This is a genomic window from Pantoea endophytica (assembly GCF_002858935.1).
Taxonomy (GTDB): Bacteria; Pseudomonadota; Gammaproteobacteria; order Enterobacterales; family Enterobacteriaceae; genus Pantoea; species Pantoea leporis.
Map to the genome: position 1 here is coordinate 742,737 of NZ_PJRT01000005.1, position 57,051 is coordinate 799,787.

58 protein-coding genes and 1 pseudogene (1 of these 59 cut by a window edge) are annotated in these 57,051 nt (G+C 49.8%); 41 read left to right on the forward strand and 18 right to left on the reverse strand.

The annotated features are described in order from the left end of the window. The 3 genes in view from PZBJ_RS05965 to PZBJ_RS05975 are tightly spaced (each overlapping or abutting the next) and all read left to right on the forward strand, a layout consistent with a single transcriptional unit that may run on beyond the window. Positions 1-1,550: the 3' portion of a VPA1262 family N-terminal domain-containing protein gene (locus tag PZBJ_RS05965; RefSeq protein WP_101761643.1), read on the forward strand. 217 nt of this gene lie to the left of the window's left edge; 1,550 of the gene's 1,767 nt are visible here — the last part of the coding sequence; the start codon falls outside the window, past its left edge; its stop codon occupies positions 1,548-1,550. Continuing rightward, positions 1,543-2,187 (forward strand): hypothetical protein, encoded by a 645-nt coding sequence (locus PZBJ_RS05970; RefSeq protein WP_101761644.1) that lies wholly within the window; start codon positions 1,543-1,545, stop codon positions 2,185-2,187. The genes PZBJ_RS05965 and PZBJ_RS05970 overlap by 8 nt, the downstream gene beginning before the upstream one ends. Beyond that, entirely contained in the window at positions 2,187-4,100 is a 1,914-nt protein-coding gene (locus PZBJ_RS05975) for a hypothetical protein (RefSeq protein WP_101761645.1), read from the forward strand. Before PZBJ_RS05970 ends, PZBJ_RS05975 begins: the two co-directional genes overlap by 1 nt. 154 nt (positions 4,101-4,254) lie before the next feature. Here PZBJ_RS05975 and PZBJ_RS05980 read toward each other — a convergent pair whose 3' ends face one another. Continuing rightward, positions 4,255-4,617, reverse strand: a complete 363-nt coding sequence (locus tag PZBJ_RS05980; protein WP_101761646.1) for a VOC family protein — start codon at positions 4,615-4,617, stop codon at positions 4,255-4,257. 57 nt (positions 4,618-4,674) lie between these two features. On the opposite strand from PZBJ_RS05980, the gene PZBJ_RS05985 reads away from it, so the two are divergent. Next, on the forward strand, positions 4,675-5,391 hold the full coding sequence (locus PZBJ_RS05985) for a helix-turn-helix transcriptional regulator (protein WP_101761647.1): 717 nt from the start codon (positions 4,675-4,677) through the stop codon (positions 5,389-5,391). 126 nt (positions 5,392-5,517) lie between these two features. On the opposite strand, the gene PZBJ_RS05990 is transcribed toward PZBJ_RS05985, so the two are convergent. The 3 genes from PZBJ_RS05990 to PZBJ_RS06000 form a co-directional block, all read right to left on the reverse strand. Next, on the reverse strand, positions 5,518-7,263 hold the full coding sequence (locus PZBJ_RS05990; protein ID WP_101761648.1) for a DnaT-like ssDNA-binding domain-containing protein: 1,746 nt from the start codon (positions 7,261-7,263) through the stop codon (positions 5,518-5,520). Between the two features lie 88 nt (positions 7,264-7,351). Beyond that, positions 7,352-7,768: a hypothetical protein gene (locus PZBJ_RS05995; RefSeq protein ID WP_240632883.1), complete on the reverse strand. Its 417-nt coding sequence runs from the start codon at positions 7,766-7,768 to the stop codon at positions 7,352-7,354. 36 nt (positions 7,769-7,804) lie between these two features. After that, entirely contained in the window at positions 7,805-8,005 is a 201-nt protein-coding gene (locus PZBJ_RS06000) for a helix-turn-helix transcriptional regulator (protein ID WP_091003926.1), read from the reverse strand. Positions 8,006-8,117: 112 nt separating this feature from the next. Here PZBJ_RS06000 and PZBJ_RS06005 point away from each other — a divergent pair, with 112 nt between their 5' ends. The 14 genes from PZBJ_RS06005 (at position 8,118) to PZBJ_RS06065 (ending at position 17,235) form a co-directional block, all read left to right on the forward strand. Further along, entirely contained in the window at positions 8,118-8,759 is a 642-nt protein-coding gene (locus PZBJ_RS06005) for a helix-turn-helix domain-containing protein (protein ID WP_101761650.1), read from the forward strand. A 926-nt stretch (positions 8,760-9,685) separates the two neighbouring features. Further along, positions 9,686-9,943, forward strand: coding sequence for a hypothetical protein (locus tag PZBJ_RS06010; RefSeq protein WP_101761651.1), 258 nt, complete (start codon positions 9,686-9,688; stop codon positions 9,941-9,943). A 341-nt stretch (positions 9,944-10,284) separates the two neighbouring features. Beyond that, a complete protein-coding gene (locus PZBJ_RS24490; RefSeq protein WP_101761653.1) occupies positions 10,285-10,491 on the forward strand; it encodes a ParE family toxin-like protein in 207 nt (68 codons plus the stop codon). Positions 10,492-10,507: 16 nt separating this feature from the next. Beyond that, on the forward strand, positions 10,508-11,155 hold the full coding sequence (locus PZBJ_RS06025) for a pentapeptide repeat-containing protein (protein WP_101761654.1): 648 nt from the start codon (positions 10,508-10,510) through the stop codon (positions 11,153-11,155). 43 nt (positions 11,156-11,198) lie between these two features. Then, positions 11,199-11,423, forward strand: a complete 225-nt coding sequence (locus PZBJ_RS24005; RefSeq protein WP_146001287.1) for a hypothetical protein — start codon at positions 11,199-11,201, stop codon at positions 11,421-11,423. Positions 11,424-11,641: 218 nt separating this feature from the next. Then, positions 11,642-12,064 (forward strand): pentapeptide repeat-containing protein, encoded by a 423-nt coding sequence (locus PZBJ_RS06030; protein WP_101761655.1) that lies wholly within the window; start codon positions 11,642-11,644, stop codon positions 12,062-12,064. Positions 12,065-12,150: 86 nt separating this feature from the next. Beyond that, positions 12,151-12,336: a hypothetical protein gene (locus tag PZBJ_RS06035; protein WP_101761656.1), complete on the forward strand. Its 186-nt coding sequence runs from the start codon at positions 12,151-12,153 to the stop codon at positions 12,334-12,336. Further along, positions 12,333-12,626: a host nuclease inhibitor GamL gene (gene gamL, locus PZBJ_RS06040; RefSeq protein WP_101761657.1), complete on the forward strand. Its 294-nt coding sequence runs from the start codon at positions 12,333-12,335 to the stop codon at positions 12,624-12,626. Before PZBJ_RS06035 ends, gamL begins: the two co-directional genes overlap by 4 nt. Further along, a complete protein-coding gene (locus PZBJ_RS06045) occupies positions 12,617-13,441 on the forward strand; it encodes a PD-(D/E)XK nuclease-like domain-containing protein (RefSeq protein ID WP_101761658.1) in 825 nt (274 codons plus the stop codon). Before gamL ends, PZBJ_RS06045 begins: the two co-directional genes overlap by 10 nt. Then, entirely contained in the window at positions 13,441-14,544 is a 1,104-nt protein-coding gene (locus PZBJ_RS06050) for a RecT family recombinase (RefSeq protein ID WP_101761659.1), read from the forward strand. Before PZBJ_RS06045 ends, PZBJ_RS06050 begins: the two co-directional genes overlap by 1 nt. A gap of 18 nt (positions 14,545-14,562) precedes the next feature. Further along, the gene (locus tag PZBJ_RS24010) at positions 14,563-14,784 is read left to right on the forward strand and encodes an ANR family transcriptional regulator (RefSeq protein ID WP_158238599.1); all 222 of its coding nucleotides are present in this window, start codon (positions 14,563-14,565) and stop codon (positions 14,782-14,784) included. Further along, positions 14,765-15,292 (forward strand): hypothetical protein, encoded by a 528-nt coding sequence (locus tag PZBJ_RS24015; RefSeq protein WP_146001289.1) that lies wholly within the window; start codon positions 14,765-14,767, stop codon positions 15,290-15,292. The genes PZBJ_RS24010 and PZBJ_RS24015 overlap by 20 nt, the downstream gene beginning before the upstream one ends. 116 nt (positions 15,293-15,408) lie before the next feature. Next, entirely contained in the window at positions 15,409-16,119 is a 711-nt protein-coding gene (locus PZBJ_RS06060) for a YadA-like family protein (protein ID WP_101761661.1), read from the forward strand. A 336-nt stretch (positions 16,120-16,455) separates the two neighbouring features. Next, positions 16,456-17,235, forward strand: a complete 780-nt coding sequence (locus PZBJ_RS06065; protein ID WP_101761662.1) for a YadA C-terminal domain-containing protein — start codon at positions 16,456-16,458, stop codon at positions 17,233-17,235. Positions 17,236-17,325: 90 nt separating this feature from the next. On the opposite strand, the gene PZBJ_RS06070 is transcribed toward PZBJ_RS06065, so the two are convergent. Continuing rightward, positions 17,326-18,006 carry an SOS response-associated peptidase family protein gene (locus PZBJ_RS06070; protein ID WP_101761663.1) on the reverse strand — a complete coding sequence of 227 codons (681 nt, stop codon included), beginning with the start codon at positions 18,004-18,006 and terminating at the stop codon, positions 17,326-17,328. A 54-nt stretch (positions 18,007-18,060) separates the two neighbouring features. Between PZBJ_RS06070 and PZBJ_RS06075 the strand changes: the two genes are divergently transcribed. The 11 genes from PZBJ_RS06075 (at position 18,061) to PZBJ_RS06125 (ending at position 22,135) form a co-directional block, all read left to right on the forward strand. Continuing rightward, positions 18,061-18,306 carry a DNA polymerase III subunit theta gene (locus PZBJ_RS06075; RefSeq protein WP_101761664.1) on the forward strand — a complete coding sequence of 82 codons (246 nt, stop codon included), beginning with the start codon at positions 18,061-18,063 and terminating at the stop codon, positions 18,304-18,306. Then, entirely contained in the window at positions 18,303-18,569 is a 267-nt protein-coding gene (locus PZBJ_RS06080) for a hypothetical protein (RefSeq protein WP_101761665.1), read from the forward strand. Before PZBJ_RS06075 ends, PZBJ_RS06080 begins: the two co-directional genes overlap by 4 nt. Before the next feature lie 65 nt (positions 18,570-18,634). Further along, a complete protein-coding gene (locus PZBJ_RS06085) occupies positions 18,635-18,904 on the forward strand; it encodes a DUF5405 family protein (protein ID WP_101761666.1) in 270 nt (89 codons plus the stop codon). Between the two features lie 48 nt (positions 18,905-18,952). Then, a complete protein-coding gene (locus tag PZBJ_RS06090) occupies positions 18,953-19,177 on the forward strand; it encodes a hypothetical protein (protein WP_101761667.1) in 225 nt (74 codons plus the stop codon). Positions 19,178-19,250: 73 nt separating this feature from the next. Then, positions 19,251-19,493: a DNA polymerase III subunit theta gene (locus tag PZBJ_RS06095; RefSeq protein ID WP_101761789.1), complete on the forward strand. Its 243-nt coding sequence runs from the start codon at positions 19,251-19,253 to the stop codon at positions 19,491-19,493. Beyond that, positions 19,490-19,714 carry a hypothetical protein gene (locus PZBJ_RS06100; RefSeq protein ID WP_101761668.1) on the forward strand — a complete coding sequence of 75 codons (225 nt, stop codon included), beginning with the start codon at positions 19,490-19,492 and terminating at the stop codon, positions 19,712-19,714. Before PZBJ_RS06095 ends, PZBJ_RS06100 begins: the two co-directional genes overlap by 4 nt. Positions 19,715-19,788: 74 nt before the next feature. Beyond that, positions 19,789-20,106, forward strand: a complete 318-nt coding sequence (locus PZBJ_RS06105) for a hypothetical protein (RefSeq protein WP_240632884.1) — start codon at positions 19,789-19,791, stop codon at positions 20,104-20,106. Between the two features lie 31 nt (positions 20,107-20,137). Beyond that, a complete protein-coding gene (locus tag PZBJ_RS06110; RefSeq protein ID WP_101761670.1) occupies positions 20,138-20,356 on the forward strand; it encodes a hypothetical protein in 219 nt (72 codons plus the stop codon). Continuing rightward, complete coding sequence (locus PZBJ_RS06115; RefSeq protein ID WP_101761671.1) at positions 20,346-20,624, forward strand: hypothetical protein; 279 nt, start codon at positions 20,346-20,348, stop codon at positions 20,622-20,624. The genes PZBJ_RS06110 and PZBJ_RS06115 overlap by 11 nt, the downstream gene beginning before the upstream one ends. Before the next feature lie 163 nt (positions 20,625-20,787). After that, positions 20,788-21,030 (forward strand): excisionase, encoded by a 243-nt coding sequence (locus PZBJ_RS06120; protein ID WP_101761672.1) that lies wholly within the window; start codon positions 20,788-20,790, stop codon positions 21,028-21,030. Next, complete coding sequence (locus PZBJ_RS06125) at positions 21,014-22,135, forward strand: phage integrase Arm DNA-binding domain-containing protein (protein ID WP_101761673.1); 1,122 nt, start codon at positions 21,014-21,016, stop codon at positions 22,133-22,135. The genes PZBJ_RS06120 and PZBJ_RS06125 overlap by 17 nt, the downstream gene beginning before the upstream one ends. A 305-nt stretch (positions 22,136-22,440) precedes the next feature. Here the strand turns inward: PZBJ_RS06125 and PZBJ_RS06130 are convergent, their stop codons facing one another. Then, on the reverse strand, positions 22,441-29,445 hold the full coding sequence (locus tag PZBJ_RS06130; protein WP_101761674.1) for an autotransporter outer membrane beta-barrel domain-containing protein: 7,005 nt from the start codon (positions 29,443-29,445) through the stop codon (positions 22,441-22,443). A 29-nt stretch (positions 29,446-29,474) separates the two neighbouring features. Further along, positions 29,475-29,663, reverse strand: a complete 189-nt coding sequence (locus PZBJ_RS24265) for a hypothetical protein (RefSeq protein ID WP_091003975.1) — start codon at positions 29,661-29,663, stop codon at positions 29,475-29,477. A gap of 208 nt (positions 29,664-29,871) precedes the next feature. Between PZBJ_RS24265 and PZBJ_RS06140 the strand changes: the two genes are divergently transcribed. The 6 genes from PZBJ_RS06140 (at position 29,872) to PZBJ_RS06165 (ending at position 40,386) form a co-directional block, all read left to right on the forward strand. Further along, positions 29,872-30,495, forward strand: coding sequence for a response regulator (locus tag PZBJ_RS06140; protein WP_101761675.1), 624 nt, complete (start codon positions 29,872-29,874; stop codon positions 30,493-30,495). After that, entirely contained in the window at positions 30,495-33,962 is a 3,468-nt protein-coding gene (locus PZBJ_RS06145; protein WP_101761676.1) for a response regulator, read from the forward strand. Before PZBJ_RS06140 ends, PZBJ_RS06145 begins: the two co-directional genes overlap by 1 nt. Before the next feature lie 106 nt (positions 33,963-34,068). Then, positions 34,069-34,686, forward strand: a complete 618-nt coding sequence (locus PZBJ_RS06150) for a helix-turn-helix transcriptional regulator (protein ID WP_091003986.1) — start codon at positions 34,069-34,071, stop codon at positions 34,684-34,686. Positions 34,687-35,221: 535 nt separating this feature from the next. Then, positions 35,222-36,922, forward strand: coding sequence for an ABC-F family ATP-binding cassette domain-containing protein (locus tag PZBJ_RS06155; RefSeq protein WP_101761677.1), 1,701 nt, complete (start codon positions 35,222-35,224; stop codon positions 36,920-36,922). A gap of 354 nt (positions 36,923-37,276) precedes the next feature. Beyond that, positions 37,277-38,452, forward strand: a complete 1,176-nt coding sequence (locus PZBJ_RS06160; RefSeq protein WP_101761678.1) for an efflux RND transporter periplasmic adaptor subunit — start codon at positions 37,277-37,279, stop codon at positions 38,450-38,452. Next, entirely contained in the window at positions 38,449-40,386 is a 1,938-nt protein-coding gene (locus PZBJ_RS06165; protein WP_101761679.1) for a MacB family efflux pump subunit, read from the forward strand. The genes PZBJ_RS06160 and PZBJ_RS06165 overlap by 4 nt, the downstream gene beginning before the upstream one ends. Before the next feature lie 74 nt (positions 40,387-40,460). On the opposite strand, the gene PZBJ_RS06170 is transcribed toward PZBJ_RS06165, so the two are convergent. Continuing rightward, complete coding sequence (locus PZBJ_RS06170) at positions 40,461-41,288, reverse strand: MurR/RpiR family transcriptional regulator (protein ID WP_101761680.1); 828 nt, start codon at positions 41,286-41,288, stop codon at positions 40,461-40,463. Between the two features lie 151 nt (positions 41,289-41,439). Between PZBJ_RS06170 and PZBJ_RS06175 the strand changes: the two genes are divergently transcribed. After that, entirely contained in the window at positions 41,440-42,999 is a 1,560-nt protein-coding gene (locus PZBJ_RS06175) for a PTS transporter subunit EIIC (protein ID WP_101761681.1), read from the forward strand. Continuing rightward, positions 42,996-43,685 carry an N-acetylmannosamine-6-phosphate 2-epimerase gene (locus PZBJ_RS06180; protein ID WP_101761682.1) on the forward strand — a complete coding sequence of 230 codons (690 nt, stop codon included), beginning with the start codon at positions 42,996-42,998 and terminating at the stop codon, positions 43,683-43,685. Before PZBJ_RS06175 ends, PZBJ_RS06180 begins: the two co-directional genes overlap by 4 nt. A 202-nt stretch (positions 43,686-43,887) precedes the next feature. Here the strand turns inward: PZBJ_RS06180 and PZBJ_RS06185 are convergent, their stop codons facing one another. The 5 genes and pseudogenes from PZBJ_RS06185 to PZBJ_RS06200 all read right to left on the reverse strand — a co-directional run bounded on the left by PZBJ_RS06185 (position 43,888) and on the right by PZBJ_RS06200 (position 46,370). Beyond that, positions 43,888-44,199, reverse strand: coding sequence for a cupin domain-containing protein (locus PZBJ_RS06185; protein WP_101761683.1), 312 nt, complete (start codon positions 44,197-44,199; stop codon positions 43,888-43,890). Positions 44,200-44,340: 141 nt separating this feature from the next. After that, complete coding sequence (locus PZBJ_RS06190; RefSeq protein ID WP_007890153.1) at positions 44,341-44,556, reverse strand: YdgH/BhsA/McbA-like domain containing protein; 216 nt, start codon at positions 44,554-44,556, stop codon at positions 44,341-44,343. A gap of 197 nt (positions 44,557-44,753) precedes the next feature. Next, positions 44,754-44,966 carry a DUF1471 domain-containing protein gene (locus PZBJ_RS06195; protein WP_101761684.1) on the reverse strand — a complete coding sequence of 71 codons (213 nt, stop codon included), beginning with the start codon at positions 44,964-44,966 and terminating at the stop codon, positions 44,754-44,756. A gap of 154 nt (positions 44,967-45,120) precedes the next feature. Beyond that, positions 45,121-45,228, reverse strand: a pseudogene (locus tag PZBJ_RS24320) (dihydrodipicolinate synthase family protein); the annotation flags it as partial. Between the two features lie 53 nt (positions 45,229-45,281). Beyond that, the gene (locus PZBJ_RS06200; protein WP_101761685.1) at positions 45,282-46,370 is read right to left on the reverse strand and encodes a YncE family protein; all 1,089 of its coding nucleotides are present in this window, start codon (positions 46,368-46,370) and stop codon (positions 45,282-45,284) included. Between the two features lie 452 nt (positions 46,371-46,822). Between PZBJ_RS06200 and fhuE the strand changes: the two genes are divergently transcribed. Continuing rightward, positions 46,823-48,976 carry a ferric-rhodotorulic acid/ferric-coprogen receptor FhuE gene (gene fhuE, locus PZBJ_RS06205; RefSeq protein ID WP_101761686.1) on the forward strand — a complete coding sequence of 718 codons (2,154 nt, stop codon included), beginning with the start codon at positions 46,823-46,825 and terminating at the stop codon, positions 48,974-48,976. A gap of 37 nt (positions 48,977-49,013) precedes the next feature. Here the strand turns inward: fhuE and PZBJ_RS06210 are convergent, their stop codons facing one another. Further along, on the reverse strand, positions 49,014-49,565 hold the full coding sequence (locus tag PZBJ_RS06210; protein WP_101761687.1) for a C40 family peptidase: 552 nt from the start codon (positions 49,563-49,565) through the stop codon (positions 49,014-49,016). Between the two features lie 239 nt (positions 49,566-49,804). Continuing rightward, positions 49,805-50,782, reverse strand: a complete 978-nt coding sequence (locus PZBJ_RS06215) for an isopenicillin N synthase family dioxygenase (protein ID WP_101761688.1) — start codon at positions 50,780-50,782, stop codon at positions 49,805-49,807. Between the two features lie 508 nt (positions 50,783-51,290). Here PZBJ_RS06215 and PZBJ_RS06220 point away from each other — a divergent pair. After that, positions 51,291-52,259, forward strand: a complete 969-nt coding sequence (locus tag PZBJ_RS06220) for an ABC transporter substrate-binding protein (protein ID WP_101761689.1) — start codon at positions 51,291-51,293, stop codon at positions 52,257-52,259. Between the two features lie 7 nt (positions 52,260-52,266). Further along, entirely contained in the window at positions 52,267-53,682 is a 1,416-nt protein-coding gene (locus tag PZBJ_RS06225) for an amidohydrolase family protein (protein ID WP_101761690.1), read from the forward strand. A 5-nt stretch (positions 53,683-53,687) separates the two neighbouring features. Here PZBJ_RS06225 and PZBJ_RS06230 read toward each other — a convergent pair whose 3' ends face one another. Continuing rightward, entirely contained in the window at positions 53,688-55,208 is a 1,521-nt protein-coding gene (locus PZBJ_RS06230; protein ID WP_101761691.1) for an MDR family MFS transporter, read from the reverse strand. A 79-nt stretch (positions 55,209-55,287) separates the two neighbouring features. Here PZBJ_RS06230 and PZBJ_RS06235 point away from each other — a divergent pair, with 79 nt between their 5' ends. Continuing rightward, entirely contained in the window at positions 55,288-55,953 is a 666-nt protein-coding gene (locus tag PZBJ_RS06235; RefSeq protein WP_101761692.1) for a TetR/AcrR family transcriptional regulator, read from the forward strand. 160 nt (positions 55,954-56,113) lie between these two features. On the opposite strand, the gene PZBJ_RS06240 is transcribed toward PZBJ_RS06235, so the two are convergent. Both PZBJ_RS06240 and PZBJ_RS06245 read right to left on the reverse strand, forming a co-directional pair. Further along, complete coding sequence (locus tag PZBJ_RS06240) at positions 56,114-56,596, reverse strand: type II toxin-antitoxin system YhaV family toxin (RefSeq protein WP_206098199.1); 483 nt, start codon at positions 56,594-56,596, stop codon at positions 56,114-56,116. Positions 56,597-56,613: 17 nt separating this feature from the next. Further along, complete coding sequence (locus PZBJ_RS06245; RefSeq protein WP_101761693.1) at positions 56,614-56,952, reverse strand: type II toxin-antitoxin system PrlF family antitoxin; 339 nt, start codon at positions 56,950-56,952, stop codon at positions 56,614-56,616. Positions 56,953-57,051: the final 99 nt, after the last annotated feature.

Genomic DNA, 57,051 nt, shown 5'->3' on the forward strand with positions numbered 1-57,051 from the left:
TTGCGGTAGACCGTATAGTAATGACAGTCGATGAAGCCATCCAATGGTATCGAACTTCATCGGAAGAACTTCATACACCAGTCCCCCTTGACGGGTTCCGTTCGGCTTCTGATGGCAAGCCCCTTTCAGCTTGCAGACTAAGTGACTTTCCAAGTTGGCCTGTATTGGGCGTCCCTATGGAAAGCGAAGATATTGCGCAAAAGTCTGAGCGTTCAACAATCCCGTTCCGCAACCTTGGCATTATCAGGTATTCGCGTCGAATTTCAGAAAGTCAGGGATGGCCGAGCTTTCTTGACACAGCTGGAAGAAGCAAGCAGTGCGAGGAAGCTTTACAATTCCTGGAACATCACATGCATGTCGATTTTAGGGAATATCCTGAATATTTGGGTGGGATGGTACTTGCTGTTCCCGATTGCGACGTTCATTCCGTCCGACAGTTCGTTGATCCAAAGGAAGACGGTTCCGAATCATTGTACTTCCATGTTAAGCCGCACCCAAGCCGTAAACTCCAAGGTTTGAGCTTGACCGTAATGGAGGGACAACAAGGAATGCTCACCTCCTTCGATAAAATTCCAGTACCTGAAGATGGTTTGGTAGTGATTGAAAGGCCCTCTCCTATCCACAGCTCCGGTCTTGTCCTCACCCACATAGAACGCGGGGTATTGCTTCAAACACCTATTCGAACGTTCCTTCGTCAAATGAATATGAGGACTGAGGTTATCGAGCGGCGCGTCAAAATTTCTGCCCCAGAGACAGATAAAAAGAAGAGCCCAGTTACTGAGTACTTCAGTGATAAAAAAACTTTAGCGTCTTCACAGACATTTGGTGACGCACCGAACGCAACTGATGCCTTCAAGCGTCTGCTAGATGCTAAAAACGAGCGACTCCTTAATTACAGCGCCAAACTATATGATCAGAAGTGGTTTACAGCTGACCAGCGCAAAGAAGCTTTAAAACACATTAGGGATAAGCTGAAGCAAGCTAATTTAAGCATCTTCATCGCTGATCCCTATTTCAGCGCTAACCAAATTTCCCAGTATCTATTTGCTATTGAGCGAGACGATGTAAAGATACAAATCCTTACCTCAAGCAGTGCTTTCAAAAAGATTAAAGTATCGGAAGCTGGCCCCGAATCCGATAATGAGGCACCGCTTGATACACACCAGGCATTGCTGAGAAACTTGGCCACCTTCCAAGCTAGTCACAGAAACAGCATTCAAATCAAAGTCGCCAATACGGAAAATAGTCTTTTTCATGATCGATTCATCGCAGTCGATAACCGTGTATGGATGATAGGCAGTTCTCTAAACTCAATCGGTATAAGGCCAACGCTGGCCATGCGTATTCCCCATGGTGAAAAAATCCTCACCCACCTTATAGACTTATATAATAATGCAGTGCCTTTGAAAGACTTCAAAATCCCCAAAGGGGAGCTCAAGAAATCATGCGCACATTGCGGTCGTGCCATGGTGGACGAGAAAGAAGCTCAGATATTACAGGGCGCTAAGACCCATGGTGCACAGGGAACGCAGGACGTTGATAATGATTAAATTATCATCCCAGATCGATGTCAGTACAACTGAGCAGATTGTAGAGACAAGCTTCATCCCGAAATTACTCATACCTTGCGAGGCACCCTACAGGGATGAATCCCGTCATCATTTTCCCTCTTTAGTTGCAATCAAAGCCCGTCAAGATGCTCCGAATGTAAGATTAGTAGAGGAATTTGAAGAGGCAATTAGTACTGCGCAAGCGGTATGGATAATTGACAAGCATTTATTTTGTGAAGATGGTCAGGAACCCGACCATAGTTTTCGAATTAAGAAAGTTGTGAATTGGTTTTGCACAGACCATCTGCAGACATTAAAGATTTTAACTGGTTATCACGATTCCAGAAAAATAATCGTGGAGGCTTTCGAGGAGTTAAAACTGTTCGTAACAGAAAATCGTGACAAACTCGCCCCGCCCATAACAATTGAGCTCTCATTTACCCTTAGTAACGCCAACTGTATTCATGATCGATTTGCAATCATCGATAACGAATTATGGCATTTTGGCGCTACGGTAGGTGGGTTTCATCGTGACGTTAATGCCGTTAGCAGAGGCTGGAATGCTGACACTCATGATGCAGTGCAGTTTTTTGATACAGTTTGGATGATGGCCAACGCTAACGGAAAAAAATACTAATGACCAAAGAATGGCAATTACAGCCCACTGATGAATCTGAAAGGCAGAAACAGTACGCAATCGTCGAGTCTTTGATTGAAGACTTTGCAGAAGGTAGTTACGCACCTCCGGATGTCTTGGTCACGGCTGTGACGCAATATTTCTGCGTTCAGGATGATGCCAAAAATGCTCTTAAGAGGTTTACTACCCAATTGTGTGGTGTCCACGTGGACTTCGATGCGTCGGACCATCCGAAAATTCAGACGGCTTTAGTGATCGGGATTGTAACGGCATGGGCCTCCTCAGAAACCAAAAACCGGTATGCAGCCTTTAGGGCTCTCGTCCGAAACTCATGGTGGATTGAGCAATTGTGGACGAAGGTGGCAATCGTTGTAGCTCTAAAAAATTCTTCTTTCAAAGAAACCCTCTTAAATTTAGCCGAAGAACACTTCGTCGATGCTGAAAAAAAACTTCTTCATGAAGACTGTTGTGATCCTTCCCATCAAATCACCCTTAAGGAAATTTGGGACGGACATTACTTGGACAACCGGTTAGATGATTCCAGTTGGCCATGGATTGAATTACTAACGAAGCTTGATTCTAACAAATTATTAATATGGATGAATTCAACAAAAAGCCTAGCCTTAATCAATCGAGTTCTTGAAAGCCCGGAATTTTACCGTAACTACGATCTATGGGAGCATTTCACACTCGGTTCTTCGCTGAGTTTTCAAAGCGATGGCTCATGGAATGGTGCCCTACTACTTCCCAGTTTACTTCGGCACGGAAGTGAGAAAATTTTACAATTAGCCAATGGCAGAGAGAATAATTCGTCTAAGTTAGAGCAGCACGTCAGTTCAATGCTTGCTTGTTTCGTAGTTACTGTCGCTGAAAGATCCGATTTCGAGGGGCTGTTTAAGCGTTGGGGTACATGGCTCACTCGCCAGCATCTTAACTTTCCTGATAACAAATCGCATCAGATGCGGCCACTAAGCAACCAAGATATATTATTGGCATTAGCTGAGAAAGTGCCATTGCCTTATTCCCCAATCATTTCTGAAGAATTTAATTTTTCATGTGAGTCATGGTTTTATCAATCCATGCTGGCAATTTTACATTCGAACCACCCCGATAAGTTTCCGACACCGGACGTAAGTGCCTTTATTGAAGAATGGAATTTAACACCTGCCGAGTGGAACTCATCCAAAGGTAAGTCGCTTCAAAATAATGTTAGTGAATTTCGAAGCCCTCAGCCCAACAGCTATGCTTGTAGGGTGCTGGGTTATTCCATCGCATTGAATGACAACTTCCTCAATCAATGGCTGGAGATGTGGAACTCTAGCATTGCGCTGAGAGAAATCCTCGAGTTTCATCCCATTGATAGAAGTTCCAACGAATGGGGAACATCAAATGCTTCAAGACTGATGCGCATGTTGGTTGACGTAGGCTTAGGAATACTAATCTGCACCGCGGACCCACAGGAAACTTTCGAAAGACTTAAGAAGTCCGCCGCACTATTTCAAGAGCTGTGGAAGGCTACAACAGAAATGTTGAGCATTGATGCGTATGGTGAAGACTTTTGGCCAATCATGCAGCAATACCTAGTCATTTTCCGCCTTCGCTGGACAGTTGAAGCTAAGAACGCTAATGAAGATCATTATTGTACATGGCTTGATCAAGCCGCCTATCCAACATCAAAGGATACATTGGCCTTAGTTTCCAGCAATTCCTGTTCGCTAATAAAACTGCTTCCCGTTCTTGTGCAAAATCAGATTCTTGAGGAAGACTTGAAGTACTTGCTCAACCAAGCCGAAATTGACTTAGCTTCTCTCGCATTGAGTGCAGTCAGATACCAGAATGGCCCTGAGATGAAATTCAAGATTTATTCTCGACACGTCAACCTTATTGAAAAGTTAGCCAGGATGAGTAAATGATATCGGGGGTTATCCACTCGCAGTTGACTTAGAAAACATACTATCAGCAATGTCCGTTGTTCGCTTACAGCTGCCCCTACCTAAAGTCTTGATGGGCAGCTAAGTGCCAAAAGCGCACGTTTCAAGTTTAAACATGGGCAGGTAAAAGTCTTTATCAGTCCGGTATACACACCCGGATACGGTGCCCGTCGGGATCTAACGCAACGAACGTCTTGCCAAAAACAGCCTGCCTGGGCTCCTGTTCTATCTGCACACCGCTTTCCAACCACTGCTGATATAGTGCATCAACTTCCTTAATATCTTTAACTATAAAACTCAGCTCAGTTCGGTTACCTTCACCGCTGGATGCAAAGTCACTCGCCGTTGTTGACCATAGTCCGAGGTTCAGTCCATTTTTGAAGGAAAAAGCCGCCCATGTTGGAAACATTACGTCTGGTTCTTTATTAAATAGCTTTTGGTAAAATCTGCTGCTAATGATTGGGTTATCAATATAAAGAATGATCAGGTTAGGAATCATGAGTGTTACTCGTCAAAAATAAAGAGACTTCACTATCGCAGGGAGCATTGACAGAACATGTCAGCATCAGGACCGAAGCGTGCAGAGCGCCTACTTAATCTTTTACAGATTTTATATCAGCATCGATATCCGGTAAGCGGAAACTGGCTTGCTAAAGAACTCTCCGTCAGCCTTCGCACGCTTTACCGTGATATTTGCGCGCTACGTGCTCAGGGAGCTGACATTCAGGGAGAAGCCGGGACGGGGTTTATCCTCTCACGAAGCCATCATTTGCCGCCTATGATGTTTACCCCTGAGCAACTCGACGCACTGGCGCTCGGATTGCGTTGGGTATCAGCATATGGTGACGCAGGTATCGCAAAAGCAGCTTCTGAGGTTACGGGTAAGATCCGGCAAGGTCTGCCCGCAAAGTTAAAGACGCTGTTTGATGAATCGACACAATTAGTTGGAAGACCTCAGGTTGCCCATCACAATTTTGAAAATCTGAACTCTCTTCGAAGCGCCATCAGGAGGAGACAGAAAATCCGGACTGGCTATACAGACAGGCTGGGTAATGTGAGTGAAAGAACGATATGGCCTTTCGCCTTAGGTTACTTCTCTGGTGATATTGTACTTGCGGCATGGTGTGAAAAACGTAATGCCTTCCGCCATTTTGAAGTAACGCGATTAACATTTCTTCAGCTTGTGCCTGAAAGTTATCCCCATTCCCGTCATCGCTTACTCCAAATGTGGCGCAGTGCGGGTCTGGATAACACAATTCCCGGGCGTGCCTGAACTGAGTGCCAATGTTCCAGGATATTCAGGCCTACCCATATTTATGAATATGTCCGCTCTTCGCTCTTAGCAGCTCTCCAGGCTCCCATGTTCACTAGGGGATCTGTTTTAATCTTGCCTGCATGATCATCCCCCATGAAACCCATGCGGGATGGCGTAATCCATGCTGGTTGGAATTGTAAAGTCCTGACGGCGTGTGGCATGCTTAGTGGCCCGTTTACGCCCCTTGCCAATAAACCGTGCCAGCTTGGTCTCCCACTGCTTCTGGGTATGCTGTGCCCCCTCTTCCATCCAGTAATTTACAAACTCGCTCAACTCATATTTCGATACGTCAGAATCCAGCTCGATACCGATATGCCGTGCATGTTTGAGAAACTGGCTTGAGGTTGTCCAGTGTGGGTCAAGCCTGAATTTAGCCTGCTCAGTTGATTGTTCATTGCCTCCAGCCGTTGAGCCATATGCGGCACGCTTGCGAGTGACACAGGTGGCGGAGTATCCGGTTCTCAGGATTGTCACGCTCTGGGTCACGTTGCGCATGGCGTCGAAGGCACAACCGCTGGGCCTGGTTTTACGTGGGGAGGACTTGCTCACCCAGGGGGCTGGAAAGTCAGTCAGCCAATCAGGGGTCAACGTGATTTTGCTGTTGGGGTCGAAGTTATCCACAGGCCATGAAATTTTCTCGCGCGCGATGTGTGTTGTTTTAGGTTTTGATTTTAAGGTTTTAGATCTTAAAAAACTAAAACGGGTGCGCGCGCGCGAAGGTATAACACGCGTGAGCCCGCCAGGAGTGTTTCGCGTTACGCCAGAATCAGCTGGCGTTACGCTGCCGGTGACGCTCTGCGTTACGCCTGAAACACGGGGCGTTACGCTGTTGGGGACGCTCTGCGTTGCACCAGAATCACCGGATGTTACGCTGCCGGTGACGCTCTGCGTTACGCCAGAATCAGCTGGCGTTACGCTGCCGGTGACGCTCTGCGTTACGCCTGAAACACGGGGCGTTACGCTGTTGGGGACGCTCTGCGTTGCACCAGAATCACCGGATGTTACGCTGCCGGTGACGCTCTGCGTTACGCCTGAATCACCGGGCGTTACGCTGTCGGTGACGCTCTGCGTTACGCCTGAATCACCGGGCGTTACGCTACTGGTGACACTCTGCGTTACGCCTGAATCATCGGGCGTTACGCTACTGGTGACGCCAGGCTTATCACATGAATCACTGATCGATATGTCTGATGCCCAGGATGGCCGGCCATGCTTCTGTGTTGTTTTATGTTGAGGGTAGCAGTAACCAACGTGCGTCGTTTTGCCATCGACAGTGATTGACCCTAACTTAAGCAGCCTTCCCTCCTCGTCATAAACCTCGTCATGCTTTATGACGACAGTCTGATTTTTAAAACGTGAGCTATTAGCAAGTTCAGCAGCAGCCCGCCTTCCCTCAACTATCCAGTTCCTGACCTTTAGCCTCATGCGGTAGCGCTGTTGCCTCAATGCAGCCTGGGATTTTTTGACTTCAACCTTCTTTTGCTCCCCTTTCATTTCCGGAAGCACCAGGCAATTTCTCCGCTTGTCATACTTAACCCAACCTACTTTCTGCATTGCCTGACCGAAACCGGGATGGTTCACGACAGCATCGATGTATGAGAGATCAGCATCAGGTATCACACCGTTTCGGGCATGATGTTTCGCAACAGACCAGAACTTAAGCAGACCAGCCACAGTGATATCGCGTTTATCACGAATACTGCCTACCGGCTTAACACGGTGACTGTCCTCACTTACTGAGCGAGGGGGAATCAGGAGATGCTGTGCCATCAAATGCACTTTGGGATGGGATGAGAGAACTTCTGGCGACTTCATTTTTTTTGCGAACATTTCCTGACCCTTAACTCAAATCGCAGCCGTTTACTTGCACGGCTGCTGCTGACATAATTGGGATGGTTTCTGACGAAACTGTTCTGCACTAAACCCCGGTACTGTTACAGCAGTCCGGGGTTTTCTCTTTTGTGCGCTCCAGTTCGTACTCGGCAAACTGTATGGCCACGGTGAGAAGCCATCGATACTGTTCCAGTGGCACTTTCATCTCTCCCCTCAACACGAAATCCTCTACCCCACTTGCTGCCAGCGTTTCCATAATTTCTGGATATTTTTCAGTTCGCCTTAGCACTGTTGAATCGGCTACGTTAAGTCGTTTAGCAACTTCAGTTTGCCGTGTATGCAATAACGCTTTATGGGCTAAAGAGAGAAGATGACGGCCATTCACACTCAGTCCATCTGATTTGCGTGCATTTGCTCTTTCCATTGGATAATTTCCTAAAAATGGTCGAAACAGCGTTTCCGGGCAAAGAACTTCGGAGACGCTGATGATGATTAGTGACAATTAATCTTCGAGTAAGGCGCTGTTTAAAATCATTTTTTATGGAGGGAATACCTCATCTATAGTAAGTGTGTGACCGAGCGTTTCCAGCCCCTTGAGGATCAGACGGCAGCTGGCCAGGCTGGGGGTTCGGATGTTGCTTTCGTAATTGGCAATACGAGATGGACCCCAGCCAATTGACTTCGCCAGCACTGCCTGAGAGATGCCTATTTTTTTTCGAATCAAAGCTAAATTGTTCATAAAGCCTCCAGTGTAATCACATATTAACTATCACAATTTGTGATCTAATTTCAACCACGGTGTGAGGCTGCTATACTCACGGCATGTGTAATTCCGTAAATTGAGATATGAAATGTCTAACGATATTGGGGAAAGAATAAGGGCGCTCAGAGAGTCAAAAAGGCTGAGCCAGGCTCAGTTAGCGAAACAGTGCGGCTGGGTTACAGCATCAAGATTAGGCAATTACGAGATTGGTTCACGAAAAGTGAATGCTGATGACGCGGCACTACTGGCTTTGGCTTTAGGGGTGACTCCAGCATTTATTTTGTTCGGCGATGATTCAAGTACAGTTTACAAGCAACACGAATATCCACTGCTCACTAAAGACCAATTAATAAGTCAGGAGCGCGGATATCCAATCGCTTTTGACAGTAATACTAAGTTTTACTCCTCCACAACACGGGCAAGTAAAAAATCCTTTTGGTTTCAGGTTCCAGGGCATTCAATGACTTCCCCCTATGGAGTTAAACCCAGTTTTCCAGAGGGCATCCTTGTTTTAGTTGATCCTGAAGCGCCTATCGAGTCCGGCCACTACTGCGTAAGTATCGTGTATGACAAAACGGAAGTTACTTTCAAAAAGTTTGTTACAGAGGATGGTAAGCAGTGGCTTGAGCCTATGAATACTACAGCGAGATATCAAAGCATCGAAATTGATGAAAATTGTCGCATTCTCGGTAAGGTTGTAAAAGCACAATGGGATGATGAATTTTTTTAAGCCTTGCCAATAATCTTATCTTCCATCTTAAATTCACCTCCTTCGAAGTTCTTCCCTCATGCTCATAAAGCCCAAACTGCGGGTTTATGAGCATAAAAGATTACATTAAATTCAATAACAAAACGTGACCCTCAAAAAAATATCACACAATACGTGTTGACACCTAATGCCACATCGTGTGATCTTTGAATTAGTGGAACGGAAACCCTCGAACTAATGCTCTACGAGTTAGTTTGGACGGCACAATAAAGTCGGGCGGGAGGAGTACAGGAGTGCGATATCCCGAAGTGGCAAAACCCAACCTACTCACAACAAACGAGATGGCGCTAGCCAGTGCCATGTCCTTTGTTGGAGAAGGAAGCATGAAACGCACTACCGTTGTATGTCCGCTATGCAACAGACGCTTCGACCCTCGAACTCCATTAACCCACATCAAGACTTATCACCGGCATGCCAGTGATTTTGATCTGGCCAGGATTCGTGATGTTCGACGCAGCTGTTTCGGGCAAAGCAAACCTCTCAAGCAAAAATCACCCTGCCTTTCGATTTACGTGATGAAAACTGGCAAGCCTTGATTATTGCTAATCAAAAAAATCATTACAGAGGTGAGATGAAATAAACGAATGGATGAATTTATTCAGTAAAACGAACAACGATTAGATTATAAATTCTTCGTCAGGAAGTAATTCTGACTCCTCGTCTAGTCAATTCGCGGTTGCGATTTAGCCCAACTTGATGGGCGTAAGTAATCAGACCGCATACCTGCATTCCTTTGACCCTTTCCCGCCTTGTGCGGGATTTTTTTTATCCGGGTTAAACGAACTACCAGATTTGAAACCCACCAGTTGTTTCTGACATGCGATGTTTGTTAGTTATCCCCCACCCGTTATCTGAGCCTGAACAGGCTCATCAACCAAGGAGCACCTATGAAAAATCGTGAAGCTGCAGTCAGCGTTAAACAATCTGTTTTAATGGTTGTACGTGAATTGAGTAGCTCAGCGGGTTATATTTATGAGTATGAGGCCGAAGGTAAAGTGACCAAAGAAGATTCGGAGGAATACATGGAAAAAGTGCAGGTCGCGCTAGACTATATCATCAGTGAGTTTCTGGAACCTGTTTATGCATTACACCCGGACTTACGCCCCAAATGCTGTGGGTGTGAAAAGTCGAATGAGCCTGAATAAGATTATTGCGTTTACTCATGTTAATGATTTCTTCTACACGTCATAAATAACGTGTGATGTATTTCGCCTGACATTTCACGATCAGAAATTATAAAAAACACCGTTCAGTATTATCATGCTGGTTAAAAATGGCCTTATACACTGCTGTCCCGTCTTAGACGGGACTTTTTTTTACCTGAAATCAGGAGATCAAATGATTTACAGATTCAGATGGGGCTGGCACATATTTACAGCCAGTTCGCTGAAACGTTCGCGGAGATTTGTCCATTTCTGCGAAGGTTTAGACTGGGTGTTTACCCAAAAACTTGCGGCGTCATGCGCTGATGAATGGGTGGCCAACCATGAATAAACACAAGGTACCAGAACGCGTTAACATCCGGGCTCGATGTCTCCTCAGGCAATGGCGTCTGGGACAAATTAAACCAAGACGCACTATCCGGCATGGCTATCTTTCAATCTGCGTGACCCCTTCCTGGCGTCTTCTCTCCAAAAACGGAGGGAGAAAATGGTTATTACTAAGTCACGCCGATTATGACAAAGAAATCTGAATAGGAATCAAAGAACATGCATGACCTGTCAATTATAACTCGTCCAGTAAAAACGCCTAAGAACTCAATGACAGAAGAGGAATTATCGGCGCTACTTCAGGAACATAACGTCTGGCTTCAGTCCGCAGGCGAAGAAGGAAAAAGGTTAGTACTTAGCCACAGTGACTTATCTGATCACAACTTTTATAACACCAACCTTGAGAAGAGTATCTTTAATAAATGCAATCTCAGCAACTGTAATTTCCGCCGGGCAAAACTACGTCATGCTGCAATGAATGGATGTAATCTGGAGAGATCTGATTTTACTCACGTAAAGTTTGATTACGCGTCATTGAGCCATTCCAGTTTATTTTGCACCGACTTTCATGATGCTAATTTACGCCTCGCTGATGTAACGGGAACAAAACTGAAAGGCGCCCATTTATTCGGTACCCGCTTACCTGCAAATACATGGCTTATTATGGGTGAGGAATACAGTATTCAAATTACGCATGGCGTCACATTAAGTGCTGGATGTCAGACGCACTCAATCGAAGACTGGCGACGATTCAGACAAAAAGAAATTGAATCGATGGACGGCGAACGCGCAATTAAATTCTATCCGAGACTCCTGGATATTCTGGACTTTTATACGGGAACAGGTGAAAGACCAGACTGGCTTTAATCCCCACCATCTATTCGCCCTGTTATTACACGGAGTTGACCCTGTGAAAATCACGTACATCACAAATGGCGAACAATCCATGCTCGTCATTAAATCCTGCATTTTTTCTTTGCTTAAGCATGCACGTGTAGCTAATGCAGCCCTCAACGCGGCATCCGAAGCCAACGTGTCGACAACTGGTGTGTTTTGTCTGAAAACAATTATTTCTGGCAAAACATCATCCATCTATGAAGCCCGCGCGGCAGCAAGGCGGGAGGAGTTTAAATGAATGTTTTGCATCTATGTCTTACTTACCCTGAACAACCCGACGAACCTGCTGAGTCTTCATTACGTGGACACACTCCGCTCTGGCGCGCTGGTCAGTTCCGCTACACACACACCAGAACGCAGCCCCGTTAGCAAAGTTCTCATTCGCCCGTTCTCCTCCAACTCAGGAGGAACAAGTCAGCCCATCACCTTTTACCCGTTAATCAATGGAGTAACACCATGAACCTTTCACAACTTGAAATCATACTGCGTGCCCACAAAATCTGGGTCCGCTCACAGGGTCAGAAAGGAAAGCGTGCCGATCTGAGTTTTATGGACCTGAGAAGCGCGCCTCTCGATAACGCTGACCTGACCCGCGCCATTATGATAGGCGCAAATTTGCAGGGAGCCAGTCTTAACAACACCCTGCTTTGCCGGGCTTTTATGCCGTTCGCTGACCTTTCTGGCACAACTTTATTAAACACAGACTTCAGCCATGCAAAGTTAATGGCTGCCAATCTGCGTGATGCGGACATGCGTACAGCCAGGCTGGAAGGTGCTGATTTGCAGGGTGCTATGACCGGAGGAACCCGGTTACCGGACAGCAGTACGAAAGCCAGTCTGAAAATGGTCGTGATTGAAATCCTTGTTATCAGACGCTAAGTGAAATCCAGAACTGACCTCTTTTAGCCTCGCTTAGCCTTTTCTCAGCAATACCTCTCTCCAGTCCCACTTACAGGAACCTCACCATGATGAACAAAAACATCAGGGGCGATGCCGCCTGCGCACGTCCTTTTCACCCCATCCATTCTGTCGAGTTCAGCCGAAAGAACATTCTGAGCAGTGCCAGCTTTAGCCGTCGTCCTCCCAAACCGCTACTGCAGGTTCTGACTGACAGACTGACCAAAATCATTCTTCAGGAGGGCAAGCCATGATGCCATTCATTGAGCTCGAGCGCAGAAAAGAACAGCTCGATGCGGAAGAACAGGATGCCATTCTAAAAGAGCAGTGGATAGACGACGAAGCCGCACGCCTTCTTACCTTCTTTCCTGACACGCTTGATGAATTCAGGGCTTCCCTGCTTCATCCACTCGCCAGCAAATGCTGTTTCGGCGGTAAAGCGAATGAAGAGTATCGGGACTTCATTCTTAACCTTGCTTACCACCAGGCAAATGAAAACTATGACCTGCAGGTATTACTGAAATGGGAGGAGCCATGCCAGTAAAACCCGGCGTGTATCACAACATCAGTAATGAGGACTACCACGCAGGCCCGGGGGTCAGTAAGTCGCAGCTTGATGATGTGGCGCTGAACCCTGCCATCTACAAATGGCGTAAGGATGCGCCTGTCGATCCTGAAAAAACAGCCGCTCTGGATATGGGTAGCGCCCTGCATTGCATGCTGCTGGAACCCGGTGAATTTGATAAGCGCTATATCGTTGCCCCCGCTTTCAACCGCCGCACAAATCAGGGCAAGGCGGAAGAGCAGACATTCCTGGGGGATGCCAGCAGGATGAATATGACCGTGCTGGATGCTGAGCAGGGACGAAAGCTTTTGCTGATGCGAGACAGTGCAATGGCTCACCCCGCAGCCAGTTACTTTTTGAAAGACGAGGGGTATTGCGAATCTTCAATCTACTGGCGAGACAGTGAAACCGATGAGCTATGTCGAATCCGTCCCGACAAATATCTGGCCAACCGCGCTGTCATCCTTGATGTAAAGAAGGTCTCCGACATGTCTCGTTTTTCCCGTCACATCGAAGAGTTCCGGTATCACGTACAGGCCGCGATGTACTGCGAGGGTTTCTACCGTTGCTTCCAGGAATACCCTCAGTTCGTCTTTATTGCGGTGAGCGAAACCATCGATTGCGGGCGTTACCCCGTTCGGACGTTCGAACTGCATGACGATGATATGCATTTAGGCATGAAACTCTTTCGCCAGAATCTCGACACCTTCCACCACTGCCGCCTCAATGATTACTGGGGCGGCATTGAGACAATCCAGCGCCCGGCCTGGGCACGCAGACAGGAGAATCAGTGATGCAGATTAAACCAGTGGACCCCACGTCAGATAACACCAGCACGGCAGCCACCATTTTCAGCCCGGATGCACTGGATAAGCTTGTGCGTTTCGCCGAGATTATGGCCGGCAGCCGGGTGACTGTACCTGCGCACCTCGCCGGAAAAGCCTCAGACTGCCTCGCCGTCACAATGCAGGCGGTGCAGTGGCGCATGAACCCGTTTGCTGTGGCCCAGAAAACCTTCATGGTTAACGGCGTGCTGGGTTATGAAGCTCAGCTGGTTAACGCCGTCATCTCGACAATGGCCCCTACACGCGATCGGATTCAGTATGCCTGGTTTGGTCCGTGGGAAAAGGTCATCGGCAAATTCACTGAAAAAACGTCATCAAAGGGAAATAAGTACACGGCTCCCGGATGGACACTGGACGATGAATCCGGTTGTGGCGTTCGTGTCTGGGCAACGATGAAGAATGAGGAACAGCCACGCGAGCTGGAAATACTTTTATCACAAGCGCAGGTGCGCAACTCCACGCTGTGGGCAAGTGACCCCAAACAACAACTGGCTTATCTCGCCGTCAAACGGTGGGCGCGACTGCATTGCCCCGATGTCATCCTGGGCGTTTATACACCCGATGAAATTGACACTGCTCCAACCGTTGAGCGAGATATTACTCCAGCTAAATCCTCATTGACCGACTTGAACGCACTGATCAATCAGTCCAGGCAGCAAGCCGAGGCGCTAATTGAACACAGTGATGCTGAAGCTGAAGCATCAGATGTTGACCAAAGCGCATCCGATACGCCAGCAGCAGCGCCACCGCCCACCCCAGCTACACAGCATTCCGTAGTTACAGCTTCTGAGCAAAAATCAGCACAGCGTTCTGCCGGGAAAGCAAAAGTTTTCGACAACGATCAGGATGTTCAGCAACGGACTCCCGATAAGCTGCTGGCCGATTTCTGTGAGGCTGCGATGAACGCCAAAACCGTCAGCGCGCTGGCCAAATGCTACGCCTATGCCTCCAGAGTGCTGGCTTCTACACCAGCACTACTTGAGAAAGCGACCGATGTCTTTCTGGTGAGGAAAGCTGAACTGGATGAAGCCGCAACCAGTCAGAAATCATGATTTACAAAAGGTATGACCATGAGACAAGGGAAGCCCCTCAAGAGAAATATACGTAACATTCGTTATTATAATACCGCTGAAGCAGCAGCAATTGCGGAGAACTTTGGACACTATGAAAAAGCAGGGAAGCTCTGGTCAAAGGCAATGAAACTGGCCATGAGACAGGTTAATTCAGAATGGTCAGAACATCGTAGCCAGTATTGCCAGAGTGTTTTACGTAATGGATGGTCTCAAAAATAATCTTATATTTAATTTCGCCAACACCAGGGGAATACAACTTCAGAATTTATTCACTTTTCTGACTTCATCCATGATGAAATCAATGTTAAGTTCATCGCACCCAACATCAAGTACAAGATTAATAATATCTGAAATATTTAAACCCCTGACTGTAAATACAATCAGTGGAGCTAAAATATTTTTGAGGCAAAAAGAAAACATGAATAAAAAAATCCTTCGTTATATTGATGACCATCTCAGTCATGCGTCATCTCCACCTGGAGAACAAATTGTATATGTTCTTGCGAAGCTCTCTTTAACATCATCTCCCGTTGCCTGGATGGTCAGGCACGTAAGGGATGAAGAGGATTTTCTTTTTACAACTCATCAGGCTGCGATGGAACATCTCGACATGCACTGTGATGGAAACGACTATATCAGTCCTTTATTTGCAACAGCCAGAGTAGATATGTGTAAAGGGGTGTTCCGGCACCTTCTGCTCACACCGCTCTCGGATAATGAGGATTGATTAACGAGGGCAGCAATTTTTTACCTGACTTTTAAAATTCACTTTTAGCACCCCTAAATTCATGTAATCCATATAAGCATCATGGATTAACATATTAACTAGCTAAAGAGATTAAAATGAAAAACCGAATACTCATCACCTCGCTTGTTGCCTTTATAAATTCACCTGCACCTTCTTACGCAAGCTTTTGCATTGCTAACAGTTGCTTTGAAGATCTGTCTGACCTCAAAAAGCAGTTTATAAGCTTACAGAAAACCATCATTAAGACCCATTCAGATGTACTTAATCACAATGAACAGCTCCCCGTTATAAAGAAAGATATCAAGCAAAACAAGGAAGATATTAAGAAAAATAATTCAGATATAAAATCGATCAAAGATGACACATTCAAAAACAAGGCCACTAACGAACAAAACAAAAAAGAAATCCTGAACAACAAGAAAGGGGTAATGAAAAACAAAGTAAAAATTGAAGAAATTCATAGAGAAACTCAAAACAATTCAAATTCACTTAACCAGTTGTCTGGCGAGATTGATGAGTTCAGGCAGCTGTCAAACAACAGATTTCAGAAAATTGATAAAACTGTCGCAAAAAATCATAAAAAGGCTATGGCTGGCATCAGTGCTGCAATGGCAATGAATGCCATACCTTTCGTTAATGGCAAGGATGTCAGCGTTGGAGTGGGATCTGGCTCTTATGGTGGCCAGGGTTCACTGGCTATTGGTTCTCAATTCCAAATGACCGAGATTATGAGAAGTAGCACCTACCTGAGTTATGACAGTAACAGGAATCTGGGCATTGCCGCCGGGATATCGATTGGCTGGTAAACGTAGACATAAATCAGCCGTCCTTCAGGAACACATTTACCGGAGACATTTTCAAGCCAAAGGCCTCATCCTGTAATGAGGCCTTTGGCTTGAAAAATATAAAGGGGAGTGAAAATAAAAACCCCAAAATTGACAACCATGTTTTGAATCCTACTAAAAAACGTCGACGCTGTAATCGAATTCCTTAATTACCTTTCAGTAAATAACCACAATAAATCAATTCACCATCACACAATTTATTTTTTAGCCGATCAGGCAGAAATCTGATAGCGAAAAACATCGCAAATTTTTAACCCCCCTCTTCTCTACGCCCCTAACTAACAGAAGAAACTCATTATGAAACTAAATCAATCACTAATGGTTTTAACAACAACCATGTTCATTTTTCAACCAGCACACGCCGATGTGAGAATTTTCCATCCCGGTAAACACAAGACAGATGTCAGTAGTATGAAAGAGGATATCGAACACAACCGTGACCAAATTTTCACTGATGGCATTAAGCTTAACTCTCTGGAATTGAAAGTTAATGATCAGGAGTTGAAAATAAATTACAACAAACAACAAATAGATGAACACAAACAAGCTATTGATAAAAACAAAAGTGACATCAATACCAGCAAAGAAAAAATCGAAGAGCAGCAACAGCTAATCAACAATAACGAATTGCACACCATTATTAATGAAATAAAAATTAAAGATGAGGAGAAGAAAATAATCCTAAACACTGAAAAGATCACCAAAAACAACAAAAGAATATCTGACGCATACGGCCTGATATCAGAAAACACAACGAAAATTAATCAACTCGACTTAAATCAACAACGGTTTGAAACGAAGACCGAACATAAATTTTCTGCTATGGATAAACGCATCGGTAACTACCATCACAAAGCAATGGCTGGTGTAAGTTCCGCTATGTCAATGTCGGCCATACCTTTCGTTGAGGGCAAACGTTTTAGTTTTGGTTTCGGGGCGGGTTCTTATGGTGGCCAGGGGGCAGTATCATTCGGATCACAATTCAGACTGAGTGAACAAATCAGGAGCAGCGCATATATGAGTTATGACAGCAATAAAAGCATTGGCGTCGCGGCAGGCATATCTTTTGGTTGGTAGTATCAGGCTCAAGTCAGAGAGATGCTCGACAAAATTCGTCAGAGCTCGATTCTAAATACAGGCTGTATGCTGCTTTAATAATTCGCACAATCACGCCACGGGATCATCGATCTCTTCCAACAGCTCATCTCCCTGATTATGGATATTGCCAACTTTTTTGCTAACCGGATGCCAGGAAAAATCCTTCTCCGGCACTGCGGCATCGGCAGCAATCTCCTGCGCGCGCTCGGGTGTAGTTTCTTGACTGAGCCATTCACGAACAGCATAAGTAGTAAGCACTAGCGGGCGCCGATCGTGAATGTCGACCATGCCCCTGTTGCTGGGTGACGTGACGATGACGAAGCCCTCTTTATCGTGATCTTTGCTATATGGCGCTTTACCGATGGCAGCAAAAAACAGCGGCGTTTTCTTCTTGTGGTAGATGAAATATGGCTGCTTATTGCTGCCGTCCTTTTTCCATTCATACCAGCCGTCAGCCGGCACAATGGCCCGGCCGTTATTCCAGAGTGGTTTAAACATACGGCCGGTAGCTGCGGTTTCGCCGCGTGCATTGATGAGCGGTTGTTTATCCCACCATTCTGGCCCGTAGCCCCAGTAGACCGGGTCGAGATGAAGCTCTTCGTCACATTCATTAAGCAACAGCACCTTCGTGCCGGGAGCGACGTTAAACCGCCCGATCGGTTCCGGGTCATACTGGATTTCGTCAGCCTTCAGGCCGAGCGATTCAAAGTATTCATCTCTGCTGCTGTACTGCGCGAATCGTCCACACATATGCACCTCCTTTTTAAGGATAGCGCGGTATAATCAAGTGAGGAGGACAACTGCATGTCTCAAAACCTGGCAACACGCAGCAGAGAAGAACGCGATCGTATCAACGTTGATTTAGCCGCGTCTGGCGTTGCATATAAAGAGCGCATGAACATGCCCGTCGTTCCACATGAGGCAGAAATGCAGCAACCTGTAGATTTGCGAGAGTACTTCAAAGAGCGCCTGCAGCATTACAGGAATGTCGCGCTACAGTTTCCGCGTGGCAGTGACCCGGTTTATCAGAAGGAGGACGGGCAAAAGTGAATGATATTATGTTATTCGGTGCCGGGCATCATGGAAAGAAAGAACAAGTCGCGCCCGGAGTGGAAAAGGTAACTTTTGGATCCAGTATAGAACCTCACCAATCCCAAGCTCGTTTATCTTTCAGTAGCTATAACGCTACATTTATTGTTAAAACTGTCTATCAAGAAAGGGGCGGTTATTTGATTGGTGTCTGTGGGGATGAGCCATCTGATGAAGATATAGTGCAAGCTATTTTTAAATACCACCCCAAGCCTATTGGTTAATAAATATTGATTCAAGTCGACCTGCTCCGGCAGGTTTTTTTACGCCCGAAATTTGGAGAAATACCATGCAAATCGGCATTGGCGAAAAATACGTCCTAACCGCTGACCAGTATCAGAACATCATCCGCGAGAAGAAAATCACCAAGGAAGACGATAACGCTGGTAAGGAATGGCAGCAACTGGTCGGCTACTACACAAAGTTAAGTCAGGCCATTCACGCGCTGATTCAACTCGACGTGAGGCTTGAAGATGTGCAGTCGCTGCAGGCGATGGAGCAGCACATTAACCGTGTAGCGCTACAGTGTGAAAAAGCGTTTATTCAAACCGCCGAGTAATGTAACCTTCCGCCGATTTTGCATGATTGGTTACAGGAAGATTAAGTAGTGTCAGAAAAAGAAATAACATACCCGGACATTGCAAATGCAATGGTCGATGCGGCTGATAAAAACTCAGATACACCCCTCACATTCAAAGCTCGCCAGACTGATGAAAATCGTCATGCGCTGGATGTGATGGAAGAGATACTAATCAGCAGATTGCCGCAGAGAGGCATGACATACACCCGGCAGTTATCGCCAGAGGGCGAAGTGATATTCCAGATTAAATGATGGACAAATGAACCTGCTGCGGCAGGTTTTATCCTCACGCAGACAATTGAGTGATATACCAATAGGATTCGCCATAAATCACAACTTAGCAGCCCTTGGCAGAGAAGAGCGTGACAAGATCAACGTCGATTTTTCCGCGTCTGGTGTTGCATATAAAGAGCACATAAACATGCCCTTCGTTCCACATGAAGCAGAAATGCAGCAACCTGCAGATTTGCGTGATTACTTCAAAGAGCGACTGCAGCATTACAGGAATGTCGCGCTACAGTTTCCGCGTGGCAGTGACCCGGTTTATCAGAAGGATGCGGATAAATGACGATCGTCTTTATACCTTCACTTATTGCCTTGCTGCTATCTAAAGCGGATGAGAAAGGCTCACCTCTAACTGAGTTGGAGGTATTAGATATCAGGGATAACGCCACCGCCATTTCCGTGGACGCTGAAGCGGCTTTGAGTATGTCAGAGAGTCGTGGCTACAGGGATATCGATCCAGAAAACTGCTGGGCAGAATGGTTAGCTTTCATGAGTGAAGGCTAAAGTTTTACCGACAGGAGTCGATGAAATTTCCACGGGGATCGGACTCGGTAAATATGAAGGATGAAAAATAAGCTGTGAAATGGATTTTATTTACGGGAGCATTTCTCTCTATGTCTGCGGCAGCGGACGACAAAGCATTCGGAACGCCAGAAACGCGTTGTTTGAATGACCATACAATTCCCTTCATTAATTCAACCATACCCGCTAAGAAAGTTGTGGATGATGCCTACGTACAGTGCAAACCTGAACTTGATGAATGGATGAAATTGCAAGAGCCGCTACCTGATGACATGAAAAACAGCATGCGCAAAGAGTTGTATGACTTTTACATCAGGATGATTGAAATACGAAGAAAGTATGAAGCCAGTAAAACCGCGAAAACCGCCCAATGAGGCGGTTTTTTATTGCCTACAGGAAATCGAAATGACACATCCAGATCCGATAGATGCAGCATCAGAACTTGAGCTTCAGATGATTGAATTAGCGCTGGCTTACCGGCCGCGTGTGACGGCAATGTTCACCGGTAAATGCCTCTGGTGTGATGAGCCAATCGACAAGGGTCATTATTGTGCCCCAGAATGCCGCAGCGATCATGAGAAGGAACTTCGCGCAATTAAGCACAGGAGAGCAAATGAAAATTAGTTCCCTGAAACCTGGTGATACGGCCTGGCAGCTGTATCGGCATAAGATGGGTAATACAACCATCAGCACACTCTCTGTTTGGCGGGTCAGCGTGAAGGAGGTACATGAGAAACACGTTATCGCCTCGGTTAATGGGAATGCACCCCTTAAATATCGGGAGCGTGATGTAGCAAAATGGAAGAAAAAGGAGCCGACACTGATTCGCAGTCGTATGGGCTACTCCCGCCTCGCCACGAAAGCCGAGAAAGAAGCACTGAAATCCGGGTAGTCAATCAACATCGATAATTATTATCGCGCCTTGCGTGCGAATTTTCATTTATGAACGCTTAAAAACAGACATCATTTTTCAGAATATTTTTCCTGATAGATACTTTTAAGAAATGACTCTTCCACTTCGTGGTAACCGATTAAATTTTTAACCGGAGAATATAATGTCTCGCATGATTAAGTTATCTACCTGGGCGGAAGAGGAATTCGGCAATCCGATTCCGGGCTCCGCTACACTCAGCAAATATGCCAGGAATGGAATGATATTTCCGCCTCCGGTAAAAGTTGGGAATATCTGGCGCGTTGAACGCTCTGCGCGATTCATCGGTGCACAGTCCAGTCCTGAAATCAGGCAAAGTGATAACGTGAGATTGAAAAGGATATTAGAGGATGGCCAGACCACGTAAATATAATGTCATCATCCCTAATCTGTCCTGTTTTACTGATGCCAGAACAAAACGCGTTTACTGGCGATATAAGCATCCGGTCACAGGTAAATTTCATGGTTTAGGCACCGATGAAGCGGAAGCAAAAGCCGTCGCAATTGAAGCTAACTCCAGATTATCTGAGAATCAGATGCGTCATCTCATCAAAGCGAGGAATAAACTGGCGGAAAGCCTGAACACGTCAATAACGACTTCAGGCTGGTCAGAAAAATATCTTCAGTTGCAAACACGACGCGTTAAGTCAGGCGAGTTAAAAACGAAGACGATTCAGCAGAAGAAACTGGTGCTCGACATTCTGGTGCCAGAAATCGGTATGAAGCCTCTTGATCAAGTCACAGTGAAAGACATCAACGCCTTGATGGAGCCTTACCTCGAACGAAATAAAAACAGTATGGCGCTTCTTGTAAGAACGATTTGTATTGATTTCTTTAAGGAGGCGCAACGCGCAGGGGAAGTCAGCCCGGGCTTTAACCCAGCGCTTTCGACCCGTACACCCAGGGCAAAAGTCATGAGAGCCAGACTTGATTTGCCTACGTGGAAAAAGATTTATGCCCATGCAGAAAAACCCCGGTATATGCAACGCGCCATGTTGCTTGCTGTAGTTTCAGGGCAGCGCATTAGTGATATTTCGAAAATGCGGTTTTCCGATGTGTGGGATGATCATCTGCATATCGTTCAGCAGAAAACAGGCGCACGCATAGCACTGCCACTTTCACTACACTGCAATGCGCTAGGTATCAGCTTGCGCGAAATCATCGGGCAATGTCGTGACAGAATTCTGAGCCCCTACCTGCTTCATCATCGCGATGATAAAGGCCCCTCTAAAAGAGGCGAACAAGTTAAACCGCACTCTTTGCGAGATAATTTTCGTCTGGCAAGAGAAGCATCAGGATTGTTATGGGAGGAAGGCCAGGCCCCCTCTTTCCATGAGCAGCGCTCTCTGTCTGAGCGGCTTTACAGAGCTCAGGGCATCGATACGCAAACACTTCTGGGGCACTCAAATCAGGCAATGACAGACAAATATAACGATGAGCGAAGCAGTGAATGGAAGAAGTTGATCTTTTGACTCAAATTAGTTGCGCAAATATTTAAACGGATGTCAGCCATGTGTGAACATCATATGTTCGCAGCTATCTTAAGCATATAAATGATTTAAGTGAGCAGTTGTATATTAGTTAAAAAGCTAATGTCATGTTTTTCTCTCGAAAGGGTAACAAGAACTATGGCAGTTAAAGTTTACACTGGATTGCGACCTTTCGGATTCCATGCGAAAGATGCGGATAAGATGCTCAGGAAAATAAAAAAAAAGTGCTGGTTACCTTAGTAACCAGCACTTACACCTAAATCCCCACAAGATTATGGATTTTTAAATCAGAAATTGACCTTAACCCCAAATAAGGCACTTGTATCGGAGTATCCTTTATCACCCATCTGCTGGCCGATATTGCCCCACAGGTTAATATTTTTGGTGATCTGGCCCTCAACCCCTACTTTCAACTCGCCCAGATTGCGCGTGCCTTTTTGGGTGACTTTTACGCCGTTTAGTTCGCTGCCAAATTCCTTTGTATTATGGATCCAGTTAGCCTCAATAAATGGCTGGAATACGCGATCTTTGCCATCATCAATTGAGCTGTGGCCTTTGATAAAGGCACGCGCACCTAAGCGGGTTTGAATGTTGCCATCACCGGTTCCTTTCACGCGAGTGCCATTCTGCTCGCGAATCTCATCCGCCTGCACGCCCATCCAGGTGATCTGCGCCTGAGGCTGCACGAAGTAGCTTTCACGCTCGTTCTTCTCGCCAATTTTCCAGGTATATCCGGCCTCAAGCGACGCGGTAATCCCTTTCGATTTGTAAGACTCCGCCGCCAGTGAATCTCCTTTCACGGTGTTATCAAACCAGCTGTACTGCGCCCAGCTGTCAATGTAAGCACCGGATTTCTCTTCGTTGTCCTGTAACCAGGTCGCGTAGATACCTGTGCTGTAACCATTGATGCTGCCATCCGCTTTCTGACCAGAAAGATGGTTACGGCTGTTACTCTGCTGGTTGGCATAACCGGCCATCACACCGAGGTGATAACGGTTGGCACCATCCGTTGTCCATTGCGCAATATCACCGCCCATCTGCATCACATAGCGATTTGCCTGAGTTTTCATCTGACCGCTACTGTCACTGGAGCGGGTATGTCCACCGACGTTACGCAGCCACATGCTGGTCACTTTCTCTTCGCCTGTCAGCGCATCAACATAATGGGTCTCACCCAAACGATCATGCAACCTCGTATTGAACAGGTTATTTGCTGCAGCCATATTCGCTGAGTAGGCGGCAGACTCCGGGCGATAAATCTTGATGATTTCATCTTTATTGCCATCCCCGCCACCTTCACCAGGGTCAACCACACCATTAAGCACATTTGTCAGATACCAATTGTTTCTGTTGGCGCTTTCGCCACGTACCAGATTGTAATCATAGGCTCCAGCGACGATACGGCCCTCCTTCACAAACTCACCATCTGATATTCCACCGACACTGATAACTTCAATACCGTTGATAGTTTTGGCACCACTCCCGCCGGCATTATTGACGCTTACGTGGGTTGTACCACTGGTATCACCAGCAATTATAATTTTATCGGTGACCGAATTATCATCGCCTAAGGCGGTGTTCAGGGTAACGTGACCGTCATGACCACTGTAATTGCCTTCAATATGCAACTGATTGCCTACCGTTGCGCCTGCACCACCTACAATTATGTTTCCGCTGTTGGCAAGATTGCCGCCGACGTTGAAACGCATTGCCTCTTTAATTGCATTCGTGACGGGGTTGATTTCACCTAACTGCAGCGTACCGCTATTGCTAACATTGCCTGATGTACCACCAAAGCCACCAGCAACTGCCCCTCTGGCAATGTTCAGGTTGGCTGAAGCGAGCGTGACGTTATTATCTGCGCTACCAAGCTGCAACCCGCCCGCATTTACTTGCGTATCACCAGCGTACTGCGCTGCCTGCTGGCTAAGCGTTACCACACCTGAACCATTCTGGTTTAACTCACCGCTGCCGATAATGGTATTGTCCAGCAACCAGCTTTGACTACTGGCAAGATTTAACGATCCCTCATTGGAGACTTCAGCTGAGCCAAGGCTCGATTGAGTTGATGCCGTCAACACGGAGCCATTTTCAATACTGAATTTACCTGCGAATTCATCGTTATCACCCATCAAGACAACATCACTGTTCTGCGCGATATTGGTTTCACCTGAACCGCTCAGGCTGTTAAACAACGCGCCAGCCGCATTTTTTAATGCTAATAAACCTTCGTTGACGATATTACCGCTGCCCAAGCCGATGGTGTTGTTCAACTGCACGTCAGCACCAGAAGCAATTGAAGTCGTTGCAGTAAGCCCAGCGTTGCTGCCATTGATTGTTAACGTCTCACCATTTACATTCAGCGCACCACTACCCTGCAGGTTGCCGTTAACCGAACCGCCGTGGGTGATGCTCAGCGTGCCGCCGTTGAGGTGCGCCACCGATCCTGCCGCTGTGTTTAACGCACCAATAGTCTGGCTGTAGCCATTCATGTCAAAGCCAGTATTGGCCGCCAGCGCAAGCTCTGAAGTCTGACCCAATACGTTGTCATTATTCATCTGCAGGTTACCGCTGCGAACATCCGTTTTACCGCTATAGCTGTTATCCATATTGGACAGAGAGACGGTTTGGCCTGTACCGGTATCAATCGCCAAATCGCCGATACCAGTTAGCTTCGCGCTCATATCCGCAGCATTACCTTTTTTACCATATGCATTAAGCACCAGAGCATCATTGCCCTGAGTCAGCAGGTCAAGTTGCGTCAGGCCATAAGTCACATACAGTCCGTCATCGGCGTGCCCGCTGGTCAGGCGATAGTCATAAGTGGCATTGGCCACCACATTGCCATCCTGCAGCACGTTGGTATTTAACTGATCGGTAATCAGGTTGCCGCTGGTATCCCGCAGCTCCAGGTTTCCGCCGGAGCCTTGCACCGGAATCGCGCTACCTGCCAGCTTGATGCCCTGATCACCTTCATCCTGCTCCAGTAATGAAACGGTCTGTGTTGGCAGCACATGGTGGTTGGTGACCGAACCCGGATTAATTTCTACCGTACCGCGCCCACTGATATCCATTAACCCGGAGGTTTGCACCACGCCTTTAGCCACGGTATCGCCTGGAGTACCGGTATCGAATACTACAGTGCCACCGTCAAAGTTCAGGCCGCCGATTTGCTGCACGCCGTCGGCAACGGTGACGCGGCTATCGGTACCTGCAAGCAGGGTTGCGTGAGTGAGAGCTTGGGTATTCAGTCCATCTAGAGCAAATGTGCTGTCGGTAAGCGCTAACGTACCAGTAAAGGTGTTGCTGGCATTGTTGACAGTAAACTCAAAAGTGTTACCCGCCGTACTGGCCGCAATCATGCCCGCGCCACTGATATTACTGTCAAATAGCGTGTCAGCGTTTTGTTTCAGTACCAGGGTGCTGCCGTGAGCAATATTGAAACCGGTACCTGCGGCGTTATCTGCAGAGTCGCCTAAGGGCAGCAGAATATTATCCAGCGTCAGGGTAGAGCTGTTCTCAAGGTTAACCTGTTCAAAACCTGTAATTGTTTTTCCAGATTGCGCCAGAGTCAGCTCACTGTTACGCAGATTGAGTGTGTCATCGCCCGCACCCGCATCCAGAGATTCAAACAAATTGCCGTCAGTGGCATCAATGTTGACCAGATTATAGCTGTCATCACCGCTTGAGCTGGTGATATCTGTAGCGGTACTGCCATGCTGTAAATCTACAGTGTGGTCGTGTGCGGTAGTCAGATTTACATGACCGACTATGTTACCGCCCTGAGCATTCACAAAGTGAACGCCTGAAAGACCGCTGGTAATTTCCAGCGCAACCTGTGCAGCTGAGTTGGCGATAATGTCCCCACGGTTAATGAAACTCCCCACGTAATCGTTATTAACATCGACTACCGGGTTGGTTGTTGAATTCGACACCAGACGTCCGCTCTGCTCTACCACTGCACTCGTTCCGCCAACTTTCAGAGCAGGTCCGCCAGCAGCGTCATTGATGTTGACACTGGCACCTGATTTCACGTCCCCTTTGATATTTGTGACGATACCGCTGCCGTCCGCATGGTTGACATCAATTATCAGGTTACGTGAGTTTGACATATCAAGGGCGCTGGAAGCTGTTGAACCATCAGCATTCTGGATCAATAAGCCGGATCCGCTACCGTTGACGGTAATCTTTCCACTGTTTTCACTCGCCATGCTGGCAGCAGTGCGCACGCCAGCCCCGTTATCAACGGTTATCTGCGTATTATCAAGTTTGATGCCCGCAATTTCTGCTTTGTTTTCGATAGCATTACCATTGCCTACCGGATTCATCTCAATGCTGGCATCTTTCACTGTCAGGCCGCTGGCACCGGTGTCAAGCAGAATGCCATGAGCGCTGCCGCTGGCTTTCACCACACCCTGGCCATTAAGGGCAAGATTCGCACCGTTACCCACTTTAATCGCAGCTTCGCCATCTGAGGCTTCAATATTGCCGGTATTAGAAATGGTTGAAGTAGCCCCCTGAATATCAACCGCGATGCCATTAACCTTAATATCGCCGCTGTTCACCAGCGTGCCGCCGTTTACCAGGACGCCCGTGGTATTCGCCGTGGTGAAGTTTATATCACCACGATGATCCAGAGTGCCGCTATTGCGGGCAATGTAGCCGATGGCATTCGGCGATGTTGCTACGCTGCCATCGAGCGTCGCATAGCTGGTCAGCCTCGCATTGCCGCGATAAGCGGGATCGCCATTACCGGTAATATCTGCATAGCTGCCGTCTACAATTCCTGCCGTGCTGCTGGCACCACTGATTGAAAGGGTGGTCTCCTTAGCCAGGGTGCCCTGGGCATTGCCCATCACCTTAATACCCGTTGCGCCATCACCGCTGGCGGTGATGGTCATGTTGCCGGTGTTAAGCTCACTTGCCTGGGTGTTGCTGGTTACAAGCAGAGCAGTCGAATTTTTACCGCTGCTTTCCACAGCAGATGCGCTACCGGTGCCATCAAAGGTTGCGCCACCATCAATACGATACAGTGTCGATCCTTCCGTAGTCACATTTTGCGTACCGGTGCTGTTATCGACCACTTTCGAGCCCGCACCCAGTACGTAGTAACCGGTCTGATTGATGCCATCAAAATTAATTACGCCCGCATTGTCTACTTCAATGGTCCCGCCATTACGCGCATGGGCACCGATGGCACCATCCCCCTTAAGCTCAATGGTACCGGCATTGATGGCTACAGCGCGTGCGCCGTCGGCCCACAGACCGTAGTTTGCGGTTTTAGTAATGGCATCAATTCCTTGAAGAATGTTAATTAATCCGTCGTTGCGTACTGTGGTTGTTCCACTGTCCGTGCTGACAGAGCTCGCCATCATGGCTACAGCATTAATGCCGTCCAGGGTTATGTTACCGTCAGCTGCATTTAGCACTGAGCCTCCTGCAGCACCAGCACTTGCAAAACCTTTCATGCCAACATTTTGTAGGGGAGGCTGACCAGCCACACCGTCCGCTGCGCCTTTGATGAGAATTTCACCATGATTAATTGCACGCGCCATGGGTCCTTGAACTATTACGCCGAATCCACCCTGTGTTTTACTGCCCAGCGTCAACGTAGCGTTGATCTGATTGGTAAAGGTTGATGTTCCGCGCGCAAGCACCAGCTGATTGTTGGGCGAGTCAGCTACGATATCGGTGGTTGTATCAGCAGTACTGCGTTGCGCCTCACGTCCCAGATAAACCTCACCTCTGTTGTTGAAGGCAGCGCTGTCTTCAAGCAATACACCCATGCTGTAAGTTGGATAGGTTGTTATTCCGTTGCGTTCAATTGCAGAAATATTGATGTTGCCGTTGTTGTTCAACACTGCGTCATTGAATAATTGCACGCCAACGTTAGAAACGTATGCTCCACTTGGAGCAAGGTTGATCACCCCGTTATTGTTAATTGTACTACCTGTACTGGCGGCAACGGCATTATTATGTCCTGTAAAAGGAGTGCCAATCGGATTGCCAGAGTTATTCTTATAAGCACTCATTTCAGAGTTTGTCCCTGCATCAATAACCCCATAATTATTGACTACAGAGTTCTCGCGTGCAGACACGACCAATGAACCCGCACTGGAGCTTGCAAATGTCCCCAGATTGCCATAGTTATTCAGTGTTGACGCATTAGTCAGCCTAACAACCGATATATCGGTATTATATGCCTGAATGGATGCATCAGAATCGATATTAATAGTGCCAGCGCTGCCTAAAATGTAAGCTACTCGGGTTGGATCAATGAGAAAGCGTGTTGCATCATCATCTGGCACTGTTTCGTCAACGTAAATATGTTTAACGCCTGATGAGTCATAAGCTTTCTTAAATTCCGCATCATACGATCCCGGAGATAATGATCCGTCTTTTACAGCCTGAATTAACGCAGTATTATAGTTTTTCAGATCGTCAATATTCTCAACAGTTTGCACGCCAATGGCACTATCGAAAGTTCCAGTGAATCCTGCCAAAAATGCCAAAGCAGGGTCGGTGTTATTTTTGGCATAACTGTTTATATTTCCAAGGTGTGCTACCGTCTTGCTTTTGTAATTCAGCGTGCCTCCATTTGCTAGAAATACGGAGGATGTGCTGTTTTTACCTTTCATAAACAAGGTGATCTGATTATCTTTATTATTGAACCAGTCACTGCCTGAGGTACTGCCGACGTTCACATCCAGGCTGGAGCCTGTATCAACCTTAATCAGATTGCGGTCTACGTATTGCCCGTCTGCACCTACGGCATAATGATAGCTGTAATACTGATTCGCAAGGTCGACCATGCGCAGTTGGTCATTCTGATATGCAGAAAAAGTAGCGCTGTTACCCGTTGCCGGGTCAATATAGTCATAACCGGCCTGCTGTCCCAGACCGATATAGCCACCACTATCAATATATCCGGCACCACTACCGGAGAGTTTCCCCATTCCGGCCAGTACTGACAGTTTGAGAATATTATATCCTTTATCGCCAGTGGCTATTGACTTCCAGTCTGTTGAAAGCAGATTGTCGTTACCAGTAATGGCCTGAACATGGCCGCCATCTTTAGAGTCAAAAACGTCCAGAGTAATATCCGCTGCCTGGGACGGCATAACAAATGCCATTGCCAGCGCAGTCAGAGATAACACGCCTGTTCTTATGAGGATAAAACTTGAATGTTTAGTTCCGCTTTTAGATGACTTGCTTTTCCCTTTGGTTAATTCTGAGGTGACATCAAAACGTTGCAGGGCAGCATTCCACTTTACTTTAAATATCTTATTCATAATGTTTGATTCGCGATTTTAGGTTGAAATCAGAATATGATCTGAATGATGACACCAGCCATAAACCAGGCACCAAGGGAAAATGCAGTTACAAAAAGCCAGGCGGCTGGCCTGAGCATTTGGTTAATTTCAATGAAACTAGTAATTGACTTCATGATTTTCTCACTGTCTTTGTGGCTCAGCGCAGGTGTGAGCACGTCTGACAGTAATTGTGTCATTTTTTAATCGCGGCAAATATCAGACACAAAGAGACGCCGTGTAATCCAAGGACTACATTCTCATGTTTTAATTCTTAATTGTTTTGCTATCGTAATTATCTCTGGGATAAATTGAATAATATTGTAGGGGATAGGACTACAAAATAATTTTTGCAGCCTTTATCTTAGCAACATATTATTAACCATTATCCAAACATTCAGGGTTCACATGGCTGCGTTTATTGTTGTAGACGACCATCCTCTGGCCAGATTGGCCATTCGTATGCTTCTTGAGAAAGAAGGCCACGTTGTTGTCGCAGAAACTGGTAACGGTTCAGATGTATTAGCTCTGGTTAAGAATCACAATACTGATGCGCTGGTGATGGACATTGATCTTCCTGGCATAAATGGCATCGAGGCGATTACCTTGCTGCGCTCCGCTGGCATAAAAATTCCTGTCATCGTCATGAGCGGGAAAAATCCTGACTATTATATCCAACTCAGCATGAAAGCCGGGGCGAATGGTTTCATCAGTAAACAAAATAATCTATCAGACCTTTCTCACGCTGTAGGGGTAGTATTCTCTGGTTACGGTTATTTTCCCTTGCGCATATCTGAGCATTATGAAAAGACCAGCACAGCTTCGGAATCTGAGCAACTCCGGCTTCTGTCGCGGCGAGAATTTGAAGTATTGAGGTATCTTGGTGAGGGGGTTGAGATCTTCAACATCGCAGCACGTATGCAAATCAGTAACAAAACCGTCAGTACCTATAAAGCACGTCTTATGGATAAACTGGGGCTGAAGAATCAGCGTGACTTACTGGATTTTACTCGCAGGAATAATATCTCCTGATGCGCACAAATCGTTTTTGGATATTTGCTGCTTTATTATATTCGGTTGACGGCATCTCCGCCCCCGATAAGCTCAGTTATGTGCCTGACGCCCTTCCCGAAGTGACGGCTCCAACACTCACAGATTATCAATGGCGATGGCTCGGACAAAAGCGCGAATTAACTCTCGCGCTCTATGGTCCCACCAGACCGCCTTTGACGAGGATTGATGCTTCAGAGCGCGTTACCGGGTATATCCCTGATTTCTCCTGGACTCTGGCTCGAAGCCTCGGCGTGACGCTTCGCATCGTCCATTTTGATAGTGCAGAGTTGGCCTATTCCTCGCTTAACGAGGGCGACACTGACATAATATTTAGTCCCGCAGGAGATAAACCCCCCTCCCATTATCAATCAGTTATGAGCGTCAATGTGGCAGAAGCATATCCCATGGAAGTTGTGCGACGAAGCGCCGAGGCTCTTTCCGATATCACTGATAAAAGTACTATCTCAGGTGGCACGCCTGGTAGGTTGCTTGCTGCGCTCGATCAGGGAAAGATTCAGTCTGTCATATTGCCGGCTGGGGAAGCGTACTATGTAACAGAACGAAACTACGTTAATTCCCTGAATATAGATGGTCTTTCTACCCAGCCGATGACAGCTTATAAATTCGTTACCGGGGAGCATACGCCTGTTTTGCATGAGGTGCTTAAGGAAGCGACCCTTAATCTACGTTCAAGTCAGGCTGGTGAGATAATTGCCTCTCGCTGGGATCAAGGCAATCTCATTCGCTTCATTTCCGAACCTTTAAACCTGACATCTGATGAACGAACTTGGCGTGAAAATCATCCCACCGTAACTGTTGTGGCCTCAAGTTTTAATCCCCCTTTTTTCATGAAAGGTACAGGTGGGAATTACACTGGGATAGGACCTGAATTACTTTCGCTGGTGAGTCTAAAAACAGGCATTCGGTTTCGCTACTCAGACATTGGTGACAGTACAAAGCTTCCGGCCGCTCTGGCAGGCGGAGATGCCGCCATGACCGCGCCGCTGATATGGAGTCAGGAAAGAAACCGGGACATCTTGCTCACGACCCCTTTTATGTTTACACCCACCGTGATGGTCACCCGCAATGGTAAACAATCATTAGATGACATCCGCAGCGCGGCCCTGATTCCCGCACAAGAGGCCACAGACTGGTTCAGAAAGGTCTTTCCAGAGGCGAAGGTTACTTTGATCGGTAATCCAGGGCTAGCTATGCAATGGGTCGCTGAGGGAAAAGTAGACGCCACACTTAACACGCTTATAAGTGCCCGATATCTTCAGCAGGGTCTTTATCAGGACAGGCTGAAATTACAACAGGATTTAGCTGTACCTGAGGCGGCAATTGTCTTTGGGGTAAGAAGATCTGATCCCGAGCTGCAAAGCATACTCAACAAGACGCTTGGTTTAGTTCCAGCAGATATGGTGACCAGTATACTGACACACTGGCAGGCTACACCTGCAGCGCGCTTCGATACCTGGAGAATTTATCGCAGTGAGTTTTACAGTGGGGCTCTGGGTGCCGTCGTGCTTATCCTTATTGCCGCAGTATGGGCCGGCGTTCTGCGAAGACAGGTTAAGCGCACTCAACGGGCTAAAGCTTTATTGCGCCAGGAAATCCTGTTTCGTGACAGGCTGATAAACGGCCCCCCTCGTCCCGTCTATGTGGCGACTTCAGATGGACAAATCATCCACAACAACCTGGCATTCGAAAAATTTTTAAGCAATTACCCCTCCTCATATCTGGCTTTATCATTATTTGACAGTCGACACCCACTTTATGAGGTCTGGAAAGAGTGCATAAGAATGCCACCGACGGGGGATGAGCCACAGGAGTTAGAATTCGCTCTTGAAGATGTATCTGGCCTCGTAAGGCAAATCCGACACTGGATGACAACCTTCCAGGAAGACGACGGAACAACAGGCGGTTTTATCGGGGGGTGGCAGGACGTAACTGAATATCTCAACATGCAGGCCCAGTTAAGCACAGCCCGGGCAGAGGCTGAACGTGCCAGTCATACAAAGAGCCGATTTCTAGCCACAATGAGTCACGAGATAAGGACCCCCCTTAGCGCAATAATCGGCTTGCTTGAGTTGCAGGTTCAGGAAAAACGCACAGATACAGAACTCATTCGCGTGGCCCACGAATCTTCCCAGAGCCTTCTGGCGTTGATCGGTGACATTCTTGATATTGAACGTATCGAATCGGAAAAGGTGACGCTGCATCCCAGCTGGTGTCGCGTCTCAACTATCGCTCACGCCGTTGTTCAGACTTTCAGTGGACTGGCACACCAGAAGGGATTGCTCCTGAGCCTAACGCTTCCAGAGTATGACAGAGAGATATTTTCTGATGGAAACCGGCTGAGACAAATAATAGGAAATCTTACTGGTAATGCTGTCAAATTCACTCACAAGGGAGAGATAAATATAAGTGTTTCTCTTCCAACTGAGAGCATGGGCAGAATGCAAATTGTCGTGCGGGACTCAGGTCCAGGCATACCCGAAGATGATCAGAAGCGAATGTTTATGCCCTTTGAACAGGCAGACCACTCAGCTTCGGGGGGGAGCGGGTTGGGGCTGGCTATTAGCAGCGAACTCACATTGCTGATGAACGGAACACTGAGTCTTGAAAGTGTTCCCGGGAAAGGCTCTGCTTTTACGCTTGATATTCCTGTAGAAACAAGGCCCGTCAGCATTTTAGATTCGGTTCCGGTCATTCCACCAAGGCTGCATTCGTCGCTTCGGATTCTGGTAGTTGATGATCATCCAGCAAATCGCCTGCTCGTTTCACGGCAGGTGGCCCTAATGGGCCACAGAACAAGCGTTGCAGATAATGGTCGGTCAGGACTTGAGGCATGGAAAAAGGAAAGACCCGATGTAATTCTTACCGACTGCAATATGCCGGAAATGGATGGTATCGAGATGACACGTAGCATCAGGAAGCAAGATCCGAATGTAATGATCATTGGTATCACTGCGGATGCACAGGAAACGGAAAGAGACCGATGCCTTACCGCTGGAATGAATGCCTGCTTGTTCAGGCCAGTAGATTTTTCCCGGTTGGCTGAAACGATCGCTATTTTTGAGCTAAACGATCCACATAAAGTTACGGACCTGACCGAGTGGATAGATCTTGAGGCTCTGACCGCCTTTTTACCCGACAGCCCCCAAGCCGTGAAAGAGTTTATTACTCTTTCGATCAGTGAAACCCGGAAAGACCTTCAACAAGTGCGCTATGCGGTAATGCAGAAAGATTTAGCTTCGGCACGCCGTATTATCCATAGGGTTGCCGGGACACTCAGGGTTAGCGGAATCAAAGAACTGGGTGAACAGTGTGCAATGCTTGAAGAGTTGACAGAGATGGATGAAGACCCATCGATAATTATCCTCCATATTGAAAAAGCACAAGCCACAGTTGATGAATTCGAAAACGTCTTCATGCGTTTGTAATTATTGGATATAAAAACCAGGACAATTCCTACATACCTGGCTGTCATTATCCTATTTCCCTAGAGAAGAAAACCCCGTTAAATGCTATCAGCAAACGGGAGGTGCTATGTTCACATTAACGGTTATGGACAGCGACAGGTGGATTGCTGCTGGGATTTCCCAGTATTTCAACGACAGGCACATTAAAGTCACGGTGATGACTGATGCACAGGATAATGAAGTACTAAAACTTGCGGCTGAATCGGATATTGTCATAAGTGAGCTATATACATCTGGACGTGACATACAGGCAATATCCGAACTGTTCGTAATGCTTCGTATGATATCCCCCTCAACTCGAATTATATTTTTCACAGACCTCAAGGAAAAAGCCGTCATAAAGTACGTAACGTCTCTTCTACCAAATGCGTGTGTGCTTCCGAAGAGTTGTGATATACACCGCCTAGCGAGTGAAATATTTAGTTGCGCTTCGCGGTCGGATGAGGAGATTATTTCCTTAAACGTAAAGTGTAAAAGTGGGGCTCTGACCGCCAGGGAGTTTGGCCTGCTTCGGTTTTTAGCGACTAGCAAAAGTCTGACTGACATAGGAGGTAAGCTTCAGCTCAGCGTCAAAACAATTAGCCATCACAGAAAAAACATCATGCAAAAGCTAAATTGCCGTACTTCCCACGAGCTTTCGCCACGTCTGCTTGGTATGGGATTTGGGAACAACAAATCGTCCTAACTTGCTCCTTGTTTCTACAAACAGAGTTCTTTAGCAAATTACGCATTTACTTCAATTCTGCCTCACTCATTATCTTGTTATTCGGATTTTCATTCTTCAAACCCTAGCCTAAAATTAGCTCACTTTTTAACCAGTTTTGCAGAAGAGTTTTGCTGGAGTTTTGCAGAAGACCTCTGAAGGCGATTTTCACCGAACAGGCTCATTAGCGATGCCAGTGCCCTGCCCGGCACATCATAGCGAGCGCCACCACACTCCCGCCACTTTTCACTGGAAAATACGCATCTCCCCCACTATTATCAGCTCACTTATTCACCTACTGATAACTAAGGAGGATTACTATGCTGCTGTGTGAATTGTTTCTTTACTCACACTTCTACAGTAATTGGCCGCGTTCAGGCATTTCCGCACTCGTGCTGCGATAATCCGTCCTGAGCGAAGTTAACTGAAAATCTAATCCCTTCCTCCGGCTTACCGGGTTGTCGTCAGCGATTTCTGACGTCGGGCCTTTTTGCGCCTGCAACTTATGAGTAAGCACATGAGCACTTTACTGTCCGCCCACGCTGTCGGTTTCGATAACGCCTTCGGCTCGCTATTTCACGATATCCATTTCAGCCTGAAAAAAGGCGATCGCATCGGTTTGCTGGGTGATAACGGCACCGGTAAAAGCACCTTATTAAAAATTCTAAGTGGTGAACTGGAAGCCAGCCACGGCAGCGTTACGCCGGCTAATCACTGTTTACTGGCGCGCATCGAGCAACATCTGCCAACAGAACTGCACAACGCGTCGCTGCTGGATGGCGTGATGGCGCGCTTACCGGAACAAGCCGAGCGCTGGCGCGCCGAAGCGCTGCTAGGCAGCCTGGGTTTCACCGCTGAGCAACAAACGCAAACCGCCGCAACGCTAAGTGGCGGTCAGCATATGCGCCTGCTGCTGGCGCGTGCGCTGATCCTGCAACCGGATCTGCTGCTGCTCGATGAGCCCAGCAACCACCTCGATTTGCCGACGCTATTGTGGCTGGAGAATTTCCTCAACGGCTGGAGCGGCAGCTTCGTGCTGGTTTCCCATGACAGCACCCTGCTTGATCGGGTGACCAACAGCAGCTGGATTCTGCGCGATCGCGGTCTGCAATTCTTCCGTCTGCCCTGCAGCGCGGCGCGTCAGGCGCTGATCGAGCAGGATGAGGCTGACACGCAGCGTTATCAGGCCGAGCAGAAAGAGATCGAACGCGTCGAAAAAAGCGCCAAACATCTGGCGATCTGGGGCCGCACTTACGATAACGAAGGTTTGTCGCGCAAAGCGCAGCAGATGGAGAAACGCGCCAATTGGTTGAAAGAAGCACAAACCACGCTGAGCGAAGGATCGCTATGGCGGCTGCAGCTGCAAGGTGAAGCGCTGGACGCCGATCGCGTGCTGGCGTTGCCGCAGATGTCGATTCGGCCGGCCGATGACGCACCTGCACTGTTTTCACTACCAACGCTGCAGGTGAAAAGTGGCGATCGCGTAGCGATCGTTGGCCGCAACGGTTGCGGTAAATCGTCGCTGCTGCGCCATTTGTGGCGTGAATTTCAACAAGCAGATAGCACGCTTTTTCATCCCCGCGCGCGCCTCGGTTATTACGATCAAAGTCTGCATCAATTGCACGATGCGGAAACGCTAAGTGATGCGCTGGCGCATTTTGCGCCGCTCAGCGATGAGCAGCGCAAGATGGCGTTGATCGCTGCGGGTTTTCCGTATCTGCGTCACCAGCAGCTGATTGGATCACTGAGCGGCGGCGAGCGCTCGCGTTTACTCTTTGTGGGGCTGACGCTGGCGCGCTATTCACTGCTGCTGCTCGATGAACCCACTAACCATCTGGATATGGTAGGGAAAGAGGAGCTGGCGGAGGCGCTGAATCAGTTCGAGGGCGCGGTGTTGCTGGTGTCGCACGATCGTCAGTTAATCGCCAACAGCTGCAATCGTTTCTGGCTGATAGAGGACCAGCAACTCAGCCAGTGGCACGATTTTGACGCGGTGACCGAGCGCCTGCGTGCTGAACAGGTGATATCCATGTCTGAGGTTGTTGCACCTGCGGCGACGGAAAACGCGTTGGATGAAGATGCTTTGCTGCTGGCGTTATTAGAGGTGGAAAGCAAACTGGATGAGGATCTGGCGCGTAAGCCGAAGCATCAGAAACCCGCGTTGCAAGCGCAGTGGCGTGAGGAGATCGCGAAGCTGAAAACCCAGCTCGATCTGTAAATCGGCAGTGAAACGGTCGCCATAAATGGCGTAATGCCGCTCAGTTAAGCATTGTATCAAATCACCGCACCTTCCGTAACGGCGCGACTTATCGCGCAATAAATTGCGCCGCTACAATGTGTGCTCTCGGTGATGAGGGGGTTTCATGGCTTAACTGACAAACATTACGCCATAAATGGCGACCCTACGCCCAATCAGTGACTCAGATACGCTGTAAACAACCTAACCGCCCTTTCTATGCGGAAAACTTTAATCATTTTTCAACCAGCGCGCATTACCCAGATAAATCCGGCGAATTCTCTCCAGTTTGTTCCCTTTAGTGATTATGATTCTCGCTTCATATAAGGGACGCTTATGCTCAATATCTCAAAAAAATGGCTATTCGCCACGTTCGCTGCCGTCATTCTCCTGCTGTTGATCTGGCATTTCGCCGGTTCACGCCATAAACCTAACGCGGTGGTCACCGCCGAAGTGCGTCAGGGAAATATCGAAAACGTGATTGCTGCCACCGGCAAAATGGATGCGGTTGAACGCGTCAACGTCGGTGCGCAGGTTTCTGGTCAGGTGAAAAAGCTCTATATCAAATCTGGCGATAGCGTCAGCAAAGGCCAGCTAATCGCCGAAATTGATGATCAACCGCAGCGCAGCGATTTGCGTAACGCGCAGGCGGCGCTGAGCGTGGCGCAGGCCGATCTGGAAACCCGCGAAGCCGCGCTGGTGCGACAGCAAGCGCAATATCAGCGCTTGCAGCAAATGATTAAAACCAATGCGATCTCGCGTCAGGATTTTGATACCGCCGAACAAGAGTGGCGCAGTGCACGCGCCGAGCTAACCGCGCAAAAAGCGCGCGTGATTCAGGCGCAGATTGAGGTGGATAAGAAGCAGCTCGATCTCGGTTATACCCGCATCATGGCGCCAATGGACGGCACGGTCATCGCCATCGTCACTAAGCAAGGTCAAACGGTGAACGCGGTACAAACCGCGCCAACCATCGCCAAGCTGGCGCAGCTCGGCACCATGACGATTAAAGTGCAGATCTCCGAAGCCGACATCAACAACGTGCAGCCAGGCCAGCAAGCGTGGTTCACCACCTTCTCCAATCCAGACAAGCGCTACAACGCCACGCTGCGCAGCCTCGAACTGGCGCCGGAATCGGTGATGAAAGATGACGCGCTGATGGGCAACAGCGAAAGCACGCCAGCCAGTATCACCAACGCCGCAGTCTATTACAACGCGCTGCTGGATGTGCCAAACCCCGACAACGCGCTGCGCATCTCCATGACGGCGCAGGTCAACCTGCTGCGTGATTCCGCTAAAGATGCTTTGCTGGTGCCGGTGCAGGCGACGAAGAAAGACGCGGATGGCAAAACCTACGTGGAAATCCCCGATCAGGATAACCAGCCGGTCAAACGCATCATCACCACTGGCATCACTGACAGCGTTGATATTCAGGTGCTGAGCGGTTTAAAAGTCGGCGAGAAAGTGATCCTTGCTACGCAGACGGCGGGCGCTGACGAGGTGTTGATGTGAATATCATCGAACTGAAAAACATCCAGCGCAGCTATGTTAACGGTTCGCAATCTCTGCATGTGCTGAAAGACATTAACCTGAGTATCGCTAGCGGCGAGCTGGTGGCGATTATCGGGCCGTCCGGTTCAGGTAAATCGACGCTGCTGAATATTCTTGGCTGCCTGGATGCGCCGGATAGCGGCGACTATTTCATTAGTGGCCAAAACACCGCCACGCTGTCGCCGGATGCGCTGGCGAAAGTCCGCCGCGAGCATATCGGCTTTATCTTCCAACGTTATCATCTGATGCCGGATCTCAGCGCCTTGAGCAACGTCGAGATTCCATCGATCTACGCCAATCTGCAGGGCAAAGCACGGCTGCAGCGCGCGGCGGATCTGCTGGCACGTTTAGGTTTACAGGGCCGCGAACATCATAAACCGGGCGAGCTGTCCGGCGGCCAGCAGCAGCGCGTCAGTATCGCGCGCGCGCTGATTAACGGTGCCGAAATTATTCTTGCCGATGAACCGACCGGCGCGCTGGATTCGCATTCCGGCGAAGAGGTGCTGCGCATCCTACACGATCTCAATCGCGAAGGTCACACGGTGATCATCGTCACGCACGACATGAAAGTGGCGCAGCACGCCGATCGCATTATTGAGATTCAGGACGGCGAGATTTTTGCCGACAGCGGCCGCAAACAGGATGCAACCCGCGCGCAATATGTCCCCGCCGCGCCTAAAAGCCAGAGCAAGCTGCGCGGCTTGCTCGACCGCTTTCGCGAATCATTGCGCATGGCGCTGAATGCCATGAACGCGCATCGGCTGCGCACCGCGCTGACCATGACCGGGATTATTTTTGGCATCGCGGCGGTGGTCACGGTGGTGGCGCTCGGCCAGGGCGCGCGGCAAAAAACGCTGGAGAGTATTTCCGGGCTCGGCACCAATGTGGTGTCGATCTATGCCGGCGGTGATTTTGTCGAGGATGAAGCGCATCCGGTGCTGACGCTGGTGATGGCCGATGCCGACGTGATTGGGCGTCAGCAGTTTGTCGCGGCGGTCAGCCCGGAGATGATCGCCAATCAGCCGATTCGCTATCTCTCTAATGCGTCCAAAACCTCGGTGTACGGCGTCGGCAAAGCGTATTTCCAGATTCAGGGCATTAAATTGCTGGAAGGCAGCAACTTCAGCGATGAACGCCACGCACGTCAGGAGATCATTATCGATACCAACACGCGCAATAAACTGTTTGGCGAACACGGGGAAAGCCCAATTGGCAAGATGATCGTGCTGGGTTCGGTGCCGGTGCGCGTGATTGGCGTGGCGGATAATAACGATGGCATGTCGCCCAATCGCCTCAGCGTGTGGCTGCCGTGGAGCACCGTGATGTATCGCATCAGCGGGCAAACCGCGCTAACCAGCATCAGCATTAAGCTGAAGGACGATGTGGTGAGCGGCCCGGCGGTGGAATCGCTGACGCAACTGCTAACCGCGCGTCACGGCAGCAAAGATTTCCTGGTGTTCAACCGCGACAAATACCGTAAAGCGATTGAAGAAGCCGCCGCAACGTTAACGCTGCTGATTCTGCTGGTCGCCTCGATTGCGCTGATGATTGGCAGCATCGGCGTGATGAATATCATGCTGGTGTCGGTAACGGAACGTACCCATGAAATCGGCGTGCGCATGGCGGTGGGCGCACGGCGCGGCGACATCATGCAGCAGTTTATGATCGAAGCAGTTTTAGTCTGTCTGGTGGGCGGATCGCTCGGCGTCGCGCTGGCGCTGGTGATTGGACCGATTATCAGCCTGCTGGCGGGCGGCATGATTACCGCGATCTTCTCATGGCAATCAGCAGGCGCGGCCTTTGCCTGCTCCACCATTATCGGCATGATTTTTGGTTACCTGCCCGCGCGCAAAGCCGCACGCATGGATCCGGTGGCGGCATTGGCGAGCGAATAACTGAATTACCGCTTTAACCTATTAGCACTGTTCCGTAGCGGCGCGATTTATCGCGCCGCTACGGATTTGCCGTTTTACATCAACATCGGCAAGGTCGCCGTTGCCGTCTGCTGGCTGGCCGCCTGATAACGGGCATCATGCGTCATCAACTCATTTATCAACACTTCCACCAGCATCATCGCGCCCACTTTACCGCTCAGCGCACCAGCGTTGAACGGGCCTTCCGGCCGCGCAGCCACTAACAGCATATTGGCTAAGCTGCCCATCGGGCTGCGCAGCGTGTTGCTCAGCATCAGCACGCGCGCGTTTTGCTTCTTCGCCACCTTAACCACATGCATTACATCTTTAGTCGAGCCGGAAGCGGAGATGGCGATCACCAAATCGCCCTCTCTGAGCGTCGAGGCATTCATCGCCGCGCGATGCATATCACCAAACAGCTGCGCCGATTTACCTAAGCGCAACAGGCGATAGTGCAAATACTCACCGGTAATCGCGCTGGCCGCCACGCCGTAGATCTGGATAGTTTTAGCCTGATGCAGCGCTTCCACCGCGCTCTGAAGCACCTCGCGGTTAATGAATTTCCCGGTATCGCGCAGCGCCTGCACCGTTTCCTCCACCAGCATGTCGATGCTGTCACCGCTAGCAACGGCCGCGGGCTGATTGTGTTGCACATCCAGCGCCAGCGCCATTTTGAATTCGGTATAGCCTTTGCAGCCGAGATGACGACACAGCCGCGTGACGCTCGCTTCGCTGGTGTCGGTCTCGCGCGCTAATTCAGTGATGGTGAGATACAGCACTTTCTGCGGGTCGGTGAGGATGAAATCGCCCAGCTTTTGCAGCGTCGGACTGTAGCCCGGCAAGCCCTGGCGCAGGTGCAGCAAGATGTTTTCGTTGTCCGTCATGGCGGCCTCTTCTTCACGACATTATGGCGCACAGTGTGCAGCAGATTAGGGCATAAGTGAAAGCTATCACAATAATGATGGAAATTTTCATCTTATGAATGAGATTGTGATAATAATTTTTACCACAAAATCACTTCAGGGATAAAAATTTATGTCATCACTGTTCAGCGGTGCCTCTTCAGGGGGTTGGTTTGAAAAAGCCCAGCGGTTTGGTAAGTCGTTCATGTTACCGATCGCCGTGCTACCGGCGGCCGGTTTGCTGCTGGGCATTGGCGGCGCACTTTCCAATCCCAACACCGTCAAAGCCTATCCATTCCTCGATGTCGCCTGGCTGCAAGGCATGTTCACCATCATGGCGAGCGCCGGATCGGTGGTGTTCGCCAACCTCGCGGTGCTATTTGCGGTTGGCGTAGCGGTAGGATTGGCCAAAAGCGACAAGGGCACCGCAGGATTGGCCTCGCTGCTGGCTTATCTGGTAATGAACGCCACCATCAATGCGCTGCTGACGCTGACCGGCGTGCTGGCGCAGGGCAACCTTAGCGCGGTGGGACAAGGCATGGCGCTCGGCATTCAGACGCTGGAAACCGGCGTATTTGGTGGCGTGGTGATCGGGCTGGTGACGGCCATGCTGCATAATCGCTACAACAAAATCGCCCTGCCGCAGTTCCTTGGCTTCTTTGGTGGCTCGCGCTTCGTGCCGATTATCAGCTCCTTCGTCGCCATTCTGGTGGGTGCGGCGATGACCATCGTCTGGCCGCATTTCCAGAAGCTGATTTTTGGTATGGGCGGATTGGTGGATGCCACCGGTTATTTCGGCACCTTTATTTACGGCTTCGTACTGCGCATGCTCGGCCCGTTCGGCCTGCATCACATCTTCTATTTGCCGTTCTGGACCACCGCACTCGGCGGCAGCGAAGTGATCAACGGACATCTGGTGGAAGGCACGCAGCGCATCTTCTTCGCCCAGCTTGCCGATCCCCACACGCAACAATTCTACATTGGCACCGCGCGCTTTATGTCCGGGCGCTTCATCACCATGATGTTTGGCCTGATCGGCGCGTGTCTGGCGATGTACCACACCGCTAAGCCGGAAAACCGTCAACGCGTGGCCGGATTGCTGCTGTCGGCGGCGCTGACTTCTTTCCTTACCGGTATCACCGAACCGATTGAGTTCTCGTTCCTGTTTGTCGCGCCTGTGCTGTATGTCATCCACGCGCTGTTCGATGGGCTGGCGTTTATGATCGCCCACATCCTGCACATCACCATCGGCCAAACCTTCTCGGGCGGCCTGATTGATTTCATTCTGTTCGGCGTATTGCAGGGCGAAGCGAAAACCCATTGGTGGTATGTCCCGCTGGTTGGCGTGCCGTGGTTCCTGCTCTATTACTTTACTTTCCGCTTGCTGATCACCCGCTTCAATTTCAAAACGCCGGGGCGCGAAGACGCCAGCGTTGAAACTGCGCCGATGGTCGCCGGAGAACGTCCACTGCAGGTGATCGCGGCTTTAGGCGGCAAGCAGAACATCGCCGAACTGGATTGCTGCGCCACCCGTCTGCGCATCACGCTGATCGACAGCAGCAAACTCGATGAAAACGCATTGAAAGCTACCGGCGCACGCGCCGTGATCCAACGTGGCAAAGGCGTGCAGGTGGTTTATGGCCCGCACGTCACCATTATCAAAAATGAAGTAGAGGAGTTACTCGCGCTATGAAAGCACCGATGCTGGCCCAGATTCAGGGAAAACTGGTGGTCTCGTGTCAGGCTCTGGAAGATGAGCCGTTACACAGCCCGTTTATTATGTCGCGCATGGCGTTAGCGGCGATGGAAGGCGGTGCGGCGGCGATTCGCGCCAACAGCCTGATCGACGTGCAGCAGATTATGCAAACCGTGGATTTGCCGATTATCGCCATTATTAAGCGCGACTATCCCGGCAGCGATGTGTATATCACCGCGACGCTGCGGGAAGTGGATGAGTTGATGGTGGCGAATCCGGCGATGATTGCGCTGGATGCCACGTTACACACACGTCCCGGCGATTTGCAGCTGCCGGCGTTGGTGGCAGCGATTCGCCAACGCTATCCGCAACTGTTGCTGATGGCGGACATCGCCACGGTGGAAGAAGCGCGTCAGGCGGCGCAATTAGCTTTCGATTGTGTCGGCACCACGCTGCACGGCTACACCGCAGAAACGCAAGGCTGCTATTTGGCCGCCGATGATTGCCGCTTCCTGCGTGACGTGTTGGCTGCGGTAAAGGTGCCGGTGATTGCCGAGGGGAATGTTGAAACGCCGGAAATGGCGGCGCATTGTCTGGCGCTGGGCGCGCATGCGGTGGTGGTCGGCGGCGCGATTACGCGTCCACAGCAGATAACGCGCCGCTTTGTGAATGCCATCAATTAATTTTTGAGGTGCCCATTAGGCACCTCGCCTAAGGTTATCCACAATCCCCGTGCGTAGAGTCGCCGTTAACCTGTGGATAAAACTCGCCTCGCACCACACCGCGCCCGATGCGCGCAGGCGGTTACTTTTCACACGATTGTGAATCTCAAACACGCTAACACACTTGATGCGTTAGCGTGTTTAGGTGAGTCAGTATCCGGCGTTAAACCGAATCTTCTTTTTCGATCACTAATACGCGCGCTTCGCCTTGCGGGTGCGCAACATGCTCGGTGCCGATGCTGGCGTAAAAAATGTCGCCGCTATTCAGCAGCACTTTCTTCACCTCACCTGCTTCGCGGTAATGCATCTCTACCACACCATCCAGCACCGCAAACACTTCCTCGCCATCATTGATGTGCCACTTGTAAGGTTGATTGGTCCAGTGCAGACGCACGCTGGTGCCGAAGAAGTTGGCGATGTCTAACGCATCCCAGGCTTTTGCGGGAGAGAAGTTTTTGCTGACGTAGGTTTTCATGCGATATCCGTGTGGGTGAGAACTGCGTTGATGATACACACAGCCCGGGCGTGCGGCGGGACATGCGCGGCCATTTACGGACATTCAGATACAACAAAGCCGCCCGAAGGCGGCCTTAACACAACTGCTTGTGCAAATAACTTATTTGTATAACTCGGCAGTCATGTGTACGCGGTTGTTAGTGTTGGCTTCAGTAATTTTGTACTGTGCGCCCTGCTCTTGCGCCTGCGCTGCGATTTTCGCTTCTGCACCATCCAGAGTAGAAGACTCAACAGATACGCTCTGTGCAAAGCTAGCGGCAGACATCATTGAAAGAGCAGCAACAGCGGCGATAGACAGTGTTTTGATAGTTTTCATGGTCATAATCCTTAGTGGTTTAACGAGAAGGCTGTGTGCCTTCGATGAGAATAATAATAACCTAGGTTATCGTTTCAATATTAACCATTAGTGCGATCACGATAACTTACGTAACTGTACAGTTACTGCGTTATATCGACAAAAAAGGCCGCCCGTAGGCGACCTGTTCTGGCACATCCGTATGCAACCATCCGTTATTAGTAAAGTTCTGCGGTCATATGTACGACGTTGCCGTTGCTCGCTTCTAAAATTTTGTACTGCTCACCATTCTGTTTTGCCTGCGCAGCGATTTTCGCTTCAGCACCATCCAGAGTCAGCGAGGTTGCTGAAACAGTCTGTGCGAAGCTGGCAGCAGACATCAGTGAAAGAGCGGCGGCAGCGGCGATAGTCAGAGTTTTGATAGTTTTCATGGTCGTATTCCTTTGGTTGTTTGATTTGAAAGCTGTGCGCCTTCGATGGAAACAATAATAACCATTGAAACTATTATCAGATTAACTATTAGTGCGATCACAGTTAATCAGCTCATTATCACTACGCCAGCTCGAGCTCGGTGATGACCTTTTTAACTTTTGCCACATCCATAAGCGCTTTAGCGGTGCGCGGAAACAGTCCGCCGCACACGGAATACCACACTTCACAACCGGCGGACAGGCCTGCTGCGGCAAAGACATCAGAAACAAAAATGCCCTCTTACGAGGGCATGGATTATCGCTACAGGTCGGGGATTATTTCAGCGCGATGCGCGCAATCTGATCCTGGCCTTTGGTTGAGGAGTCTTTGTTGAACTCCGCTTTCAACGTGACATACAGCGTGTTGTTGTCCGGGCCAATCAGCAGGCTGTTTGGATTGTTATCAAACGACCAGCTGTTTTTCACCGCGTAAGTGGTGGCATCCAGCTGCAGTACTTTCTTCGATTCGCGCTGGCTGATGTAGATCTCATTACGCTTAGCGTTGAATTTAATCGCCAGCGCATCACCTTCAATACGCTTGATCACTTTCCCAGTGCGCTCATCAAACACCAGCGTGGCTTTGCCTTTCGAATCATCGGTAACGAACAGACGGCCGGTAGCCGGATCTTCCGCCATGTTCAGGAACAGATACTCTTTACCGTCGCCGGCGGTCCAGCGCTTCTCAATTTTGTGGGTGCGTGGATTGATCACCAGAATCTCGCCCGCGCCGTTGGTCGCGTAAATGCGCTCAGTCAGCGGGGAATAGATGATGCCGGTTACCCATTTGCCTGCATTCTTGATGGTGGTTTTCAGCTTGAAGGTTTTCTCATCAACCACCGAGATGTAACCCGGATCGGCTACGCGACCGACATACAGCTCGTTGCCGTGCCACAGCACTTCACGCGCGCCCGCAGGATAACCTTCTTTATCTTTCTTACCTGGGAAGACTAAACGTTCCAGCACTTTGCCGCTCTGCGCATCCACTTTAGAGATAGCGCCATCCAGCGAGTTGGTGGTGTAGAACACGTTGCCCGCTTCATCGATCGCCGTACCAAAGTTTTTCAAATCGGTATGCGTAACGCCTTTGGTTTCCAGTGTGGTTGGGTCGAGACGATAAATTACACCACCGTTAACGTCTTTAAAGCTCTGCGCGCTGGCAACGTATAACGCTTTCGCAGCAGGCGAATACGCCATTTCATACAGGCCATCGCCCAGCGTGCGCTGGGTCAAAGAAGTATCAACTGGCTTGGCAGCGGCGGCTGGCGCTTCGGCTTTTTTCGCCGGAGCCTGGCAAGCGGTCAGGCTGAATGCAGCGACGATCGCTGCCGCTACGGCGGCTTTGCGCGGGCTAAATAACGATTTCATGCTCAACTCCATCAATGGATGAACGGCTCCGTTACGCGCGTACGCGTACGGAAAATACAAGAAGAATGAGAATCATACGCATTAGCATAAACTTAGCAACTTTCTCGACGATCTTCCTTACGTTGCCGTAGATCGATTCCAGCATGCCGCACACCTTTCTTTACTAAAAACGTCCAAATATCGCCTGAAAAAATAGGAAAACGTGAGCAATTAACAGGTTATTTTCACCCGTAAGCCATTGATTCATAACTTACTTACACATTATTACAATTACAGTTGCAACCTTCCGCAGACTCTTTAAAGCAAATGATTATCATTGGCTTTCTCAATAAATACGCAGTGGCGGTTTGCGTGCCTGCTCTTCTGCCCATTTGGGCGAATGAGTTACGACGTAAACGATAAAAAACGAAGCAAAACAGCTTCCTATAACACGCGTTTCAACAGGAAATTTTATGTCTGGCATCAGGAAAACCTTTAACGTCTCACTGCTGGCGGTGACGATTCATGCCCTGCTTACGCCAAGCCTGGCGCAGGCAGCAAGCGATTCGCAGCAGGATTTGGTGGTCGAGGCATCTGCAAGCGGCGAGAGCGATAACAATGAAAAGCAGGATTACGCGGTAAAAACCACGCGAGCGGGCACTAAGCTGTTGCTGACGCCACGCGATGTACCGCAGTCAATGAGCGTGGTAACGCAACAGCGCATGCAGGATCAGAACCTGCAATCGGTAAACGATGTGCTGACCAACGCCACCGGCATCTCGACCAATCTGATCGACAGCGAGCGCTCGGAATACTATTCGCGCGGCTTTAAAGTCACCAACTTCTCGTTCGACGGCATCCCAACGTCAGTTAATGACAACTGGAACTACGGTGATGCCGCTTCTGATACCGCCATTTACGATCGTATTGAGATCGTACGCGGCGCCACCGGATTGATGACCGGTGCGGGCAGCCCGTCAGCCTCGATCAACATGGTACGTAAACACGCCGACAGCAAAACCTTTACCGGTGCGGTCAGCGCCAGCTACGGTAGCTGGAACAAACAGCGTTATGTTGCGGATCTCTCTGCACCGCTAAACCAGGATGGCAGCCTGCGCGGCCGCGTGGTAACCGGTTACAGCGATGAAGACAGCTGGCTCGATCGCTACCACAAAACCAAAAAATTCCTCTACGGCGTGATTGATGCCGACATCACTGAGCACACCACGCTGTCGCTGGGCTACGACTACGAAGATGCTAACACCGGCAATCCAACGTGGGGCGGCTTGCCGATGTTCTACAGCAACAACGCCACCACGCATTACGATCGCAGCCTCAACTCCGCCGCCAACTGGGCGCGCTACAACACCAATTCGCGCAAAATATTCGCCGACATCGATCATAACTTCGATAACGGCTGGAACATCCACGTCAACGGCACGCACGCCGAGAACACCTTCAACGATAAGCTGCTATATGTGATGGGCAGCGCCGATCAGGACAGCGGCGAAGGCACCACCGGCTTCGGCAGCATGGATCGCGGTAAACGTCAGATGGATTCGTTCGACGGCTACGCCAGCGGTCCGTTTGAGCTGTTAGGTCGTCAGCATCAGTTAATGGCGGGCGTGAGCTACAGCCGCCAGCACAACGCCACTTACAGCCAGGATGGCGTTACCGATCTGGAAAACTACAACATCGCCTCAAACGATATGGGCATTTTCAATAACAGCTGGAACGGCAACATTGCCGAGCCGCAGTGGCAAGGTTGGTATCAGAATGCCGACGATACCATTCGCCAGAAATCGGCTTATACCGCCGCGCGCTTCTCGCTGGCCGATCCGCTATCGCTGATTATTGGTGCGCGTTACACGCAGTGGAGCACCAACGGCAGCAGCGGTGATATGACGAACAATAACACCACGCCGTACGCTGGTTTGGTGTACGACATCAACGATACCTGGTCGGCGTACGGCAGCTATACCTCGATCTTCCTGCCGCAAACCGATCGCGACATCAACGGTAAATACCTGTCGCCGGTAACCGGCAAAAGCTATGAAACCGGTCTGAAGTCCGCCTGGTATGATGGTCGATTAACCGCGACGGTGGCGGTATTCCGTATTGAGCAGGACAACGTGGGTCAGGCGATTAATGGCGTCTACCTGAGCGGCAACGAACAGGCTTATGCGCCCGCCAAAGGTGCGGTCAGTAAAGGTGCGGAGTTTGAGCTGAATGGCGCGCTAACGGATAATCTGCAGCTGACGTTCGGTGCCACACGCTACGTGGCGCGGGATAAAGAGGGACGTTTCAACAGCTATCAGCCGCAAACTTCCTTTAAGCTGTTTACCCGTTATCAGCTGCCGATGTTGCCGGATCTCACGGTTGGCGGCGGCATCAACTGGCAGAACCGCGTGTTTGAAGATGCCACCAATGCCAGCGGCGATAGCGTGCGTGTTTATCAGGGCAGCATTCCGCTGGTTTCGCTGTTTGCGCGCTATCAGGTGACTAAGCAGGTGGCGGTGCAGGCGAACGTCGATAATCTGTTTGATCGCGAATATTACAGCTACATGAACAGCTACGTTTATGGCGCACCGCGCAGTGTTTCGATGAGCGTTTCGTATCAATTTTAAATAAAAGCTAAAGGTGCGCATTTATGCGCGCCTCTCATCAAACCTTGTTTTTATAATTGAAACTAATCTGCGAATTCTGTTCTTTCGGCAAGCGGCGCGCCTCTAAATAAACCGATTTCCAGTACGGATTATTTAGCGAAGAGCGCATCACGCCCTGACTCACCGATGCGTGCAGGAACTGATGATCGGTGTCATAAAACCCGACGTGCAGCTCACGCTTAATGCGGAAGAACACTAAATCACCGGGTTGCAAATGCGCCTGATCCACCGGTTTGCCCATGGCAATTAACTCTTTGGTGGTGACGCGATCCATCGGAATATTGAAACGATCTTTCAGCGTGCGCCAGACAAATCCCGAGCAATCGACGCCGGTTAATTGTGTGCCGCCCCACTGATATTTGGTCCCTTCCCACGAATGCATTTGATCGTGCAGCGCGGCAATCACCGGGATTAAATCGGGCTGTTTGCCGTTGTCTGCCGAGGTATCAACGCTTTCCTCAGCAGGCGCATGCGAAGACTTCGAAGAACAACCTGCCAGAGTGAAAACAAACAGGCAGGCGATAACTTTGCTGGCGGCAGAATTGATCATGTGTTGGTGATTTCGCTGAGGGAGACAGTGGTCAGAGATTTATACCGTAAAAAAGTTGCAGAAATAAATAGGCGTGCAGTGAAATCTTTTATTTGTCGGTTGATTTTACCTAAGTTTACGCAACGGTAACATCTTGTATTTGAGTTAAAAATCTATTTTCCACGCTGTGCTTTTTCTGTGCAGGAGAATATTTGCGCTCCTGCACAGAACGACATCAATTTCGGCTTACAGCTGTAAGTTTAATACTTGCCGGAGAAATTGGCGCTAATACGCTGCGCCAGATAATCCTTCGCGGAAATAGGCGGGTATTTTTTCTCCGGTCCTTCAATAATCACATCTTCATTCGCCTGGCAGAAAAACGCCAGGCTGTAGCGTGCCGGCACCGATTCACCAGGCAGCGGATTGCTGACGCGATGGAAGTTCGACGGTAACTTGTCATCACTCCAGCGCATCAACATATCGCCGATATTACAGGTAATTAAGCCTTCCAGCGGCGGGATCGGCGTCCAGATTTGCTCTTCCATCTCTTTGCCCGGACACACCTGCAAACCGCCCTGCCCATCACGCTGGAACAGCAAGGTCAGACAATCGAAATCGGTGTGCGCCCCGGCGCGCCATGGACCATCTGGCTCGCCGCTGATGGCGAAGTAGTGCAGCATCCGCAGCGTGCTTTGGTAGGTTTCGTGCGAAGGCTCATGCGCTTTGGCAAAGAAATCGTCGGGGAATCCCAGCTTCAGGGCAAAACAGGAGAGCAAGCGCATGCCGACTTCCCAGCACTGACGCTCGAACTTCAGTACATCATGCTGAAAACCCGGCAAGGTGGCCTCATCCGGCCACAAGCCTGCCATGCGCGGACGCGTCACCTGGTACGACTCTTTTTGGTCCGGTTTACCGGTAGATGGACGGATTTGCGCGCGGTATTCCCAGCCGGCATTGCGGCTGAGTGGATGACGCGCTTTGTCACTTTGCGGCAGCGAGAAAAAGCGCTCTGCGTTAGCAAAAGCCGCATCGATGTCGTCGAGTGGAATACCGTGGCCGGAAACCTGGAAAAACCCAATCTCGGTGGCGGCTTGCCACAGCTGATCGGCTATTTCCGCTTTACGTTGGTCGAAATCGGAGAGATCGATGATGCGCACATCACGTGCAGCTTCTACGCCGCGCGCGCCCATACGCGACTCTTTCGCCAGTTCATGCATGTCATAAGTGGTCTTTTCCATTGGTGCACCTCGTTATTGAGCGATAACGGATGACCCGCCCGCAGCGTGGCAGTCATCCCCGCGCCTGCTGAATACCACAGGCGATCGAGCAATGACCCACCGGGTGAAACCACGGTTGACAGCTTCTACTCAGTTTCAGCCAAGCAAAGGCTGTGCCAGCACGCTGCGCCGCTTAAAATCAATACGTTAGGGAATCTGCCACATCCGGTCTGCACAATGGCGGTGCAAAACGCGCTGTTCTGCCCCATCACGGATCAGTGAATGAAGCAAAAGCCCGGCACCATCAATATCAACTATATTGCTTTCAGTGGGTTGCACGAATGGCATGCGCTTTGCTAAATCCCCACTGAGTATAAGCGGTCAGCGTGACAACAGATGCACGCAGGACATTGCTCTACAGCATTAGCTGTACCTCGTCAGGGGACGATGCGCTTTACGCATCGTGAGCACGCCATGCGCCGCTACGCCCCTGATGACGACAACAAACTCAACGTTTATTGGGGGTTATATGACAATGTCGCGTTTCCGTTTCTCCTTATTTGCTGCTCTGCTGAGCAGCTCTGCACTATCGCACGCCGCCGACAAACTGATATTGCAAACCACCTGGGTCGCGCAGGCTGAACAAGGCGGTTATTACCAGGCGCTCGCCACCGGCATCTATAAAAAATATGGGCTGGCTGTTGAGGTGCGCTCCGGCGGGCCACAGCTGAATAACATGACGCTGCTGCTGGCGAATCGTGCTGATGTCATCGTCAGCTACGATCTGCAAGTGCTGCAGGGCGTTGAGCGCAACTTCCCACTGAAAGCCATCGCCGCGCCGTTTCAGTTTGACCCGCAAGGCATTGTCACCCATGGCGATGTGAAGTCGCTGGATCAGCTGAAAGGTAAAACCGTGCTGGTTTCTGCCAGCGGACAAGCCAGCTGGTGGCCGTGGCTGAAAGGCAAATATCAGCTGCAGGATGGTCAGGCGCGCCCTTACACCTTCAACATGCAACCGTTTCTCGCCGACAAAAACACTGCGCAGCAAGCCTACGCCACCTCCGAAGTGCAGCAAATTAAAGAGGTGCAGCCGGACAGCAAATTCTATCTGTTTGCCGATTATGGCTATCCGGCATACGGCGGCATTCTGGTGACGCGCGACGATTTGCTGCAAAAAGAGCCGGATGTCATGAAGCGTTTTGTGGCGGCATCGATGGAAGGCTGGAAATCCTACCTTGCCAATCCGGCTGCCGGTAATGCGCTGATCAAAAAAGAGAACCCGCAGATGACCGACGCGGTTTTGGCCTTTGGCGTATCGCAGATGAAAGCCCTGCACCTGATTGACGGCGGCGATGCCGCGCAGCAAGGTTTAGGCGTGATGACGGATAAACGCTGGCAGGCAACGCGTGACTTTATGGTCAACGCCGGTTTACTCAAAGCGTCCACCGACTGGCAGAGCGCGTTTAGCACGCAGTTTGTCGCGGCGAAAGTGGAGTGAGGTGCTCATGAGCCAACTGCTAATTCAACACTGCGCCGCGATCCTGACCGGCGATAAACAGCAACCGCGTAGCAGCGCGCGCGATATTCGACTGCGCGATGGCCTGATTGTGGAGATGGGCGAACTTGAGGCTGTCGCCGATGAAACCGTGATCGACGCCCGCGATTGCGTGGTTTATCCCGGCTGGGTTAATACGCATCATCATCTGTTTCAATCGCTGCTGAAAGGCGAACCCCAAGGTCTGAATCTAAGTCTGGGCGGCTGGCTGGCGGCGACGCCGTATCGCTTTCGTGGTGCCTTCGACGAACAGACATTTCGCATCGCCGCGCGGGTGGGTCTGGTCGAGCTGGTGCGTTCCGGCTGCACCACCATCGCTGACCATCACTATCTTTATTGGCCTGATATGCCGTTTGATGGCGCAGAAATCCTGTTCGATGAAGCCGACAAGCTAGGCGTGCGCTTCGTGCTGTGTCGCGGCGGTGCGACGCAAAGCCGTGGCTTAGAGAGCGACTTGCCCACCGCGCTGCGCCCGGAAAGCTTTGACAGCATGATGGCCGATGTTGATCGTCTGGTGGCGCGCTATCACCAACCGCAGAATAGCGCGATGCGCCGCATCGTGATGGCGCCGACCACCACGCTGCACTCCACCACGCCGCAGGAGCTGCGCGAGAGCGCGCGCCTGGCGCGTCAGCTCGATATTCGCCTGCACAGCCATCTGTCGGAAACCGTTGATTATCTCGATGCCGCACGCGCGAAGTTCGGTATGACGCCGCTGCAGTTTTGCGCCGAACACGACTGGATTGGCAATGACGTGTGGTTTGCGCATCTGGTGAAACTGCTGCCGGAAGAGATCGCCATGCTGGGCGCGGCGGGCAGCGGTATCGCGCACTGCCCGCAAAGTAACGCGCGCCTCGGCAGCGGCATTGCCGATTTGGTGGCAATGGAACACGCAGGCGTGAAGATCTCAATTGGCGTTGATGGCGCGGCCTCAAATGAAGCGGCGGATATGCAAAGCGAAGCCCACGCCGCCTGGCAGCTCCAGCGCGCACGCAAAGGCATGCTGGCGCAGCCGCGTTATGCCGGTGGAACCTTTGAAGGCGGTGGCGACGCCGCCCGCATTGAAGATGTGGTGCGCTGGGGCACATCCGGTGGCGCGCAGGTTTTGGGCTTAAACACCGGCCGCCTTGCACCTGGCATGGCCGCCGATATCGCCATCTATCGGCTCGACGACCCGCGCTATTTTGGCTTGCACGATCCCGCCATTGGCCCGGTGGCCAGCGGCGGACGCGCCAGTTTAAAGGCGCTGATTTGTGCCGGAAAACTGCTGGTGCAGGATGATGTGATGGCCGGAGTGGATTTAGCGGAACTGGGCCGCGACGCTGCACAAGCGGTAAAAACCTTGCAGCAACGCGCGGCGGTTTAACCGCGTTACGCCGCTGCGTCTTTCTTGCGCAGCGGTGATTCTGGCAGAAACAGCGACAGCACAAAGGCCAGCAGCATCACACCCGCCGCCATTTGAAAGGCTGAATGCACCGCATCGCCAAACACCTGCAAATAGGCTTGCTGGACATCATGCGGCAAACGGTGCACCGCATCAGGATCGAGCGTACGCGGCAATGCTTTGCCCTGCTCCACCAGCGTGGTCAAACCCGATTTCAGCACCTGACTAAACACCGCGCCAAACAGCGCCACGCCAATCGAACCGCCAACCGAGCGGAACAACGTGACCGACGAGGTAGCGACACCGATGCGATCGGGCGTTACGGTGTTCTGTACCGCCAGCACCAGCACCTGCATCACCATGCCCATTCCCATCCCCAACACGCAGGCAAACAGGTAGATATGCCACAGCGGCGCATCAATGGTCAGCGTGGTCAGCAGCGCCATGCCGATAGTCGCCAGCAAGGTACCGCCAATCGGGAACAGGCGATATTTGCCGGTACGGCTAATAATGCGTCCGCTGACGATGGAAGTGATCAGCAATCCGCCCATCAGCGGCAGCAGCTGTAAACCGGCTTCGGTCGGCGTCGAGCCCTTCACCACCTGCAGATAGAGCGGTAAAAACGTCACGCTGCCAAACAGCGACATGCCAACGATAAACGCCATCAAACTGGCGAGCGAGAAGCTGCGATTGCGGAACAGCGACAGCGGAATAATCGGTTCCCAGGCGCGGCGCTCCTCATAAATAAAACCGAGCACACCAATTACACCAAACGCCAGAATGCACCACAGCAGCGGATCGGACCATTCACGTAACGTGCCGCCTTCGCTGGTAAACAGCGTGATACCCACCAGCGCCAGGCTGAGAAACACCGCGCCAGGATAGTCAATCTCATGCGGCTTGCGTTTGTTGTCGGTCTTAAACACCGCGTTGATGATCACCAGCGCAAACAAACCTAGCGGCAAATTGATGTAGAAAATCCAGCGCCATGAAGCGTGCTGTACGATAAAACCGCCCAGTAGCGGCCCAATCACCGTTGCCAGACCGAAAACGCCGCCAAACAGGCCCTGATATTTACCCCGCTCTTGCGGGGGAATCACATCGGCGACCGCCGCCATGCTCACCACCATCAAACCACCGCCGCCTAAGCCTTGCAGCGCACGAGTGAAAATCAGCTGCTCCATATTTTGCGCCAGACCGCACAGCGCCGAGCCGATCAGGAATAGAATCACCGAGATCTGCAGCACCGATTTGCGACCAAACAGGTCGCCGAATTTGCCGTACAGCGGCACCACAATCGTCGAAGCCAGCATATAAGCGGTGACGATCCACGACAGGCGATCGAGCCCACCCAGTTCGCCGACGATAGTCGGCAACGCGGTGGAGACGATGGTTTGATCCAGCGCCGCCAGCAGCATCACCAGTAATAAAGCGCTCATCAGTAAGCGGACAGAAGGAGGATTCTCCTGCCCGCCGCCCGACTGCGGCGCGAGTGTTTGGGGTTTCATAACAGACACCAATTGAAATTAATTAAATACACAATTAATATTGCTTGCAGTCTGACATGAATCAAGTGAGCGAGTAAAGATGACCGCACGAAAAGTCCCTGCTGACGATATGGCCAACGCAGTCAAACCCCGCCGTCCCGGCCGTCCGCGCGGCGGCGCGATCAACGTGCAGCAGCGCGAACATCTGCTCGACATCACCTTAGCGCTGTATGCCGAAAACGGCATCGGCGAAACCTCGCTCAACGCGATTGCGCGCAAAGCGGGCGTGAGTCCAGCGATGCTGAATTACTATTTTCAGTCGCGCGAATCGCTGCTGGATATTGTGGTTGAGGAGCGTTTTTTGCCGTTACGCCAGCGCCTGGTGGCGCACTTTATGGATGACCCGCGCGATCCCGTCACCACCTTCAGCGCCTTTATCCGTGAAGTCGCGGACATCGTCACCACACACAACTGGTTCGCGCCGCTGTGGATGCAGGAAGTAATGCAAGGTGAAGGCGGTTTAGGTCAGCACATCAAAAAGCGCTTTGGTCACGGTGAACGTGATGAAGTGAAAAAACTGATTGAAGGCTGGCAGCAGCAAGGATTACTCAACCCCCATCTGGAGCCACAACTGCTGATGACTTCGATTCTCAGCCTGGTGCTGGTGCCCTTTACCCGCTTTGCCAGCGATCCCGCTTACTCGCGTGAAATCATTGTCCAGCACACGTTGAGTTTGTTTTGTCAGGGGATCCAGCCAACTTCGTAGGGTTGCTTATCATGGCGTAATACCGCTCACTTAAACAATAAATTGCCTATGTATGCAGGTGCGCATGAATGCGCACCCTACGAAACTTTGTCAAACCACTGTAGAGTCGCCATTCATGGCGACCTGGAGTTAAGCAAATTTATTCCATTAAAGGGATAAATTATGAGAATGGTGCCCGGAAAAGAAAACCCGATTCGCCTGTCGATTCACGCAGTAGCTGTCCCCAATCACTCGGTGGATGTCCGGCATCCAACATCCTCTTAAATGTTTTGTATGCATCGTTCTTACTTTCGTAAGCGCGTAATGTGCCAAAATCATTCACCCAGCCAAGAATGATGGTTTTACTCTGTTCGCTACAGCGGAAAAACAATCGAAACTGCTGCAAAAATTTCGCGCGATACCAATATCGATTTTCATCCCCTAAAGTTCCCCCTTGTCGAAACTGGGGATTCAGCGGATCTCGCGCAATAACTTCTGTAACGACCTTATAAATTGCTGCCAGTAATTTCGTCTGTTTCTTTTTATGGTATTCATGCGGTTTTTCAACTTTAAGCTGCAACACTTCCTGCGCTAAAGACGTTACCTGAGCAGTAAAACAAGCGTGGAAATAAAATTTCCATCCGTTGATTTCCATGTAATCCACACCCTTTCTCCCGCAGTTTAGTCATCCGTGAGCGGAGCATCTAAATCAACATCAATTCCAGCGACCAAATTTTCCAGACCTGACCAAAATTCGACAGGAACTGAGTGAATATGCTGCGGGTTATTCACCATATCTCGTTCGAGAAAAGTCAGAAAATGCAGTACAGCGGGATCATCCTGCTCATCATTTTGCTTAGAAATGATGACTTTGCCGCCCGATAACAGGGAATATTCGATAATTTCACCCGGTTTAAGCTGTAGAGCATCGCGAATTGCCGCTGGAATAGTTGTTTGACTCCGTTCTGTCAGCCTCGACTCTGCACGGAGTGATACATCCACTAGATCAAATTTAAACACTTCTTCCTCCTCAGCCGCTCACAAAGCAACATCGCTTATAAAGCCGCCTATCCGCCAAGATGACCCACAGTAATGCATTTGCATTGTGCAATGCAAATG

Excerpts from the sequence above, each read along its gene's own strand:
- PZBJ_RS05970 (WP_101761644.1), top strand. The coding sequence starts at position 1,543 with ATGATTAAATTATCATCCCAGATCGATGTCAGTACAACTGAGCAGATT.
- PZBJ_RS05975 (WP_101761645.1), top strand. The coding sequence starts at position 2,187 with ATGACCAAAGAATGGCAATTACAGCCCACTGATGAATCTGAAAGGCAG.
- PZBJ_RS05980 (WP_101761646.1), bottom strand. The coding sequence starts at position 4,617 with ATGATTCCTAACCTGATCATTCTTTATATTGATAACCCAATCATTAGC.
- PZBJ_RS05985 (WP_101761647.1), top strand. The coding sequence starts at position 4,675 with ATGTCAGCATCAGGACCGAAGCGTGCAGAGCGCCTACTTAATCTTTTA.
- PZBJ_RS05990 (WP_101761648.1), bottom strand. The coding sequence starts at position 7,263 with ATGTTCGCAAAAAAAATGAAGTCGCCAGAAGTTCTCTCATCCCATCCC.
- PZBJ_RS06000 (WP_091003926.1), bottom strand. The coding sequence starts at position 8,005 with ATGAACAATTTAGCTTTGATTCGAAAAAAAATAGGCATCTCTCAGGCA.
- PZBJ_RS06005 (WP_101761650.1), top strand. The coding sequence starts at position 8,118 with ATGTCTAACGATATTGGGGAAAGAATAAGGGCGCTCAGAGAGTCAAAA.
- PZBJ_RS06010 (WP_101761651.1), top strand. The coding sequence starts at position 9,686 with ATGAAAAATCGTGAAGCTGCAGTCAGCGTTAAACAATCTGTTTTAATG.
- PZBJ_RS24490 (WP_101761653.1), top strand. The coding sequence starts at position 10,285 with ATGAATAAACACAAGGTACCAGAACGCGTTAACATCCGGGCTCGATGT.
- PZBJ_RS06025 (WP_101761654.1), top strand. The coding sequence starts at position 10,508 with ATGCATGACCTGTCAATTATAACTCGTCCAGTAAAAACGCCTAAGAAC.
- PZBJ_RS06030 (WP_101761655.1), top strand. The coding sequence starts at position 11,642 with ATGAACCTTTCACAACTTGAAATCATACTGCGTGCCCACAAAATCTGG.
- PZBJ_RS06035 (WP_101761656.1), top strand. The coding sequence starts at position 12,151 with ATGATGAACAAAAACATCAGGGGCGATGCCGCCTGCGCACGTCCTTTT.
- gamL (WP_101761657.1), top strand. The coding sequence starts at position 12,333 with ATGATGCCATTCATTGAGCTCGAGCGCAGAAAAGAACAGCTCGATGCG.
- PZBJ_RS06045 (WP_101761658.1), top strand. The coding sequence starts at position 12,617 with ATGCCAGTAAAACCCGGCGTGTATCACAACATCAGTAATGAGGACTAC.
- PZBJ_RS06050 (WP_101761659.1), top strand. The coding sequence starts at position 13,441 with ATGCAGATTAAACCAGTGGACCCCACGTCAGATAACACCAGCACGGCA.
- PZBJ_RS24010 (WP_158238599.1), top strand. The coding sequence starts at position 14,563 with ATGAGACAAGGGAAGCCCCTCAAGAGAAATATACGTAACATTCGTTAT.
- PZBJ_RS24015 (WP_146001289.1), top strand. The coding sequence starts at position 14,765 with ATGGATGGTCTCAAAAATAATCTTATATTTAATTTCGCCAACACCAGG.
- PZBJ_RS06060 (WP_101761661.1), top strand. The coding sequence starts at position 15,409 with ATGAAAAACCGAATACTCATCACCTCGCTTGTTGCCTTTATAAATTCA.
- PZBJ_RS06065 (WP_101761662.1), top strand. The coding sequence starts at position 16,456 with ATGAAACTAAATCAATCACTAATGGTTTTAACAACAACCATGTTCATT.
- PZBJ_RS06070 (WP_101761663.1), bottom strand. The coding sequence starts at position 18,006 with ATGTGTGGACGATTCGCGCAGTACAGCAGCAGAGATGAATACTTTGAA.
- PZBJ_RS06075 (WP_101761664.1), top strand. The coding sequence starts at position 18,061 with ATGTCTCAAAACCTGGCAACACGCAGCAGAGAAGAACGCGATCGTATC.
- PZBJ_RS06085 (WP_101761666.1), top strand. The coding sequence starts at position 18,635 with ATGCAAATCGGCATTGGCGAAAAATACGTCCTAACCGCTGACCAGTAT.
- PZBJ_RS06100 (WP_101761668.1), top strand. The coding sequence starts at position 19,490 with ATGACGATCGTCTTTATACCTTCACTTATTGCCTTGCTGCTATCTAAA.
- PZBJ_RS06110 (WP_101761670.1), top strand. The coding sequence starts at position 20,138 with ATGACACATCCAGATCCGATAGATGCAGCATCAGAACTTGAGCTTCAG.
- PZBJ_RS06115 (WP_101761671.1), top strand. The coding sequence starts at position 20,346 with ATGAAAATTAGTTCCCTGAAACCTGGTGATACGGCCTGGCAGCTGTAT.
- PZBJ_RS06120 (WP_101761672.1), top strand. The coding sequence starts at position 20,788 with ATGTCTCGCATGATTAAGTTATCTACCTGGGCGGAAGAGGAATTCGGC.
- PZBJ_RS06125 (WP_101761673.1), top strand. The coding sequence starts at position 21,014 with ATGGCCAGACCACGTAAATATAATGTCATCATCCCTAATCTGTCCTGT.
- PZBJ_RS06130 (WP_101761674.1), bottom strand. The coding sequence starts at position 29,445 with ATGAATAAGATATTTAAAGTAAAGTGGAATGCTGCCCTGCAACGTTTT.
- PZBJ_RS24265 (WP_091003975.1), bottom strand. The coding sequence starts at position 29,663 with ATGACACAATTACTGTCAGACGTGCTCACACCTGCGCTGAGCCACAAA.
- PZBJ_RS06140 (WP_101761675.1), top strand. The coding sequence starts at position 29,872 with ATGGCTGCGTTTATTGTTGTAGACGACCATCCTCTGGCCAGATTGGCC.
- PZBJ_RS06145 (WP_101761676.1), top strand. The coding sequence starts at position 30,495 with ATGCGCACAAATCGTTTTTGGATATTTGCTGCTTTATTATATTCGGTT.
- PZBJ_RS06150 (WP_091003986.1), top strand. The coding sequence starts at position 34,069 with ATGTTCACATTAACGGTTATGGACAGCGACAGGTGGATTGCTGCTGGG.
- PZBJ_RS06155 (WP_101761677.1), top strand. The coding sequence starts at position 35,222 with ATGAGCACTTTACTGTCCGCCCACGCTGTCGGTTTCGATAACGCCTTC.
- PZBJ_RS06160 (WP_101761678.1), top strand. The coding sequence starts at position 37,277 with ATGCTCAATATCTCAAAAAAATGGCTATTCGCCACGTTCGCTGCCGTC.
- PZBJ_RS06170 (WP_101761680.1), bottom strand. The coding sequence starts at position 41,288 with ATGACGGACAACGAAAACATCTTGCTGCACCTGCGCCAGGGCTTGCCG.
- PZBJ_RS06175 (WP_101761681.1), top strand. The coding sequence starts at position 41,440 with ATGTCATCACTGTTCAGCGGTGCCTCTTCAGGGGGTTGGTTTGAAAAA.
- PZBJ_RS06180 (WP_101761682.1), top strand. The coding sequence starts at position 42,996 with ATGAAAGCACCGATGCTGGCCCAGATTCAGGGAAAACTGGTGGTCTCG.
- PZBJ_RS06185 (WP_101761683.1), bottom strand. The coding sequence starts at position 44,199 with ATGAAAACCTACGTCAGCAAAAACTTCTCTCCCGCAAAAGCCTGGGAT.
- PZBJ_RS06190 (WP_007890153.1), bottom strand. The coding sequence starts at position 44,556 with ATGAAAACTATCAAAACACTGTCTATCGCCGCTGTTGCTGCTCTTTCA.
- PZBJ_RS06195 (WP_101761684.1), bottom strand. The coding sequence starts at position 44,966 with ATGAAAACTATCAAAACTCTGACTATCGCCGCTGCCGCCGCTCTTTCA.
- PZBJ_RS06200 (WP_101761685.1), bottom strand. The coding sequence starts at position 46,370 with ATGAAATCGTTATTTAGCCCGCGCAAAGCCGCCGTAGCGGCAGCGATC.
- fhuE (WP_101761686.1), top strand. The coding sequence starts at position 46,823 with ATGTCTGGCATCAGGAAAACCTTTAACGTCTCACTGCTGGCGGTGACG.
- PZBJ_RS06210 (WP_101761687.1), bottom strand. The coding sequence starts at position 49,565 with ATGATCAATTCTGCCGCCAGCAAAGTTATCGCCTGCCTGTTTGTTTTC.
- PZBJ_RS06215 (WP_101761688.1), bottom strand. The coding sequence starts at position 50,782 with ATGGAAAAGACCACTTATGACATGCATGAACTGGCGAAAGAGTCGCGT.
- PZBJ_RS06220 (WP_101761689.1), top strand. The coding sequence starts at position 51,291 with ATGACAATGTCGCGTTTCCGTTTCTCCTTATTTGCTGCTCTGCTGAGC.
- PZBJ_RS06225 (WP_101761690.1), top strand. The coding sequence starts at position 52,267 with ATGAGCCAACTGCTAATTCAACACTGCGCCGCGATCCTGACCGGCGAT.
- PZBJ_RS06230 (WP_101761691.1), bottom strand. The coding sequence starts at position 55,208 with ATGAAACCCCAAACACTCGCGCCGCAGTCGGGCGGCGGGCAGGAGAAT.
- PZBJ_RS06235 (WP_101761692.1), top strand. The coding sequence starts at position 55,288 with ATGACCGCACGAAAAGTCCCTGCTGACGATATGGCCAACGCAGTCAAA.